This is a genomic window from Achromobacter sp. RTa, from assembly GCF_000757485.1.
GTDB lineage: Bacteria > Pseudomonadota > Gammaproteobacteria > Burkholderiales > Burkholderiaceae_B > Achromobacter.
The window spans coordinates 1-56540 of record NZ_JPYO01000046.1; the positions used below are offsets into that span (position 1 = coordinate 1).

Consider the following 56540-nt stretch of genomic DNA (forward strand, 5'->3'; position numbering starts at 1 on the left):
CCATGTTCCCGTACACCTGTTACCTATGTCCCCGGTCTGTACAGCCAGCCCCCTTCGGGGGGCAGCAAGCACGCAAAGCGTGCGCAGCGTGGGGGCACACACCTTCCGCCGGGCCGCCCCAAGGCGGGCCAGCCCCCTCGGGGGGCAGCAAGCACGCAAAGCGTGCGCAGCGTGGGGGCCTTCTACACCCCGCGGTTTTCTACCGCGTACTTGATCAGCTCCGCCTGGCCGTCTATGCCCAGCTTGCGCTTGATGTTGAGGCGGTGGGTCTCCACCGTGCGCACGGACAGGCCCAGGGCCTGGGCGATCTGCTTGTTCGCGTGGCCGCTAGCGATGTGGCGCAGCACGTCGCGTTCGCGCTGGGTCAGCAGCGTGGCCGGGGCGCTGGCCTGCGACAGCCGCAGGGCCACGGCCGCGCTGAAGTAGCTGCGGCCGGCCATGACGGCCTCGATGGCCGTGACGATTTCCTGTGCCGGCTCGTCTTTCAGCAGGTAGCCGCGGGCGCCTGCCTTCACGGCATGCACCATGTATTCCGGATTGTCGTGCATGGAAAGGACCAGCACCGCGATCTGCGGATAGCGCTCGTGCAGTTGCGCGGTCAGGTCCAGCCCGCCCACGCCCGGCATGTTCAGGTCCATCAGCGCCAGATGGGGCAGAGTGCCGCCCTGGGGATCCTCGGCAAGGCAGCCCGCCAGGAAAGCGAGGGCAGCGGCGGCGTTGCCGGCTTCGCCCACCACGTGCAGCTGGGGCGCGGTTTCAAGGCGCAGCCGCAAGCCGTCTCGAACCAGGGGATGGTCGTCGATCAGCAGCAGTCGGATGGCGTCGGGCTTGTCGTTCATGCTTGGGAACTCGCGGGAGGCGCGGCGGCCGGCAGGGGGAGCCAGGCCTGCAGGACAGTGCCTTGCGCGCCGGAGTGGAAAGTCAGGTTACCCGATAGCGCGTTCATGCGTTCCCGCATGTTGCGCAGACCGATTCCGCGGCGAGGGTCTTGCTGCACCTCGTCGTAGTCGAAGCCTCCGCCGTCGTCGGCGATGGTCAGGCGCAGGTCGCGCGCGGAGTACGCCAGCGTCATGTCGGCGCGGGTGGCGCCGGCGTGGCGGATGACGTTGGTCAGGGCTTCCTGCGTCACGCGGAACAGCGCGGTGGCGTAGGCCTCGGGCAGCTTGACCGGCTGCCCGGTGGTATGCAGGCGCACGGCCAGCGGCGGGGAGCCGTCGGGCTTGGGGATGGCGAATTCGCGGCCCAGGTGCTCGAGCGCCGCGGGCAGGCCCAGGTCGTCCAGCAGGGTGGGGCGCAGGTTGTGCGAAATGCGCCGGACTTCGCCCACGGCCGTGTTCAGCCTGTCCAGCGCGCCGCCCAGCGGAGTATCGATGCGGGCCAGCGCGGGGGTGTCCGCGGGCACCGACTGCCGCAGCCGTTCGCGGGCCGCCTCCAGCGACAGCTTGATGGACACCAGCACCTGGCTGATGCCATCGTGCAGCTCGCGCGACAGTCGGGCGCGTTCGTCCTCCTGGGAACGCACCAGCTGCCGGGCCATCAGCCGCAGTTTGGCGTCGGACTGGCGGTGGTCGCTGATATTCAGGGCGAGGCCGCAGGCGGCCACGCCCAGGATGGAGACGACGGCGATGCCGGCCACCCAGGCGAACATCTTGCGGATATTGGCCTGCGCGGCCGCGTCGATGCGTTCCAGCGCCTGCTCCACGTCGTCCAGGTAGATGCCAGTGCCCAGCATCCAGCCCCAGCGTTCCATCACCACCACGTAACCGAGCTTTTCCTCGGTCTGGTGGGTGGAGGGCTTTTCCCATAGATAGTGCACGGCCTCGCCTTGCTGGCCGCCGCGCCGGGCGGCCGTCAGCAGGTTCTGGATGACGGGCTGGCCCTTGGTATCGCGCAGCTCCCAGAGATCCTGCCCGACCAACTCGGGCTGGCGCGGGTGCATGAGGTTTCTGCCCTTCAGGTCGTAGACGAAAAAGTAGCCGTCGTGCCCGAATTCCATCTGCGCCAGGAGGTCCAGCGCGCGCTGGCGCGTGGCGTCGTCGTCGGCCGAGGCCTGCAGCGGCGCGATGGCGCTGTAGGCCAGGCTCACGTAATGGCGCAGCTCGCCTTCCTTGCTGGCCAGCCAAGCGTTCTCCACCACCTGCTTTTCGCGCTGGGCCAATTGCAGGCCCTGCACGTAGACGGCGACCGTGATGGCGGCCAGCGCCACCAGCAGGGGCACCGCGGCCAGCAGCAGGATTTTCAGGCGCAGCTTCATAGGGGATTTGTATCAGCGCGGATTTTGTTTGTTGCGACGCATCAATCGGCGAGCTTCCCAGGTAACAAGGAAGGGACCTGCCGCGGATTTTACGGTTTTCAGGAAATTATGCTGCGACGCATTGCGTAGTAACACGTAGCTCGCTTGCGTAGTTTCGCGCTTGTTGCGGCCGGGGCAAAACGAAATACTAGCGTCCGCGTCGACAGGGCGCAGCGCGGGCGTGCGCGTCCGCCACCCCACAACAATGAGTCTGCCTTCCGCGGGACGATAAAAGCGTTTCCACGCCAAAAGCATGGCGGGAGGCAAGAGGAGCACTTATGCAAACCAGCAGTAAGGGACTGGGTCAGCACCTGGTCTGGCTGGCGGTTGCGGTACTGGGCGCGTTCGCGCTGGGCACCGTGGCGCTTGCCAGAGGGGAGACCATCAATGCGCTATGGGTGGTGATCGCCGCCGTATGCGTGTATCTGATCGCTTATCGGTACTACAGCCGATTCATCGCCAACAAGGTCTTCCAGCTGGACCCCACGCGCATGACGCCGGCGTGGAAGTACAACGACGGCCTGGACTACGTGCCTACCAACAAGCACGTGCTGTTCGGCCACCACTTCGCCGCCATCGCCGGCGCCGGCCCGCTGGTGGGCCCGGTGCTGGCCGCGCAGATGGGTTATCTGCCAGGCATGCTGTGGATCCTGGCCGGCGTGGTGTTCGCCGGCGCCGTGCAGGATTTCACGATCCTGTTCATCTCGACCCGCCGCGACGGCCGTTCGCTGGGCGACCTGGTCAAGTCCGAGCTGGGCAAGATCCCCGGCGTGATCGCGCTGTTCGGCGCGTTCATGATCATGGTGATCATCCTGGCCGTGCTGGCGCTGATCGTCGTCAAGGCCCTGACGCATTCGCCCTGGGGCACCTTCACGGTGGCCGCCACGATCCCCATCGCGCTCTTCATGGGCGTGTACCTGCGCTACATCCGCCCGGGCAAGATCGGCGAGGTCTCCATCATCGGCTTCGTCGGCCTGATGGCGGCCATCACCTTCGGGCAGGACGTGGCCGCGCATCCGGTGCTGGGCCCCATGTTCGACTTCGACGGCAAGGGCCTGACCTGGATCCTGATCATCTACGGTTTCATCGCATCGGTGCTGCCGGTGTGGCTGCTGCTGGCGCCGCGCGACTACCTGTCGACCTTCCTGAAGATCGGCACCATCGTCGGCCTGGCCATCGGCATCGTCGTGGTCGCGCCTGAACTGAAGATGCCCGCGCTGACGCAGTTCGTCGACGGCTCCGGCCCGGTCTGGTCCGGCAACCTGTTCCCGTTCCTCTTCATCACGATCGCCTGCGGCGCCGTGTCGGGCTTCCACGCCTTGATCTCCTCGGGCACCACGCCCAAGCTGATCGAGAACGAAACCCAGGCCCGCTACATCGGCTACGGCGGCATGCTGATGGAGTCGTTCGTGGCCATCATGGCGCTGGTCGCGGCTTGCGTGATCGAGCCGGGCATTTACTACGCGATGAACAGCCCGGCGGCCGTGATCGGCACGACGCCCGAGCACGTCGCCCAGGTCGTGTCCAGCTGGGGCTTCGTGGTGACGCCGGCCGATCTGGTCCAGACGGCCAAGGACGTGGGCGAGAGCACCATCATTTCGCGCGCAGGCGGCGCGCCGACGCTGGCCGTCGGCATGGCGCACATCCTGCACCAGGCCATCGGCGGCGCGGGCATGATGGCCTTCTGGTACCACTTCGCCATCCTGTTCGAGGCCCTGTTCATCCTGACGGCGGTCGACGCCGGCACGCGCGCGGGCCGCTTCATGCTGCAGGACCTGCTGGGCACGTTCGCGCCGTCGCTCAAGCGCACGGATTCGCTGCCCGCCAACCTGATCGCCACCGGCCTGTGCGTCCTGGCCTGGGGCTACTTCCTGTACCAGGGCGTGGTGGATCCGCTGGGCGGCATCAATACCCTGTGGCCGCTGTTCGGCATCGCCAACCAGATGCTTGCCGCCATTGCACTGACCCTGGGCACCGTGGTGCTGTTCAAGATGAAGCGCGACCGCTACGCCTGGGTCACCGTGCTGCCCACGCTGTGGCTGCTGGCATGCACGCTGACGGCCGGCTGGCAGAAGCTGTTCCACGCCGACCCGCGCGTGAGCTTCCTGGCGCATGCCGACAAGTACAACGCGGCGATCGCCGAGGGCACGGTCCTGGCTCCGGCCAAGTCGCTGGCCGAGATGTCGCGCGTGGTGCTGAACGACTACATCAACGCCGGCCTGTGCGGGATCTTCATCTTCGTCGTGGTGAGCATCGTGGTGTTCGGGCTGCGTTCCGTGCAGCGCGCGCGCAATGAGAACAAGCCCACGGCGCGCGAAACCCCGTACGAAACGCTGCCAGTCGCGGCGGGTGCGGATTGATCGCCTGAGGAGACGCCGCATGCTGTTTTCCAACATGAGTTCGGCGGCCGGCGCGGCCGGCCGCTACCTGGGGCAGACGCTCCGGCTGATGGTGGGCGTGCCCGACTACGAAACGTATGTCGAGCATGTGCGGCGCACGCATCCCGACCAGGAGCCGATGAGCTACGAGGAATTCTTCCGCGAGCGCCAGGACGCGCGCTACGGCGGAAAGAAACGCATCGGCTGCTGCTGACCGGAAAGGCCTCGCGCAAGCGAGGCCTTTTTTCATTTGGGGCGGCGCGGGCGGGTTTCAGCCGGGCAGCCCGCGCGGCGGCGCAACCTGTCCGAATACATGATGAGAGGAATCGCGCACAGCGCGCAGAAGGCCATCGCCAGAAATCCGCCGGGGGCGTAGCCGCGGTACAGCGCGCCGCCCAGCTGGATGCTGCCGAACATGAAGACGCCGCCCGAGAGCAAGGCGTAGAGGGCGATGGCCGATGTCTTGCAGGCGGCGGGCACGTGGCGGGCGATGTACCACATGATCGCGGCGTTGTTGCCGGCCAGGGTGAAGCACTGGAGCAACTGCAACGCAGCGATGAGCGCCGGATCCGTGGTGGCGGACAGCCCCGCCCAGCGGATCGCGGTCATGGCGGCCGAGGCCAGGATGAGCCATTGGGCGCCGCTGCGGGCGAGAATCGCCGGCGCCAGGAAGAAGAAAAGCACTTCGCTGGCGACGCCGACGACCCAGAGCAGGGAGATCAGGGCCGTGGAAAGGCCGGCATCGGTCCAGTAGAGCGTGGAATAGGAATACAGGAAGCCGTTGCTGGCCTGGACCAGCGAGGCCGCGCCGATGCACAGCAGCAGGGGGCGGTCGCGCAGCACTTCGCGCATGGGCAGGCGCACGCGTTCCACAGGCGCGTCCCCGGGGGCGGGGCGGGCGGCCTGCGGCAGCAGCCGGACGCAGGCCAGGCAGGCCACGATCAGCAGGATGGATAGCCAGATCACCCAGTCGGCGTCGAAAGCCTTGATCAGGTAACCGCCGGCCACGGTGACGGCCGCGAAGCCCATCGAGCCGCAGGCCCGCATGACGGTGTATGAGCTGCGCCCGCGTCCGCTGGCGATGGCCATGCGGTCCATCAGGGGCAGGACGGCCGGGAAAACGGCATTCAGCAGCAGGGTGACGGCAAGCAGCCAGGCGGGCGCCGCGCTGAACGGATAGCAGATGAACAGCAGCAGCGAGGCGGCCAGCGCGGAGGCGATCAAGGCGTGCGCCTGGCCGGTCTGGTCGGCCACGTGGGCCACGACCGGCGTGGACAGGATCTTGGGCAGGAAGGACGTGGCGACGATGAGCCCGATGAGCGCGGGGTCCAGGCCGCGGCTGGCGAACCACAGGGGCAGGAAGGGGATGCTGACGCCCTGCAGGCCGTAATACAGGAAGTAGAACCCGTGCAACGCGATGACGCCTTGCCTGACGTCGGGATTGCCGCGCATAGGGATGAATGGATCCGCTGGTTGGAAGCGGCGTAGCATACTCCTTCCGGCCATTGGCAAAGCGCGCGGGCGGGCTTACGCTAGGCAATCGCGGCGCGGAACGTCCCGCGTCGCGTCTGCGTTTTTCCCTGATCGGTTAGGAGCTACGACCCATGGCCAAGAAACTGGATGAGAAGACCACCAAAACGCTGAAAGAGCGGCGCAAGCGCCCGCTGGCGACGCCGACAGATCTGGAAGGCGCGGCGACACGGGATATTTCCGCCGCCCTGAATCAGATACTGGCCGACGTGTTCGCGCTGTATCTCAAGACCAAGAACTTCCACTGGCACGTCAGCGGGCCCCATTTCCGCGATTACCACCTGCTGCTGGACGAGCAGGGCGACCAGCTGTTCGCCATGACGGACCCGATCGCCGAGCGCATCCGCAAGATCGGCGGCACGACCCTGCGTTCGATCGGGCACATCGCGCGCTCGCAGCGCATCGCGGACAACGACGCCGACTACGTGCAGCCGCTGGACATGCTGGCCGAGCTGCGCGAAGACAACAAGGCGCTGGCGGCGGCGCTGCGCGAGGCGCACAACATCACCGACGAGCATCGCGACATCGCCAGTTCCAGCCTGATCGAGAACTGGATCGACGAAACCGAGCGCCGCACCTGGTTCCTGTTCGAGGCCAGCCGGGCAGGGGATTCGACGGGGCACTGAGACGGCCGCGATGGCCGTGCGTCAGCCGTGCTTGCCGAAGCCGCCGCTGGCCCACTCCGATGCGCGCTGCACGCTCAGCTTGTACGTCGGCGGGACCTGAGTCTGGGCCAGCTGTTCGCCGGATTCGTCGTAGGCGCTCAGCACGGCATACGGCTCGTCTTCGTCGGGAACGATATCCAGCTTGACGGTCAGGCGGCCGGCGGCGCTGTCGATCCTGACGCTCTTGTGCAGCGTGGCATGCAATTGCTGTTCGTGACGGCGCAGGACTTCCTTGGCGGTCTTGACCAAGGTGATGAAGGCCGGGGAGTCGAGCGGCTTGGGGTTCTTCTTGTCGCGGCCCATGGTCCAAGGGCCCACCAGGGCGGGCTCGGCTTGTCCGTCCATGGTCATTTCCACGGCCCAGCCATCATCCTCTTCGTTCTTGATGATGCGGGCGGTCCAGCCGTCATCGCGCCAAAGCGTGGGCTGCTGTTGGCTGCCGGGTATGTCGCTGTCCGGATTGCGGGTGTCGTTCACTGCCGTACTACTCCTGGATTTGTTTGCTCGCAGACCCGGGATTGTGGCCCATTACCGCGTCCGGCCCAAATCCGCCAGCGGGTGGGCTATCTGGCGCGCACTTTCCCGATCAAGGCCTCGACCGCGGGCGAGTTGCCCCGGGTGCGGAAAGCCAGTGCCAGCTTCACGTCGCGGTCAAAGCTGGCGATGCGGCGGTACGTTATCCCTGGGGGCGACAGGCTCAGGATGGAATCGGGGGCCAGCACGACCCCGTAGCCTGCCGCCGCCAGGGTAACCGCGGACATGAAGTCCTTGACGCGCTGATACGGCCGGTCGGGAAACCCGCCCTGGCGAGCCAGGTCCGCCAGGATTTCCGAGAATCCTTCCTGTTCGTCAAATTGCGGGATGATGAAGGATTCGCCCGCCAGGTCCTGCGGCAAAATTTCATCCTTCAAGCATAGAAAGTGGTTCTCGGCGATGGCGACGGCGAGCTGCTCTACATGCATGACGACGGCATCCACGCCTGGCGGATATTCCCGGCGCGCCCGCAGCGCGCCTATGTCTATGACGCCGTTTTTCAGGTTTTCCAGCTGCGTCGGCGTGTCCATCGGGGCTATTTCCAATTGCACGGCGGGATGTTCTGCCCGAAAGGCCCTCAGCAGCCCGGGCATGGCGCCGCTGGTAACGGCAGATGCCACGAAGCCCGCCTTCACCACGCCGACGAGCCCGCGCGCCGCGAGCAGGCCGGTCTGCACCGCCTGATCTATGTGCTGGAGCGCGATGACGGCGTGCGCGTGAAAAGTCCGGCCTGCGTCCGTCAGCGTGACAGGCTGTCTCTTGTTCCGATGGAGCAGCTTGATGCCCAGCTGGGACTCAAGCTTCTGGATGGCGACACTCAAGACGGATTGGGAGACGCCCAGGCGGTCTGCCGCCCTGGAGAAGTGCAGGCTTTCCACCACGGCCACAAAGTAGCGCAGCGTGCGTGTCTCGACGTTTTGATCGTTCATGCGGCTAAAGTGCCGGTGAACCCTGGCGCTTGGTGCCTGGGATGGGCGCGAGCCAGGCGATCCAGGTCAAGCCGCGGGCAGGCATGACGCCCAGAAGGCATCGAACAGCATGCCCTGGTGCTGGGCGTATTCCGTGCTTTCGATGATGAGGCCATAGTTTTCGCGCTTGGATGAAATCATTGCGACACAATTGCCGTAGATCAGGGTGGTCATCGCTACGCTGGTCTCTGCCGGCGCCCATCGCAATTCGCGCAGTTCGGCTTCGCTGGCAGGCCAGATGTCGTCGGTGTCGCGGCTGCGCGAACGGATCACGCGCATGCTGATGCCCCTGTCGATGCGCGCGTCGCGGTAGCGATTGATCTCTTCCAGGCCCGGGACTTCACGCAATTCGGACATCGAGAAGGTGGCCCGCAGGGAAACCGGTGCATTCAGGCTGTCCCAAAGCACGGTGCGGATGCCCTCGGCGCCCTCGTAGAAGCGCGTCTTGGGCTTGCCCTTGGCCTGGTTATACATGGACCTGAGCTCCGGCATCATTTCCGTGACCATGACGCGCCTGGCTGCTACGTATTCGAGCAGCACGGAAGGGTCATGCGCCACTACGTGGCGCTTGCGGTCGGCTCCTTCGATCCTCAGCAAGCCTTCCTCTTCCAGCCTCAGCACCGCGTCGTAGGTCGTGGTGCGCGCCAGGCCGGCGCTCGCCGCCAGTTCGGATACCGGCACTTCGCCCAATTCAATGGCGGCCCTGTATACCCGGTAGAGATTGCCGCTAATACCCAGCCGCCCGAGCTTCTCTTCCAGATCCATCCCTTACGCGTCTCCCTTTGGTGGGCCTGCGGGTGCACAGCCCGTTGGCGGTATGCCTAAAGCGGCTAGACAGTATCAAACAGCGCTAGCGGTGTCCACGTTTTTTGATGTCGGAAATTGCCGACATAAATTCACAAAAATCGATTGATTTAGCATTTTCAGGTGAATTCATAAGGTAAAAAATACAATAAAAACAGCATGTTATAATTTTCATAGGGTTAACCCAAAGTGTTATTTAATTGACGGATAAAACCGTTATAAATACACTTTCCGCTCATTGGACAGGTCCGCGCCGGGAAGTTGCAAGCGCAAGGCGGGGGCTGCGCGCCTACAGACGAAATTTGTGTATGCGAACGAGGGGAAGCAATGAAATTGATAGACAAGGGCTTGTTTTCAGCTGTTCTGGGTGCGGTTTTCGCTTTGTGGCAACCGGCCCAGGCGGCAGAACCCATCCGTATCGGCGTGTCCACCTACCTGTCGGGCGCCGGAGCCGTGTTCGGCGTCCCGGCCCAGCAGGCAGCCCGTCTGCAGGTGGAAAAGATCAACAGCGCCGGCGGCATCAAGGGCGCACCGATCGAACTGGTCTTCATCGATGAGAACCACGGCGTGGACAACGTCGTCGTGGAATACCGCAGCCTGGTCGAGTCGGGCAAGGTGGATGCGATGATCATCGGGCTGTCGAGTTCGATCTGCCTGGCGGTCGCGCCGGTCGCCGAGCAATTGAAGATGCCCACGATGCTGTGGGACTGCGGCACCGAGCGGATCTACACCGACGCCAAGTACGAATATGTATACCGGACGTCCGACTACACCCCGTCGAACAACGTCGCGACGGCGCTGTACATGCTCAAGCTGATGCCCGAGATCAAGACTATCGCCGGCATCAATCAGGATTACGCGTTCGGCCGCGATAACTGGGCCGCATTTCGGGGCGCGGTCCAGGCCCTGCGTCCGGACGTGAAGATCGTCGCCGAAATGTTCCCCAAGCTTGGCACCTCGGACTACTCGACCGAGATTTCCCGCCTGTCGGCCCTGCGTCCGGACGTGATCTTCACGACGCTGTGGGGCGGGGACATGAACACGTTCGTCAAGCAGGCTTCGTCACGGGCGCTGTTCCGTAATTCCCGGCTGGTGGCAGCCAATGGCGAGAGCTCCATGCAGCAGCTGGGCAAGGCCTTTCCGGAAGGGGCCATTGTGGGCATGCGCGGCGATAGCTGGGCATTCAATCCCGCCATGGCCGGAAACGCCGAACACCAGGCCTTCGTGACGGATTTCGAAAATAGCACGGGGGCCTATCCGAGTTTCCCGTCGTATCACATGGCGCAGGCCGTGCGCGCCGTTCAGCAGGCGCTTGAGACGTCCTGGGACGGCGATCGCAAGACGCTGCAAGCCGCGTTGCTCAAGGGGTGGAATGGGCTGGAGCTCAATGATTTCACGGGCCAGCTGAAAATCCGCGATGACCATCAGGCGATGGAAGGCCAACTGCTGGGCGTTGCCACGGAGAAAAGGGGGCAGAACTTCAAGACGCTCAAGCAGCTCCTGGTGATTCCTCCCGAGCTGACCTCTCCGCCCGTGGGCGTGAAGAGCGATGACTGGTTCAAGACGCTTTCGCCGGAAGTCCTGCAGAAAGTCGGCACTCCCGCGGAATAAACGGCCTCATCATGCAACAAACGCTATTACTGGCCACGTTGGATGGGTTGGCGCACGCCTCGGTGCTGTTCATGGTGGCGGTGGGCCTGAGCCTGATCTTCGGCATCATGCGCATCCTGAACGTCGCCCATGGGAGCTTCTACGCGCTTGGCGCCTACGGCGCCGTGACCCTTGGGCTCTGGCTGGCGGGCCCTGATGGCGGCATCTGGACCTATCCGGCCCTGTTGCTGGCGGCGGTAGCCATCGGCGTGACGCTGGGGCCGCTCATCGAGCGCTTTCTGCTGCGCCGCATCTATGGCAAGGAGCACGCGCTCCAGCTCCTGCTCACCTTCGGGATCTTCATGATCCTGGAGGACGTGCAGAAAATGATGTTCGGAGTGGAGCCGCAGTTCAATGACGCGCCGCTCGCCATGCTCGGGATGGTCGAGGTGGGCGGCATCTACTACACGGCCTACCAGCTGTTCGTGCTGCCGCTCTCGGCGATCGTCGTGATGCTTGCCTTGTCCTTCTATTTCAACAAGACGAGGCAAGGAAAGCTGATCGCGACGGTCATCGAGGACTACGAGGTGGCGCGCGTGCTGGGCATCAATGCCAAGCGGGTCTACACGATCACTTTCATGCTGGGCACCGCGCTCGCTGCCCTGGGCGGGGCGTTGGCTTCCCCCACGACCTCGCTGGTGCCGGGCATAGGCGCCGACTCCATCGTGCTTTCCTTCGCCATCGTGGCCACTGCCGGACTCGGCCATTTCCAGGGCACGGCGGTGACCGCCGTGATCGTCGGACTGGTGCAGGCCTTATGCGTGCATCTGTTGCCTCCCTTGTCCTCCGTCGCGCCGTATCTGGTCATGACCGCGATTCTCCTTGTCAAGCCTTACGGCCTTTTCGGCAAGCCACAAGTCCGTCGGATCTGAAGATGAAAACCTATTTCAAAACGACGGCGCTCGCCTGCCTGCCGTTGCTCTTGCTTGCGGCCCTGCCGCTGATCGCGCCGTCGCTGCGGCCGCTCGCGACCATGGCCATGGCGATATCGTTCTGCGCTTTGGGGCTGTTGCTGCTGTTGCGCGCCGGCCAGGTCTCTTTTGGCCACGCGCTGTATTTCGCCTGCGGCGCCTATGCCGCCGCCTTCGGCGCGCGCCACGTGAGCGCGGACGCGCTGGCCGTCATCGCCATGGCGGTTGTGTCGAGCGCGGCGCTGGGCGCCATCCTGGGCCTGATCCTGTCGCGCTATCGCGACATCTTCTACGCCATGCTGAATCTGGCTTTTTCCATGGTGGGATTTACGCTGGTGCTCAAGCTGTATGGCCTGACGGGGGGGAGCGATGGCTTGCCGGTGCGGATACAGTCGCTGGCCGGCGTGCCTCTGGAGATCGAGGTTTTCGGCTGGGCCTTGTTCTACACCGCCCTGGTCATGCTGGCCGTCGCGCTGCTGGTCGTGACGCGCTATCTGAATTCGCCTCCGGGCCAGGCGCTGGCGGCCCTCAAGACCAACGAGACCCGCTTGGAATACCTGGGCATCTCGGGGCGCCAGGTGCTTTACGTGGGCCACGTCGTGTCCGCAGCGCTCGCGGGTCTGGGCGGCGCCATCGCGGCGATGGGAACAGGCCACGTCACGCCGGAAATGGCCTATTGGAGCCGTTCGGCCGAATTCGTCTTCATCGCGGTGCTGGGAGGTATCGGCAATGTGCTGGGGGCCTTGCTGGGCGCGGTTTCCTTCGAGGCGGTGCGCAGCGCCGCGAGCGCCTATGCGGCCAATTCCTGGCAACTGATCATGGGGGTGGTGCTGGTGGCGATCGTGTTGTTTGCGCCGACGGGATTGTTCGGCCTGGGCCTGCGCCTGTTCGGCCGCAAGGAGGCCCGGCAATGAAAGGCCAGGTCATCATCAGTTCCAAGGATCTGCACGTCGAGTTCGGCGGCGTCAAGGCGGCCAACGGCGTGAACCTGCACATCTACCGCGGGCAGATCGCATCCATCATCGGGCCCAATGGCTCAGGCAAGACTACGTTCCTGAACCTGTGCACCGGTTATGTGCGGCCCACGCAGGGCAGCGTGCTCTTCGGCGACAAGGACCTTACCCGGCTCAAGCCCCGCGCCATCACGCGCCTGGGCATCGCCCGTACGTTCCAGCTGCCGCAGCTGTTCTCCGAGCAGTCCGTGATCGAGAACCTGCTGCTCGCGCTGGCCGCCCGCGATGGTTTCTGGACGCTGTCTTCCCTGTATCGCAAGGCGGCGCGTGACGAGGCCGAAGAGCTACTCGCCATTTTCGGCCTGCTCGGCCAGGCAGGGAGGCAGATCGGCTCTTTGCCTGAGGGCGTGCGCAAGCTGGTGGACATCGCCGTAGCGCTGGCCCTCTCGCCGAGCCTGCTGTTGATGGACGAGCCCACCAGCGGGGTCAGCTCCCAGGAGAAGTTCGAGATCATGGATATGTTGATGCCGGTCTTGCGGCAAAGGAATATCGCGGCGTTGCTGGTCGAGCACGATATGGAATTGGTCGAGCGCTATATGGACCGCGTCATCGTCTGGAATGCGGGCCAGGTCGCCGCCGATGGTCCGCCCGCCGAGATTCTCCAGAACGAAGAGGTCTTGCGCAACGTGATCGGAGGCGTCCAATGATGCTGCAGGCAAGCAAGCTGGTCGCATACATCGAAGGCGCGAAGGTGTTGCGCGAGGTCGATCTCGATATCCGCGCCGGAGAAACCGTGGCCCTGATCGGGCGCAATGGGGCGGGCAAGACTTCGCTCCTGCGCGGCATCATGGGCACGTTGCCGCTGGCCCAGGGCAGCCTTCTGTTCCAGGGGCGGAACCTGGCCGCGCGCGAAGCCCATGGGCGCGCCGGCCTGGGCATCGGGTTTGCGCCGGAAGAGCGCCGCCTGATCGGCAAGTTCACCGTCATCGAGAACATGATGGTGCCTGCCTGGGCCTGCAAGCTCGGCGCGCAGCAGATACGTGAAAGGCTGGATCTGATCTATTCCGTGGCGCCGGAGCTCGAGCAGCTCAATCACCGCCTGGGAGGCCTGCTGTCGGGCGGACAACAGAAGATGGTGGCGCTGGGCCGCGCGCTGATGGCGGGTGAGAACCTGGTGCTGCTGGACGAACCTTTCCAGGGCCTCGCGCCGGCGCTGGCGCTGCGCTATGCCGACAGCCTGAAAACCTTGCGCGCGCGCAAGCCCGATCTTGCCGTGCTTATCACCGAATCCAATCCCAAGCTGCTGCAGCCGATGGCCGACCGGGTCGTCACCATTGAACGCGGCGAAATCATCTCTGAGGAGTCCTCGCAATGACATTCAAGGCGGCGGTCGTCCAGACCGCATCGATCCCGTTCAACAAGCAGGCCACGGTGGGGAAAGTTGTCGCCAAGATCCGCGAGGCGGCGGAGCTGGGCGCCAAGCTGATCGTGTTTCCGGAAGCCACCATCTCCGGCTATCCGAAGGGCAGCGATTTCGGCGCGCGCGTGGGCGGCCGGCTGCCGCGCGGGCGCGAGGAGTTCCTGCGCTACTTCAATGGCGCGATCACGGTGCCCGGACCCGAGGTGGACGAAATCGGCGCAGCCGCCCGCGAGGCTCAGGCCTACGTCGTGGTCGGCGTGATGGAGCAAGATATCGGCACGCTCTATTGCACCGCGCTGCATTTTGCGCCCAGCGGCGAAATGATAGGCAAGCACCGCAAGCTGATGCCGACCGCCGTGGAGCGGCTGATCTGGGGCTACGGCGACGGCTCCACCATGCCCGTGTTCGACACGCCGCATGGAAAAATGGGCACCGTGATCTGCTGGGAAAACTACATGCCGCTGCTGCGCATGGCAATGTACGGCAAAGGCATCCAGCTCTATTGCGCACCGACGGCGGACGATCGCGATGAGTGGATCACCAGCATGCGGCACATCGCCATGGAAGGGCGCTGTTTCGTCTTTTCGGCCTGCCAGTACATCACGCGGGGCGATTTTCCCGAGGACTACGATGCCATCCAGGGCAATTCGGCCGATACCGTGCTGATGCGCGGCGGCAGCGCCATTATCGGTCCCGCCGGGCAGTTGCTGGCGGGCCCGGACCACGAAGGCGAATGCATACTCACGGCCGATATCGACCTGGACGACGTCACGCGCGGTAAATATGACTTCGATGTGGTCGGGCACTACGCCCGTCCGGATATCTTCAAGCTGGTCGTGGATGAAACGCCCAAGCCGCCGGTGGTGACGATCGGCCAGGCGTAAACGGGCGGCGGCTCCCCGGGCGGGAGCCGCCTCGGCGGCACGGGGCGTTCAGCGCGCGAACAGGCCCCGGATACGCATCAGTTCGCGGTGCAGCGATTCACTCTTCTGGAACGGCGCGCGGCCGTGCAGATAGAAATAGTTGTTGAGCACGACGAGCTCGCCGGGGGGCAGCGTGACTTCCTGCACGCCGCAACTGGCCTCCATCGATGCCGACAGGTCGTGCAGATACATGGCCTCTTCAAGCGTGGCCGGCTGGACGAACTGATCGATGAAGCAGATCGCCAGACCGTAGCGGTTCTGGAAGAAGAGGGGCCTTTCCACCTCTTCCACGACATTTTTCGAGGCTGGAGACTTATACAGCAGCGGCTTGGTCGCCAGCGGGTGGCCTGCAAAATCGTCGATATTCTCCCAGTCATCCAGATGCAGGAAGCGCGACTCGCCGCCCACGGCGTCGCGCTCGCCGAATTTCATCATCAGCAGCCAGTCCGTCGCTTCGGAGACATAGGTGCCGTCGGTGTGCATCGTGAACAGGCGATAGGCCTGGCGCAGATAGGAATCGCTGTGGTCCGTGTGCTTCACCATGAAGCGCGCATAGTATTTGCCGGACATCGAGTCGTGGTTGGCCGGTCCGAGCAGGTAGGCGATGGCTGTGCCGAACTTCACGAAATCGTCGGGATCGGAAGACTGGCCCTGCAGGCCGACGGTGAATCCGCCGTGCGCGCGGGCTTCGACGATGGCATTGAGGGTGTCGCGCAGCCCGGCGCCGCAGGCCTGCATCAAGGCCTGGGCGACCTTGAACCGCATGAAGGGCACATATTCCAGGTTCTGGACGTCGATGTCCCGGACGGCGCCCAGGAAACGCAGCAGCGCCTCCGGGGCTATCGTCACCTGCTGGATCCGGGTGTGGGTTTGATGATTCCGCACCTTGACGGTGTCCGGGGACAGACGGCGTGCGTCGCTCATGTCGCTCATGGTGATCTCCTGTATGAATGCGGCTCTGAAGACCATTAGACGTGACATGATTGCGGCATTAAACCGGCGGCCGCCGATATTTTGTTCGGTATGAACGATCAAAGCGCGGCGGCGCGCCGACTGCCTCAGCCTGCCGGATTGACCAGCACCGGCTTGTCGCGGTAGCGATCGGGGAAGGTCTTGGCCAGGTTTTCGACCTTGGGCACGTCGTTCACCATGATGTACATGCTGTACGGGTGGCGCACGAGGTAGTCCTGGTGATAGCCCTCGGCCGGGTAGAAGGCCTGCAGCGGCTCTATCCTGGTGGCTAGGGCCTTGGGATAGGCGCCGGCCTTGTTCAGTTGCGCGATATAGGCCTCGGCCACCTTGCGCTGGCTGTCGTCCGCGGGGAAGACGGCCGAGCGGTATTGGGGGCCGCTGTCCGGACCCTGGCGGTTGAGCTGGGTGGGATCGTGGGCCACTGAAAAGTAGATCTGCAGCAACTGGCCGTAGCTGACCTGCGTGGGATCGTAGGTGATTTCGACCGCTTCCGCGTGGCCGCTGCGGCCGCTGCTTACCGCATCGTAGTTGGCGGTGTCCGCCTGGCCGCCAGCGTAGCCGGAGACGGCTCCGGTAACGCCCTTGACGTGCTGGAACACGGCTTGCACCCCCCAGAAGCAGCCGCCGGCCAGAACCGCTTTCTGCGGTGCGGAGGCGTTGGCCGGCTGGTCCAGGGCCGGCGGAGGGATGATGACGGCGGATTCGGCGGCGGAGGCCGAGGCGGACCCCAGCAGGCCGCAGGCGGCGGCCAGCATGGCGCAGAGCTTGCGGGGCAGATGTGTGGTGGACATGGTGTCTCCAGAGCAATGGGGCGGCTGACGCTCAAGCCTGCGGGGTGAACGCCAGGGCCACGCCGTTCATGCAATAGCGTAGTCCGGTGGGGCGCGGGCCGTCATCGAAGACATGGCCCAGATGGCCGCCGCAGTTGGCGCAGTGCACGGCGATGCGGGTCATGCCGAAACTGCGATCGCTGGTTTCGCCCACGGCATCGGCCAGCGGCTGCCAGAAGCTGGGCCAGCCGGTGCCGCTGTCGAACTTGGCGGACGAGGAAAACAGCCGGTGGGCGCAGCCCGCGCAGGCGTAGACGCCCTTGCGGTGCTCTTTGTCCAACGGGCTGGAATAGGGGCGCTCAGTCCCTTCACGGCGCAGCACCTGGTACTGTTCGCGCGTCAGCCGTTCGCGCCACTGGGCGTCGCTCAGCGTATAGGGAAAGGACGCGGCGGAGGCCGGCTGGCCGGCCCGCGCGGCCAGGGCGGGGGCGAGCCCGGCGGCAATCGCCGCCGCGCCGCCCAGGCCCAGAAAGTGCCTGCGGTCTAGTTTCATGGCGTGCTCCCGGTGGGATTGCTGGTGCGTCCGCTATTGCTTCATGCCGTCCTTGGACATGCCGTCCTTGGACATCGGGGCCTTGCCCATGGCGTCCTTCGACATGCCTTCCTTGGACATGCCGTTTTTGGACATTCCGTCCTTCGGCATGGAATCCTTCGACATGGAGTCCTTCGACATCCCGTCCTTGGCCATGCCGCTTTTCGCCATTCCTTCCTTCGCCATGCCGTCCTTCGACATGGAGCTTTTGCCCATGGCGTCCTTGCCCATGGTGTCGGCGGCGTGGACGGCGGCGGCGCCGAACGCCAGGCAGAGGGACAGCGCAGCGGTGGTGAGAGTCTTCATGATGTGTTCCTTTTTGGGAAAAGTGATTGCACCTAGCTTCCGCCGAACCAGTTGTAGCCCTGGTCCTCCCAGTAACCGCCCGGGTAGGTGTTGGTGACGAAAATCGCCTGTATGTGCTTGGGGTTCTTGTAGCCAAGCTTGGTAGGCATGCGCAGCTTCATGGGGAAGCCGTACTCTGGGGGCAGCGTCTGCCCGTCATAGCTCAGCGCCAGAATGGTCTGGGGATGGAGCGCCGTGGGCATGTCGATGCTGGTGTAGTAGTCGTCCGCGCACTTGAAGCCCACGTACCTGGCGTCCAGGTCCGCGCCCACGCGCTTGAGGAAGCTGGAGAAGGGCACGCCGCCCCATTTGCCGATGGCGCTCCAGCCTTCCACGCAGATGTGGCGCGTCACCTGGTCGATCTGCGCCATGGCGCGCAGTTCATCGAGGCGCCAGCGGCGCTTGTCGGCGACCAGGCCGGTCACCTCCAGCCGGAAGGATTCCTCGTCCACGCTGGGAACCTCGTCGATGCCGTAATAGGCGTTGAACGGAAACGGCCTCGTGATCATGGACTCGGGATACGTGGGCGCCAGCTTGCCGGGGTCGAAGATCCAGCCCTGCACCCGATCGTTGAATCGCGAGACGGCGGCCAGCGCCTTTTCCACGTGCTCATCGTCGGACAGCGAGCATCCCGACAGCATGGCCAGCCCTCCAAGGGTCAGGCTGTTGCGCAGGAAGGCGCGGCGCGAGGGCTGCTCCACGCGTGTCTCCAGGATCCTGCCGGCTTCCTTGAGGACGGCGGGGCCGTCCAGGCCGGGCAGGGAGGGACGTTTTCTCAAGCTCACGGCGGGCTCCTTATTTGCCACGGATCATCGCGACCAGGCTGCGCGGCACCAGGGCCACCATCGCCAGGTGGACCGCCACGAAAGCCACCAGCAGGGCCATGGCAACGAAGTGCACGCGGCGCGCGGTCTCGTATCCGCCCAGCAGCTCCCGCAGCAGGTCGAATTGCACCGATTTCCACAGCACCAGTCCGGACAGCACCAGGACCGCGATGTCGGCCATGACGAACAGATAGGCCAGGCGCTGTACCTGGTTGTAGTGACGCGGATCGGCATGGGCGAGCCTGCCGCGCAGGGCCGCGCCCAGGTCGGCGGCCACGCCGCGGGCGCTCAGCGGGAAGAACTTGCGCCACAGGCGGCCGGTGGCGACGTTCATCGCCAGGTACAGGACGCCGTTGGCAAATAGCAGCCACATGCCGGCGAAGTGCCATTGGAGGGCGCCGCCCAGCCAGCCTCCCAGCGTGATGCCTGCAGGAAAGACGAAGTCGAAGAGCGGCGATGCGTTGTAGATGCGCCAGCCGCTGGCGACCATGACGGCCACGGCCAGCGCGTTCAGCCAGTGCATGGCGCGCAGCCAGCCCGGATGGACGGGGCCGGCCGCCGGCGGGGCGGCGTGGGCATCGCGGCTGGCGGGGGTGGCCAACATGGCGGGACTCCGGGGTTCGTTGTCGATGGCGCCATTCTTCCCCCGCGCCGATACCGAAGTCCTCACGCAAACTTAAATTAAATGTGATAACTCCCCCGGCGAGGATTGGCGACAATAGGCGCATCGCCCCTATTTCGAGCGCCTGCATGGATACGCCCCGACGAGTACTGATAGTTGAAGATGACGCCCACATCGCGGAATTGCTGCGGCTGCATCTTCGGGACGAAGGCTATGCGGTCGAACACGCCGCCGATGGCAGCGAAGGCATGCGCCGGCTGGAAGAGGGCAGTTGGGACGCCCTGGTGCTGGACCTGATGCTGCCCGGCATCGACGGCCTGGAAATATGCAAGCGGGCCCGCGCCATGGCGCGCTATACGCCCATCATCATCACCAGCGCGCGTTCCAGCGAGGTGCATCGCATCCTGGGGCTGGAACTGGGCGCGGACGACTACCTGGCCAAGCCTTTTTCCATGCTGGAACTGGTGGCTCGCGTGCGCGCGCTGCTGCGCCGCAGCGAGGCGCTGGAGCGCAACGCGCGCCTCGACGCGGGCAGCCTGGTCCTGCATGGGCTGTCTATCGACCCGGTCGCGCGGACGGTGGATGTGGACGGCCGCCGGCTGGATCTGACGCCCCGGGAGTTCGATCTGCTGCATTTCTTCGCGCGCCATCCCGACAAGGTGTTTTCCCGGCTGGACCTGCTGAACCAGGTGTGGGGCTACCAGCACGAAGGCTATGAACACACGGTCAATACCCATATCAACCGGCTGCGCGCCAAGATCGAGTCGGACTCGTCCAACCCGCGGCGCATCCTGACGGTATGGGGCAGGGGCTACAAATTCGCGGCGTCGCCGGCCGGCGAGGGAGGCGCGCCATGAAGCGGTTCACCCTGACCCAACGCCTTTCGGGCGTGTTCGCGCTGCTTCTGCTGGCATGCTGCGGGGCGTCGGCCTGGCTGCAGATCGCGGCCAATTCCCGCTATGAGCAGGAAGTGGTCCAGCGCCTGTCCAGCGGGCTGGCCCAGCACATCGCGGGCGCCAACGAACTGATGGACACGAACGGCTGGCGGCCGCAGGCGGTGCGTTCCCTGTTCGACATGCTGATGGCGGTGAATCCCGCCGTGGAGGTGTATCTGCTGTCCAACGACGGCCGCATCGTGGGCGACGCCGCGCCCGCCGGCCAGATCAAGCGCGACCGCGTCGATCTGGCGCCGGTGAAGCGCCTGCTGGCCGGAGAAATGCTGCCCATCGTGGGCGATGACCCGCGCAGCCAGGATGCGCAGAAGGTCTTCAGCGCGGCGCCGGTGCGCGTGGGCGGGCAGGAAAAGGGGTATGTGTACGTGGTGCTGCAAGGGCAGGCGCACGACGCGCTGGCGATGGCGGTGTCGCGCAGCTCGGTGCTGCGCACGACCCTGTGGTCGATCGCGCTGGTGGCGCTGCTGGGGCTGGTCGCCGGCCTGGCGGCGTTTGCGCTGATCACGCGGCCCTTGCGCGGCCTGACGCGGGCGGTGCGAGCGTTCGGCGGAGACGACGGCATCGCCCTGGCCGCGCTGGAGCGGCCGGGGGACGCGGGAGATGACCGAGGCGACGAGATCGCGGTGCTGCGGCGCAGCTTCGTGCAGATGGGCGGGCGCATTTCCGAACAGTGGCGCGAACTGACTCGCCAGGATCAGCAGCGGCGCGACCTGGTCGCCAATATCTCGCATGATCTGCGCACGCCGCTGACCTCGCTGCACGGCTACCTGGAAACTCTGCGCCTGAAGGACGGAACGCTGGATCCCGAGGAACGGAGGCGCTATCTGGACGTCGCGCTGGCGCAAAGCCGCAAGGTCGGCCGCCTGGCCCAGGAGCTCTTCGAACTGGCGCGCCTGGAATCCGGCCTGGTGAGACTGGAGCCCGAGACCTTCTCCCTGCCCGAACTGGTGCAGGACGTGATCCAGAAATTCGAGCTCGCGGCCGAGGCCCGCCAGCAGCGGCTGACGACCGAAATCCCGCGCGAACTGCCGCCGGTGCGGGCGGATCTGGGCCTGATCGAGCGCGTGCTCACGAATCTGCTGGACAACGCGATCCGCCATAGCCCGCCTGGAGGACGCATCGAGCTGCGGCTGGGCGTGGCGCAGGATCAGGTGCAGGTGCAGGTCAGCGATTCCGGCGCGGGCATCCCGGAGGCGTTGCGGGCAGGCCTGTTCACCCGGGCCAGCGCGCTGAACCGGGGGCCGGGCGAAAGCGGCGGCCTGGGGCTGGTGATCGTGCAGCGCATACTGCAGTTGCACCACAGCGAGATCCGGCTGGTGGACCGCGCCGGATCGGGCGCGGTTTTCCAGTTCCGCCTGGCGGCCGCGCGTCCGGCATAGCGCCGCCGCGCGGCCTATGCCGCGTCGTCCGCGGGCGCGGACGGCTGGCGCCGCACGATGCCGCTCGCGGCATCTACGTCCAGCATATCGCCGGTTGCGACGTGCTCCAGGATGCCCTGCACGTTGACGACGGCGGGAATGCCGAATTCCCGCGCCACGATGGCGCCGTGCGAAAGATAGCCGCCGGCCTCCATGACCAGCGCGCCGGCGCGCAGGAACAGGGGCGTCCAGGCCGGGTCCGTGGAAGGCGCGACGAGTATGCCGCCGGCAGGCATGGCCAGCCCTTCGGCAGGCGTTCGGGCGACGAAGGCGGCGCCTTGCGCCCGGCCGCCCGCGGCGGGCGTGCCGCGCCAGGTCCCGGGGGCGCCGTCCTCGTCCTGCCGGCGCTGCGGGCTCGGGGCCGCCGGCGCAAAGGCGCCGTCCGGAGCGTGTTCCGCGACGACGTCGAGGTCCGGCGTCGCCGCCCATGCTTCCAGTTGGGCGCGGCGCAAGGCCGCGCGGCGCGAGGCGGCCTGGGGCTCAAGCCGGCCTTCGGCGAGCGCGAACAGTTCGGCGGCCGTCAGGTGGAAGGCATCGTCGGCGGCGCCCAGGCCCTCCGGCCCCGTATGCCGCTGCCCGAGGGCCAGCGCGCTTCGGCGCGCCGCCGCCAGATACGCGACCAGGACGCTGCGGGCGGCTTCCCGCTGCCTGCCTTCAAGGCGCGACGCGGCAAGCAGCTTGGCGGCCAGCGGGCGCTGCCAGAACGGCAGGGCGGCGCGCACGCGCTGCCAGGCCTCGCGGGCTGCGCTTTCCTGGCGGGCGCGCAGCGCGCCGGCGTCGACGCCGATCAGGTTGAGGACGCTGTCCAGCAGATAGGCGGGCGCTTCGCGCCAGCGCGGGTTGCGCAGATAGGTTTCATACACGGCGCGGTGCCCGTAGCGGGCGAGGAAATCCGCGAACGCCCGCTTGAAAGGGCTGGTTTCGGGCAGAGCGGCGTTCCAGGCGGCGCTGTCGCGCCCAGGGCCGCGCAGCCAGGCCAGCGCGGGGGCGTCGGCCTCGGCGATTCCGGCCAGGTCCATCAGGGCATAGCTTTGCTCCGCGGTCACGCTGGGCTCTCCGCCCGCCATCAGCGCGGCGGTGAGCGCATGCCCCTCGCCAGGCCGCGCTTTTTCGACCAGTTCCAGAAGCTTCGACAGCGCTCCGCCGCCCGAGCCTTGGAGGAAGAACAATTCGTCCGCCGCCAGCACTGTCAGGAACTGTTCGCGCAAGCGCGCGCCCAACCCGGCGCCGGACTCGGGCAAAGGTTCTTCCTGCCAGGCCTGCGCGCGAGCCAGCAGCCGTGGCAGGTCGGCGGCGGCGCGCCGGCGCAAAGGCGCGGCGCGGCGCAGATAGCGGACGATGCGCGCGGCATGGCGCAAGCGCTGCGCGGGCGTGGGCGGCGGCACGTCGATGGCGGGCTGCGGGCCGCCCAATAGCGCGTTCATGGCTTGCGGCGGCACGCCCAGCGCGTCGTAGCCGACCCATTGGATGACGGACGCGTCCAGGTAGACGCGGCCCTGGAACAGCGCCGCCAGCGGCACGCCGGGCAGGGTGGCGTAGCCGCTGAGCTCGAAGCCGCAGGTCAGCATGCGCTGGGCCATGACCCGGCCGGTGTCCCATTCCAGCGCGGACATGGCGTGGGGCAGGACCTCGCGCGTGTTGCCGCGAGACCAGTACGAGGGCTGCGAGCGCAGCGCGGGGTAGGTGTGGCGCGCCTTCGCGGTGACGGGACGCGCCTGCAGGATCCAGAACCGGTCGCCGTCCCAGGCCCATTCGATGTCGTAGCCGGCGCCCGAGTAGTCCAGCGCCCGGGCCGCATCGCGCGCAATGTCTCCCAGCGTTTCGGCCTGCGTGTCCGTGAGCACGGCCCGGGCGGCGCGGTCGGCGGGCGTGTCGGCCAGGCGGGTGCCCTGGCCGGGCAGCCCGGCCAGGCTGGACTGGCGCTTCGCGCCCAGGCGCCGCTGGGCCAAGGGCCATGCCTGGCGCAGATAATCTTCGCGAAGCCGGTATTCGTCCCCCTCGGCCTGCCCGCCGACCAGCGACTCGCCCAGCCCCCAGTTGGCATGGATGAGCATGTCGTCGTGGCGGCCCGACACGGGGTCCACGGTGAAGACGATGCCGGACGAGACGGCGGGGACCAGGGGCATGACGACCACCGCCATGCCGGCGCCGGCGTCCAGCCCCAGCCGCTCGCGGTAGGCCCGCGCCTGGGGCGTCCATAGGGAATCCCAGATCTGCCTGACCGCGTCGAGCGCCGCTTGCGCGCCGAGCACGTTCAGGCAGGACAGGTGGATGCCGGCGAACGAGGCGCCCGTGGAATCTTCTTGCGGCGCGGACGAGCGCAGCGCCAGCGGGCGTTCCAGCCAGCCGCGCTCGCGCAGTGCTTCCGTCAAGGTTCGGGCGATCGCGGGCGGCACGTCCTGCCCGGGCTCGCGGCCCTGGCTGGCCTGCGCGGAAAGCACGATGCCGTCCGGCACGGGCACGCCCAGCCGCGCCATGCGGGCCAATTGCCATCCCTTGCCGCCAGCCAGCCGGGCGCCGGCCTGGCTGGCTTCGGCCCAGTCCAGCACGGTGGCGCTCATGCCTTGTCTCCGGACGCGGCGCCGTGGAGGAAGAGGCTGATCGCCGCGTCGAACTCGGCCCTGAGGGTTGTGCCGGGCCGGTCCAGCCAGCGCAGCATTGCGCCCAGGTGGAGGAACTGCAACTGGTGGGCCAGCAATTCGGCCGCCAGGCCCGAGCGCAGTTCGCCGGTGGATTGGGCGTCGGCGATCATCGATGCGAACAGCTCGTGCAGGCCGCTGCGCGGATAGCGGCCGCCGTCGTGCGCGCCGGGTTGCAGCGTTGCCAGGCGGTAGCGCAGGTAGGGGCCCAGATAGGCGCGATGGGATTCGGACCAGTGGGCCGAGGCGTGCAGGATGCGCGCCAGCCGCTGCGCGAAGGAGGGCAGTTGCCGCAGCGCGGGCCGGAGTTCCGCGAGCGTGGCGGCGAGTTCGGCGTGGAAGCGGTGCGCGAGCAACGCTTCCTTGACCGGGAAGTGGTTGTACAGCGTGCCTTTGGCGACGTCGGCCTGGGCGGCGATCTGTTCCATCGTGACGGCGTCGTACCCGAGCGTCTCGAACAGGCGGTAGGCGGTCTGCGCCAGGTGGTCCAGCGTCTGCTGGCGTTTGCGTTCGCGGCGCCCGGCATCCGGCGCGGACGCCTCGGGCAGGGCGGAATCGGGGCGGGGCATGGCAGTCCAAATAATTAGACGATGAATAATATTATACGTCGTCTAATTATTTTGGAAGCCCTAGGCTACAGGGGCATGGGGGATCAGGCGGCGGCGGGCATCTGGCCGTGCAGCAGGTAATCCAGCAGTTCGCGCACCGAGCGCATGGCGTTGCCGAAAGGCAGCTTGGAAGCGCCGCGGAAGAAGAGGCCGCGGCTGATTTCGCCGCGCATGGCCGCCGCGAGCTTCAGGTCGATGCAGAACTGCCCGAAGCGCGAGATGCCGTCGCGCAGCCCGCATTGCGTCAGGCAGTCCATGCGCTGGCTGCAACGGCGCGCGTCGCAGCGGGTATTGGCCTGCAGCGTCTTTTCCTGGCGCAGATAGCGCGTCAGCCAGGGCGTGGGCACGGCGCGGGCGGGCAGGCCGGCCACGCTGGTGAATTCGGTGAGCTGGTCGGGGTCGGCATCGATCAGCACGCGCTTGAAGTTCTCGTGCGCATCGCCTTCCTGGGTGACGGCGAAGGCCGTTCCGACCTGCACGCCGTCGGCGCCATGGCTCAGCCAGTGGCGCACCTGCTCATGGCTGCCCACGCCGCCCGCCACGATGAGCCGCGGCGCGTCCTTGCCCAGTTGCAGCTCTTCGAAGAGCTTGTGGCAGTCGGCCAGCACGCGCTTGAAATCGAAGCGCTCGTCGTGGATGTCGTCCAGGCGCGCAGCCCCCAGGTGGCCGCCGGCATGGCCGGGGTGCTCGATCACGACCGCGTCGGCCAGCCGGCCCTTTTTCATCCATTTTTTCAGCACGGCGGCCACGCCGCGGGCTTCCGACAGGATGGGCACCAGCGCGACCTTGGGAAAGTCGGCGGTCATTTCGGGCAGGTCCAGCGGCAGGCCGGCGCCCATCACGATGGCCTGCGCGCCGCTTTCGCACGCCTGGCGCACCAGGCCGGGATGGTCGCGCACGGCCTTCATGACGTTCACGGCGACCAGGCCGCGGCCCTGCGCGGTTTCCAGGGCCGCGCGGACTTCGCGGTCCAGCGCTTCCAGGTTGGCGCTGTCTATCAGCTCGCGGTCATGGCACCGTTCGGTCTTTTCGAGCAGATCGGGGTGATGATGGCGCAAATCGACGCTGGCGATGGTGCCCACGGCGTTCTGGCTGGCGACGGCGCCGGCCAGGCGATGGGCGGATACGCCGACGCCCATGCCGCCCTGGATGATGGGCAGCAATTCGCGTCCGGCGAGGGTGAGTGATTTGAACCACGTCATATCGAGTCTTTCCTCAGGTCAAGTGGACAGAGGCTAGAGCAAGGACCCGCGCGTCGCCTTGCGCGGGATCAAGCGGCGCGGCAATGGCGGGCGGGGCGCGTGGCCCCGCCTGATGAGGCACGTTTTACGCCAGCAGTTTGACGATGGCGGGCACCGAGAGCACGGCGGTGTAGTAGCCCATGAACTGGACGCCGGTGTTGAAGCCGAACAGGCGCGACAGCAGCCCGCCGAACAGGCCCATGGTGAGGATCACGAGCAGGCCCAGGAACTGGCCTTCCCAGACGCTGATCACGATGATCAGGCCCACGAAGGTGGCGATGATGGCTTCGTGGCTGACCTTGCGCGACACGAACAGGGCGGCGCGGCGCGCGAAGTTCATGGCGAAGGGGTAGGACACCACCGCCGCCAGCAGCACCGCCAGCATGCCGTAGCCCAGGAACTCCCAATGGCTCAGCAGGTTGTGCAGGTTGTGCGTCTGGCCGGTGGCGGCGTCCACCGTGAAGCGCGGGGGCGCGTTGAACAGCGGCGCGGCCGGGCCGGCGGCCACCGGGCTCAACGGCAGGCCGAATGCGATCAGGGGAATGAGCGCCTCGGCGATGTAGGTGGCCTCGGTGACCCCATTGCGCGCGCTCAGCACGGTGGTCAGGCGGTGATAGGCGTGCTTGATGCGCGAGCCGACCAGTTCGCCCAGCACCACCGTCATGGCCACCGGGCTGAACACGAAGGTCGCGCTCGAGACCGCGGCGGTGGCCAGCGTCCAGCGCGTCTGCGTGCGGTCCATGACCTTCAGGGGATTGGGAAAATAGCCCGACCAGCCCTTGACGTCGGGCGCCAGCGAGAAGGTGCGGACCTTGTCCCTCAGCATGCGGGAGCGGCCCTGCGGCGACACCACCGTGAACAGGTCCGCGATCAGCGGCCCGATGGCGATGCCCAGGAAGTAGCTGATGCTCAGCTTTACCCCGTACTTGGCGGTCAGGCTTTGCAGCGCGATGATGACCACGACGAACGGCACCAGCAGCGCCACCGCGGCCCAGCGTCCGGCCGAGAAGTAGGCGATCAGCACCGCCGCGGCCAGGAAGATCCAGGGCGCGGACTTGGTGATGGCCGCGCCGAACGGCGCCAGCAGCACCGCGAACAGCACGGCCAGCGGGACCGCGACGAAGGCGGCGACGATCGCGCCCGACACCATCTTGCGCAGCGCGATATGAGGCACGCCGAGCTTGCGCAGCATGTTTGCGTCCTGCAGCAGCGGCGTGGCGAGGGTGTCGCCGGGGATGCCCAGCAGCGCGGTGGGCACGGCGTGGGTCATGTGCTTGGCGACGGCGCCGGCAAGGAAAAAGGTGAAGACGCCCGCGGGCGGCACGCCCAGCAGCACCACCAGCAGGGTCAGGGGCGCCAGCGTGGTGGTTTCATCGGTGCCGGACACCAGGCCGATGGCCGCGAACACGACCGCGCCCAGCAGGCCCATCGCGGCCGCCACCATGATCTGTTCGAGAAGGATAGGGTCGCTCATGCCAGGGCCTCCTTGGCTGCGGCTTGCGGGGAGGGCGCGCGCGCGGACGCTTGGGACGGTTCGGCCGCGGGTTCCGCGAACAGCTCGTACAGGTCCAGGTCCTTCAGCTCGCGCACCACCGGTTCCGGCAGGTCGGCAAGCGTGCCGAGGCCGCCGGGTTGTTCGGCCAGCTCGGCCAGCACCTCTGCGCGCCAGGCGGGGTCGTGCGTGGAGCTGTGCTCGACGACCTCGCGCTTGGGCGGGAACAGGCGCGCGCAGATGATGCCTGCCAGCACGCAGCCAGCCAGGCCGGCCAGCATGGCGTAGGCATGGGCCAGCTCGGGGGACGCCACGATGCCGCGCAGCCAGCGGCTGGCGGCATAAAAGCCCGTCACGCTGATGGCGATGCCGATGCCTATGGCCCAGGCGAGGTGGCGCAGGTCCACCGTGTCGCTCCAGACCTCCGCCAGGCGCGTGGAATGCGCCGGGGTGTTCGGGTTCATGTCTCTCTCCTCTGTGGTCGGGCGGTGCTCGGGGAATCCAGGCGCCGCCTCGGTTTTCTTGCCGCCGATCCGATTCAAAAAGCTTCCGCCCTTGGGAGAGCGGCAAGCCGCGCGGCGGTCGCGGCTTGGGTCTTCGGCTCCTTACCGGGCCGGGGCCTGGTGCGGGTTGCGCAACTCTTCCAGCAATGCCAGCGCCCGGTCGGTGCGGACGTCCCGCTCCGCGGCCATGCGCTTGGCGATGGCATCGATCTCGGCGCCGGTCGCGCCCGCAACCAATGCGATGTTGCGGGCGTGCAGCGCCATGTGGCCGCGTTGTATGCCTTCGGTGGCCAGCGCGCGCAGCGCGCCCAGGTTCTGAGCCAGGCCGACGGCCGCGGCGACTTCGCCCAGTTCCTGCGCGGAACGCACATCCATGATCTTCAGCGCCACCCGGGCCAGCGGATGGGTCTTGGTGGCGCCTCCCACCAGGCCCACGGGCATGGGCAATTCGATGGAGCCGACCAGCGCGCCCGAGGTGTCCTTCTCCCAGTGGGTGAGCGAGGTGTAGCGGCCCGAGCGGCTGGCGTAGGCGTGCGCTCCCGCTTCCACCGCGCGCCAATCGTTGCCGGTGGCGACGATGACGGGGTCGATGCCGTTCATGATGCCCTTGTTGTGCGTCGCGGCGCGGTAGGGATCGATGGCGGCGAAAGTATAGGCGTCCAGCACGCCTTCGATGATGTCGGCGCCGCTGCGCTCCTTGGTGTCCAGCGCCTGCGGCGTCAGGCGCACGCGGGCGCGCGCCAGGCGCAGGTCGGCCAGGTTGGACAGGATGCGCAGGCGCACGGACCCGCCCGCGATCTCCTCGACCAGCGGCGCCACGGCTTCGGCCATGGTGTTGACGGTGTTGGCGCCCATCGCGTCGCGCACGTCCACGATCAGGTGCATCACGATCATGGGGCCGCGCGGCGTGTCGGGGAAGACATGCACTTCGATGTCCTGGCAGCCGCCGCCCAGTTCGATCAGGACTTTGTCGCGGCCGTTGGCCAGCGCGATGATGCGCTCGCGCTCGCGCAGCAGGGCGAGCCGGGCGCCGTGCGGGTCGCTCAGGCCCAGCACCTGCACCTGCGCGCGCATCAAGGGGCGGGTGCTGGACGTTTCGAAGCCGCCGCATTCGCGCGCCAGCTTGGCCATATAGGAAGCGGCGGCGACCACCGACGGTTCCTCGACCGCCATGGGCACCAGCACGTCCCGGCCGTTCACCTGGAAGTTGCCGGCCACGCCCAGCGGCAGCTCGAACGAGCCGATGACGTTCTCGATCATGCCGTCCGCCCGGTCCAGGCCGAGCGCGCCGGGGCTGGCCAGTTGCTGGCGTTCGTCCGGGCTGAGCCCGACGGCGTCCGCAATGGCGGACAGGCGCTGGGCGGGGGTGAGGGAGCGGAAGTTGGGCAGGCGTGAATCGGCCACGATGGCGTGTCTCCATATCAGAATCAAGTGGCCTGATTCTAGGTAAACTGTACCGCTATTGAGAGGTACAGTTTGGGCAAACAGTACCATTGCACTGCACCAATTTTGATGGCCCCCAGCGGGATTTCCAGCATGGATGAAGCAAGCCTTCGGGGCAGGCCGCAACGCGCCGCCCCCATAGCCGAAAGCCTGGCCAGGCTGATCGGCCAGCAGATCGCCGACGGCGTCTACCGGGCGGGCGACAAACTGCCGTCCCTGCGCGAATTGGCGCAGCTGCACCGGTACGCGAAGAACACGGTGGTGGTGGCGTTTGAAATGCTGGTCGCGCGGGGCCTGGTGGAGCCGCGCCGCGGATCCGGTTTTTTCGTGCTGGAGACCGGCAAGGCCAGCAAGGCGGCGGACGAAGAGCCGGGCCAGCTGAGCCGGGCCATGGACATCGTGTGGCTGATGCGCGAGCAGCTGAAGACGCAGCCCGACGCGGTCGCGGTCGGCGATGGCTTTCCGCCCGTGGAATGGCTGGCCGACATGCGCATGGACCGCTACCACCAGAAGGTCGTGCGCACGGGCCTGGGGGCGTTGTTCCGCTACGGCAGCCGCTTCGGCTATGCGCCGTTGCGGGAAAGCCTGGTGCGCAAGCTGGGCGACGTGGGGATCAATGCGGCGCCGCCGCAGCTGGTGCTGACCCATGGCGCGAACGAGGCCATGGATCTGGTGATCCGCTATTTCGTGCCGCCGGGCGCCTCGGTGCTCGTGGACAACCCGGGCTACTACCCGCTGTTCGGCAAGCTGAAGCTGGCGGGGGCGCGCATGCTGGGCGTGCCGCGTTTGTCCGACGGGCCGGACGTCGCCGCGCTGGAGGCGCTGCTGCAAAAGGAAAAGCCGCGCCTGTTCTTCACCCAGGCGCTGGCGCACAACCCCACGGGTTCGGACATCTCGCCCGCCAAGGCCTACAAGGTGCTGCAACTGGCGGAGCGCCATAACCTGACGGTGGTGGAGAACGACCCGCTGGCCGATTTCAAGCCCACTTCCGCGGTGCGCCTGTCGGCGCTGGACCAGCTCGAACGCACCATCTACATCGGCAGCTTCTCCAAGTCATTCTCCGCGGCGCTGCGCGTAGGCTTCATCGCCTGCAACGCCGCGCTGGCGAGCGACCTGGCCGACCTCAAGGCGCTGGTGCACGTCAGCAGCTCCGAATACTGCGAACGCATGGTGGACGTGATGTTGCGCGAAGGGCATTACGAGCGGCACCTGGTCAGGCTGCGCCAGCGGCTGGAGGCCGCCACCGGCCAGGCGCTGCAGGTGCTGGATGCGCTGGGCGCCAAGGTGTTCACACGCCCGACCAGTTCGCTGTACCTGTGGACGGCGTTCCCGGGAGTGGACGATACGCTTGCGCTGGCCGCCGAACTCATGCCCGAGAAGATCATCATGGCGCCCGGCAGGGTATTCAACGTGGATCCGACGGCGGTATCGCCCTGGTCGCGGTGCAACGTCGGGGCCATAGGATCGCCCCGGTTCCACGCGACGTTGCAGCGGTGCCTGGCTCAGCGATAGTCGAACTCCTCGAACCATTGCTGCATCAGGGCTTCAGCCTGCGCGCTCAGGTGCCGCATCGGCGGCGAATCGGGCGAGCGGCGCGCGCCCTGCACGGCGAAGCGGCGCACGCCGCGGCGGGCGAGTTCCCGCGCTAGCGCAAGCAGCCGGGTTTCATCGAGCCAGTCCGGATGCCAGGTGATACGGCATTCGAAGTCGCGGCCGGATGACAGCAATTGCGACAGGCAGGCCTGGGCGGGGCGCTCGGAATCGCGGCGGCCGGTAATGTCGTCGTAGCCCTGGGAATCGGCCTTGATGTCCAGTCCGATCCAGTCCAGGTGGCGCAGCACGTCGGCCAGCCTCAGGGGATAGATTCCGGCGGTATGCAAGCCGACCCGGTAGCCCATGCGGCGGACGTCGCGGATCATTTGTGGCAGGCGCGGCTCGCTCAGGGGCTCGCCGCCGGAGAACACGACGGCGTCGAGCAGGCCCTTGCGGGTTTCCAGGAAGGCGCGCATTTCGCGCCAGTCGTAGCGGGCGGAGCGGGTCTGCAGTTCCGTGTTGTGGCAGTAGTGGCAGCGCCAGGGGCAGCCGGCGATGAAGACCACGGCGGCCAGTTTCCCCGGCCAGTCCACGGTGGAAAAGGGCACCAGCCCGCCCACCGCGTGGGCGTGCCGGGGCAGGGGCTGGACGACCGGCTGCGGCGGGGCAGCGTAGGCGGGCCTGGCGGCCTGCCGGCGCGCGGGCGTAGCGGCCCCCGGCCCGCGGGCCGGGGCGGGTTGCGCACCCTCAGGCGCGGCGTTCGACGAAGAAGCGGCGTTCATTGAATTCGCCTTGTTTGCCGGTGTTGAAGGAGGCGACGGGGCGGTGATAGCCCATGACGCGGGTCCAGATCTCGCAGCGCACGCGTTGGCTGTCGTCCAGCTTCGGGGCGGAAGCGGTGGCGACGTCGGGAGCGGTCAAGGTTTGCATGGAGGTTCCTTTTGAGAGGGAGCCGGGCGGATGCCCGGCGGATCGGCGCTAGGCCGGGGCGCAGCATGCCGATTGCTTGGCCAGCAGCTCGGCATCGCATTTGGGGCAGAACTCGTGGCGTCCCGCCAGGTAGCCATGGTTGGGGCAGATGGAGAACGTGGGCGTGATCGTGATGTACGGCAGCCGGAAGTTCGACAGCGCGCGGCGCACCAGCTCCTTGCATGCGCCGGCGGACGACACGGCTTCGTTCATGTACAGGTGCAGCACCGTGCCGCCGGTGTACTTGCCCTGCAGCGTTTCCTGCAGTTCCAGCGCATGGAACGGATCGTCGGTATGGCCCACCGGCAACTGGCTGGAGTTCGTGTAGTAGGGCTGCGATTCGCTGCCGGCCTGCAGGATGGCGGGGTAGCGCTTCCGGTCTTCGCGGGCGAAACGGTAGGTGGTGCCTTCCGCGGGCGTGGCTTCGAGGTTGTACAGGTGGCCTGTCTGTTCCTGGAACTCGGTCATGCGGGCGCGCACTCGGTCGAGCAGCCTGACCGCCATGGCATGGCCCGCCGCCGTGGTGATGTCTTCGGCGTCGTCCGTGAAGTTGCGGATCATCTCGTTGATGCCGTTCACGCCCAGGGTGCTGAAGTGGTTGCGCAGCGTGCCCAGGTAGCGCCGGGTGTAGGGGTACAGCCCCTGGTCGATATAGCGCTGCACTACCTTGCGCTTGGTTTCCAGCACGTCGCGGCCCAGTTCCAGCAGATGGTCCAGCTGCTGCATCAGCCTGGCTTCGTCGCCCCGGCAGGTGTAGCCCAGGCGGGCGCAGTTCACGGTGACCACGCCGACCGAGCCGGTCTGCTCGGCCGATCCGAACAGGCCGTTGCCGCGCTTGAGCAGTTCGCGCAGGTCCAGCTGCAGGCGGCAGCACATGGAACGCACCATATGCGGCTCAAGGTCGGAGTTGAGGAAATTCTGGAAGTAGGGCAGCCCGTAGCGCGCCGTCATCTCGAAGAGGCGCTCGGTATTGGGATGGTCCCAATCGAAGTCGGGCGTGATGTTGTAGGTGGGAATGGGGAAGGTGAACACGCGGCCCTTCGCGTCGCCGGCCATCATGACTTCGATGTAGGCGCGGTTGATCATGTCCATCTCGGCTTGCAGATCGCCGTAGGCGAACGGCATTTCCTCGCCGCCCACGTAGGGGATCTGCTCCTTGAGATCGGCCGGGCAGGTCCAGTCGAAAGTCAGGTTGGTGAAGGGCGTCTGCGTGCCCCAGCGGCTGGGCACGTTCAGGTTGTAGATCAGTTCCTGCATGGCCTGCTTCACGTCGGCATACGTCATGGCGTCGCGGCGGATGAAGGGCGCCATGTAGGTATCGAAGGAACTGAAGGCCTGCGCGCCGGCCCATTCGTTCTGCAGCGTGCCCAGAAAGTTGACGATCTGGCCGATGGCGGCGGACATATGGCGCGGCGGCGTGGCTTCCACTTTGCCGGGAATGCCGTTGAACCCTTCGGTCAGCAGCTGGCGCAGCGACCATCCCGCGCAGTAGCCGCTGAGCATGTCCAGGTCATGGATGTGGATGTCGCCCTCGCGGTGGGCGTGCCCGGCTTCCGGCGCGAACACGTTGGACAGCCAGTAGTTGGCGGTGACCTTGCCGGCCACGTTCAGGATCAGGCCGCCCAGGCTGTAGCCCTGGTTGGCGTTGGCGTTGACGCGCCAGTCGCGCTGCTCCAGGTATTCCTCCATGGCGCTTTCCACATCGACCAGCGTGTGGCGCAGCGAGCGCAGCCGGGCGTGTTGTTCACGGTAGACGATGTAGGCGCGCGCGGTGCGCCAGTGGCCCGCCTGGACGAGCACTTCCTCCACGCGGTTCTGGATGGTTTCCACGCCCGGGCAAGGGTTGTCCGCCAGCGAGGCGATGACGGCATCGGTCAGCGCCTGGGCGCCCGCCAGGTCCAGCTCCCCGGTGCTTTGTCCCGCCGCCGCCATGGCCTGGGCGATCTTGTCGCGGTCGAACGCCGCGACGCGGCCGTCGCGCTTGAGAATGTGCTGGATATGCATGACTGACACCATATGTAGTAGGGTGTGAAAACTCTACCACCACATATGGTGCGATCGGCGGGCGGCGAGGAGCAGATATCGGCCTCGCTTGATGCGCGTCAAATGCGCAATCGGGGCTTGTGCAAGGCCCTTTCCGGGCAGCGGCCCTAGAAACCGATGCCGATCCCGGCCAGCGATATCGCCACGGCCAGGGCCGCCGTGCGCGCCGCCGGGCGCGGCGCCCAGGAAAGCATCCCGACCCACAGCAGGGCGCCGGCGGACAGCCAGCCCAGCCACGCCACGACGCCCACGGTATTGCCCCACAGGCCGACGCAGGGCAGCAGGGCCAGCGCCAGCAAGAGCACGCCGGCTCCGCGCAGCACGCGGGTATGGCCCGAGGACGGGTCGCGGCCCCAGACCTGGTCGTAGTGCCGCGGCATGGCCAGGCTCAGGCAGGCCATGCCGGAATACGTCAGCAGCAGGGCCATGGAAATGGCGTACAGGTCGTTGGAATTCATGCCGCTGCCCTTTCGTTCGAGCGGGATTTGCGCTGGGGCTGCGCCGATGCGGGCCGTTTCCACAAACGGAGGGCCGCCCAGCCCGATAGTACGCCGAAAGCGACGGCGCTCAGTTCGACGCCCGCGCTTTCCCAGTCGCCGCGCGCGATCTGCGCGTAGGGATGGTCGCCCAAGGTGGCGAACGACAGCACCGGCAGCAGCAGGCACAGCGCGGACAGCACGGCCAGCTGCGTGATCCACGCGCGGCGCGGGCTGCACAGCCAGGCGTGCGCCAGGGCCAGCGCCCAGACCAGGAAGAAGCAGCGCAGTTCCCATGCGGCGCGGTTCTCCAGGGCGACGGGCAGAAGGCGATTGGCCCAGAAGTAGCCGATGCAGGCGACGGAGAGGCCGGCCAGCGCGGCCACGTTGAGCCCTTCGATCAGGCGGTAGACGCGCGCCGTAGCCCCGCCGAACTCGTCGCCGAGCTTGGCGCGGCGCTTGGCCATGAACAGCACGGCGCCGGTGCCCATCATGGCGGCGCCCGCCAGGCCGCAGATGAAATACAGCCATTGGATCGCAAGGCCGCCGAACTTCGCCATGTGCAGGTCGCCCATCACCTGGCGCGTCAGCGCGGGTGCGCCGCCCAGCACCTCGCCGGGCGGCCGCACGCGCAGCAGCTCGCCGCTGGCGGAAAACTCCGCCATCCCGGTGGTGGCGCTGATATTGCGGAAGGTATCGGCGTCTTCGTTCCAGCCATAGACGCCGATGCGCATGGAGCTGTCTTCCGGATTGCGGATGACGATGGCCCGCGCCGTCTGCCCGATCAGGCGTTCGCCATGCGCCACGATGGGCTCCAGCGCGGGCATCGCCTGCGCCACGCCGCTGCGCGGGAGCTTCTCCTCGCCTTCCATTTCGCCGAAATAGTGTCGGGCGGCTTCGGGGCCGGAGCCGTAGGCCGCGGCGATGGGGGCGGGCATGAGCGTGGAGCCGGAGATCACGATGCCGGTGTAGGCGATCATGAACTGGAAGGGCAGGGTGAGCACAGCCACCGCATTGTGCGCGTCCAGCCACGAGCGCTGGCCCTTGCTGGCGCGGAACGTGAAGAAGTCCTTGAAGATGCGTTTGTGCGTGACCACGCCAGAAATCAGGGCCACCAGCATCGCCATGGTGGCGAAGGCGACGATCCACAGGCCCAGGCCGGCGTCGTGCAAGGTGTAGTGGAAGTCGACGAAATGCGAGCCGCCCAGCGTGGCCCGGCCTTCCGCCTCGTGGTGGTCGTCGAGCTCGGCGCCGGTGACAGGATCCAGCTCGGCGTCGGCGTACATGCCGTTCTTGTCGAACCAGTACGCCGTCAGGCCGTTGCCGTGGTAGCGGTCGACCGGCCAGATTTCCCACATGCCGGCGCCTGCATGGTGGCGCGCCATGTAGTCCACCGCCAGGCCGAGGCGCCGCGCTCGGTCCACGGGCGCATTTTCCTGTTGCGCGGCCAGCGCTTCCGCCTCGTGGTGCTCGGGCGTCATCCAGTGCGTGATGGGTTCGGAGAAAACGGCCAGCGAGCCGGTCAGGAAGACGGCGAACAGCAGCCAGGAGAACCATAGGCCGACCCACGTGTGGAGCCATGCCATGGACAGGCGGAAACCGGATTTCAGGGCGAGCCTCTTTGTTGTGATGCCGCCGCGAGCCGGGCGGCCTGGTTTTTATTGAGAATGGTTCCAATTCTAGTCTAAATAGGGCCAGTGTGAATGGGGCGCCGGCCTTTGTACTTTCTGCACGCGGGGCCCTCAAGCCGGCCGCCGCGAGACGGTTAGGCCACAGGCGATTCGCCCTGCGATGGGGCCGGGAACGAAGGTTGCTGGGCACGCGTTCCTACCCGCAAGGCCGCCGGTTCGCGGCGGCGGTGTCGCGACATGATCCACACAAAGGAGCGCCCAATGAAACGCAAAGCCGGAAATGCCCCGCAGATCGAGGAACTGCTATATCAGGCCCTGGAGACGGAAATAGGGGGATTGAATGTGTACGAGACCGCGGTGTCCTGCGCCGTCAACGAAGACCTGAAGAAGGAATGGCTGGAATACCTGGAGGAAACCCGCACGCATCGCCGCGTGCTGCTGACCGTGTTCGAACAACTGGGCCTGGACCCGGAGCGCCAGCCGCCGGGGCGCGAAGTGGTGCGCCATATCGGCGAGTCGCTGGTCAAGGCGATGAAAATGGCGATCGCCGCGGGCGATCCGGATGCCGCCCAGTTGGTTGCGGCGGAATGCGTGGTGCTGGCCGAGACGAAGGACCATGCGAACTGGACGCTGATCGGCGTGATCGCCGACCAGCAGGGCGGCGTGGAGGCCAAGGTGCTCAAGCAGGCCTATGACGCGGTCGTCACCGACGAGGAGCACCACCTTTATCACACGAAAGGCTGGTCGCGGGAGCTGTGGATCGACGCCTTGGGTTTTCCCGCCGTGCTGCCGCCTCCCGAAGAGGTCAAGCAGGTGGAGTCCGCGATCGGCGCATCGCGCGCCGAGCAAGCCCGCGGCAAGATGCTCAGCCACTAGGAGGCCCGCCATGCCCAGCAAGAAATCCGCAGGAAAGCCTGCCTCGGCTGCCGCCGTCGAGACCGCCTACCTGAATACCGATAGCGGACCGGGGTCGGGGCCGGCGGGCGCCGCGCGGCGTCCGGCCTTGAAGCGGGCCGCGTCCGTGGACGCCACGGCCAGCGCCATTCCGCACAACGCCGGCAAGGCGGCGGAGTATGGCGAGGAAGCCGCCCGCTGTCCCTATGCCGGCACGGCGGCGCCGGCGCCGGACTCTTCCGCCGGGGCCAGCACCCTCTCCGAGGGCGAGGCGTCCGGGAAGACCAACGGCCCGGCCGCGCCGGGCGTGAATGCCGCCGACGGCCGGCTGGAGCGCGTCCGCGCGGACGCCACCGGCCAGGCCCTGACCACGAACCAGGGAGTGCGGGTCAGCGACAACCAGCACTCGCTCAAGGCGGGCGTGCGCGGACCGGCCCTGCTGAAGGACTTCGTCCTGCGCGAGAAGATCACCCACTTCGACCATGAACGCATTCCGGAGCGCATCGTGCACGCGCGGGGCTCCGCGGCGCACGGCTATTTCGAATGCCTCCGGCCGCTCACCGACCTGACCATGGCGGCGCCGTTCGCCGAGAAGGGCAAGCGCACGCCCGTCTTCGTGCGCTTCTCCACGGTGGCCGGAGAGCGGGGCTCCAAGGACACCGCGCGCGACGTCCGCGGTTTCGCCGTGAAGTTTTATACCGAAGAGGGCAATTGGGATCTGGTCGGCAACAACATGCCGGTGTTCTTCATACAGGATGCGATGAAGTTTCCGGATCTGGTGCACGCCGTGAAGCCGGAGCCCCATCACGGCATGCCGCAGGCCGCCTCCGCGCACGACACGTTCTGGGACTTCGTGTCGCTGATGCCGGAATCCACCCACATGCTCATGTGGCTCATGTCGGACCGCGCCATTCCGCGCAGTTTCAGGATGATGCAGGGTTTCGGCGTGCATACCTTCCGCTTCGTCAACGCCGCCGGCGAATCCCGGCTGGTGAAGTTCCACTGGAACCCGTTGCTGGGCACGCATTCCCAGGTGTGGGACGAGGCGGTCAAGGTTTCCGGGGCGGATCCCGACTTCCATCGGCGCGATCTTTGGGAAGCCATCGACGCGGGCAACGGCCCGCAATGGGAACTGGGCGTGCAGGTCTTCACCGAGGAAGAGGCGGAGCGGTTCAGTTTCGACGTGCTGGACGCCACCAAGATCGTGCCGGAGGAACTGGCGCCGGTGGTGCCCGTCGGCAGGCTGGTGCTGGACCGCAATCCCGACAATTTCTTCGCCGAGACGGAGCAGGTCGCGTTCTGCGCGGCTCATGTGATTCCCGGCCTGGATTTCACCAACGACCCCTTGCTGGCCGGGCGCATCCATTCCTACGTGGACACGCAGATATCGCGGCTGGGCGGCCCGAATTTCCACGAGATTCCGATCAACGCGCCGCTGGCTGCCGTGCAGAACAACCAGCGCGACGGCATGCATCGCCAGGCCATTCATCGCGGCCGGGTGGCGTACGAACCCAACTCGTTGGCGGGAGGCTGTCCGTTCCAGGCCGGCACGGACGGTTTTGTGTCCTTTCCCGAGCCGGTCGCGGGCGACGAGCTGCGCGGGCATCCGGAGAAGTTCGCCGAACACTACAACCAGGCCACGCTGTTCTATGCCAGCCAGACCGATTGGGAGCGGCGCCACATCGCCAGCGCCTTCGCCTTTGAACTGAGCAAGGTGACGGTTCCCGCAGTGCGCCGGCGCATGGTCGCGTCCTTGCGCAATGTGGCCGACGAACTGGCGCGGGACGTGGCGGACGGCTTGGGCATGGAGCTGCCGGATCCTTTACCGCGCGCCATCGCCGACCCGCCCAGGCCGGAGGTCGATGTTTCTCCCGCCTTGTCCCTGACGGCGAGGCCCGGCGACGGCAGCGTCGCGACGCGCAAGGTCGCCATCCTGGTGGCGGAGGGCGTGGACGCCAAGGCCGTGTCGGCCATTGCCGATGCGTTGATCGGCGCGGGCGTCGTCGTCAGGCTGGTGGGCCAGCGGATCGGTCCCATAGCGGCGGAGGGCGGCCGGATGCTGGACGCCGACGCGTCCCTGGACAACCAGCCGTCGGCGTTGTTCGACGGGGCGGTGGCGCCCGGAGGCGGGCCGGCCGCCGAGCGGCTGCGCGCCGATGGGCGGGTGCTGGAGTTCCTGCGCGATGCGTACCGCCACGGCAAGACGCTGATGGGCATGGGCGAAGGCAAGCAGCTGTTCGCCGCCGCCGGCATCGCGCCGGACGAGGCCGACGGCGGCCTCTTGCTGGTCGACGGGGAGCCGGGCAATAGCGCGCCCATGTTCCTGGAGGCGTTGGCCCGGCATCGCCATCCCGAACGCGAGACCAGTCCGCCCGCGGTGTAGGCCGGTTTACCCATCTGCGCATATTGACAACGCGGGCCCGCCTGCCAATACTTGCCCAGGCAAGTCGGGGCGGGCGCCGTGTGGCGCTTGCCGTCCTCAAACCAGGAGGCAGTATGCGTCGCGTATCCGCTTTGCCATGCAAGATTCACGGTTGGTTGTGGGCCAGCCTTTTTTTATGGGCGGCGAGCTTCTGTCTGGCCGGCCAGGCTCGCGCGGACACGGCCGCCGAGATCGGCCGCGACGCCCGCGCCGCGCTCGAACGGCTGTACCATCAGGAGCCCAAGACGCGGACGCTGGGAGAAAAGGCGGTTGCGGTGCTGGTCTTTCCCAGCATCCTGAAAGGCGGGCTGCTGGTCGGCGCGGAACATGGCGACGGCGCGCTGTTGCGGCGCGGCAAGGTCAGCGCCTATTACACGATATCTGCGGTGTCGTTCGGCCTGCAGGCGGGCGCTCAGAAGTTCGGCTATGCGCTCTTCTTCATGAACGAGGCGGCCCTGACCTTCCTGGGCCAGAGCGACGGCTGGTCGCTGGGATCGGGCCCGACCCTGGTCATGGTGGATGAGGGCTATGCGGCCAGCATCACCACCACGACCTTGACCCAGGACGTCTACGCCGTGCCTTTCGGCGAGCAGGGGCTGATGGCCGGCGTGGGCCTGGAAGGATCCAAGATCAGCCAGGCCGATCCCCGCTGATTCCCGGGATGCCCGGCCCGCTGGGCCGGGTGCCGGTTTCAGTCCAGCGTGATGCCGGCGCGCGTGGCCACTTCGGTAAAGGTGCGCAGCTCTTTCGCGATCTGCGCCCGGAAGGCTTGCGCGGGCAGGTAGACGGGGTCCAATGCCAGGTCCGCGACCGATCTGCGCACTTGCTGGTCTTCCATGATTTCCGACACGGCGCGGCTCAGCGTCTGCACGACCGGGGCGGGCGTGCGGGCCGGCGCGACCAGTCCGTACCAGCCGACGAAGGACACGCCGGGCATGCCGGCTTCGGCGAATGTCGGGACGTCGGGCAGTTGCGGCATGCGGCGCTCGCCCGTGACGGCCAGCGCGCGCACCTTGCCGGCGCGGGCCTGAGGCGCGGCGGACGACACCGTGTCCACGCCCAGGTCGACCTCGCCGCCGATCATGGCGGTGACCAGCTGGGCGCTGCCCTTGTAGGGCACCGGGATCATCTTCGCGCCCGCGGCCTCCGCGAACATCTCGCCGGCCAGGTGGGGCGCGGACCCGGGGCCGAAGGTGCCATACATCAGTTCGCCCTTGGCGCTGCGCTGCCGCGCCAGCGCGGCGGCTTCCTGCGCGGTGCCGGCTTCCAGGCCATTTTTCGCCAGCAGCACCACGGGCGCCATGGCGACGATGGCGATGTGTTCATAGCTGCGCTCCGGATCGTAGGGCAGGCCGGCCTTGAGCGCCGGCAGCACGGTGTAGGTCGTGCTGCCCGACAGCATCAGCGTGTAGCCGTCCGGCTGGGCGCGCGCCGCGGCCTCCGCGCCGATCACGGTGGACGCGCCCGGTCTGTTTTCCACGATGACGGCCTGGCCCAGCTTGCCCGACAGCTTGTTGGCCAGCAGGCGGGCTACCGCGTCGGTCGCCCCGCCTGGCGTGAAGGGCACGACGATCTTGATCGCCTGCTCGGGATAGGCGGCCTGCGCGGCGCCCGTGAGCGCCGCAAGAGACAGGGATAACGCCGCCGCGGCGGCACGCAATTTGACGGTCATGACGGGAGTCCGGTCAGGTTGGAAGGGATGCCGGCGCGGCCGCCTGGCGCAGGGCGGCGCCTTGATCGCCGAGGTCCCAGAACAGGCCGGCCATGATCGCCAGGCCTTCGCGCGCGACGCTGCCCAGCAGGTGCTCGTTCGGCGCGTGCTGGGCGCAGGCGGGATACGAATGCGGCACCCACAGGGTGGGCAGGCCGAGCAGGTCCGCGAAGATGTCGTTGGGCAGGGAGCCGCCCAGGTTGGGCAGCAGCGCCGGCCGCTTGCCGGTCGTGCGCTCCAGCGAGGCGGCGGCCCAGCGCACCCAGGGATTGTCGGGCGACAGGCGGGTGGCGCCCGCCTGCATTCCCACGCGAACCTCGATGCCGTCGAACCCGCCGGCCCGCAGATGTTGCCTTACATGCGTTTCCAGCGCCCGCCAGTCGGTGCCGACCACGAAGCGCAGCTGGCACCAGGCCGAGGCTTCGGGCGGAATGGCATTGACGGGCTTGGCCGGATCGCCGGCGCCGAAGGTCAGCACGTCCAGGCTGTTCCAGCCGAACACCTTTTCGGGGCCGGTCAGGCCGGGCTCGCCCCAGTGCGCGTCGATCCGGGGATCGTCCTCGCCGCCGCCCACCTCCAGGTCGGCCAGCGCGGCGGCCACTGCCTCGGGTATGGGAGGCGGGCGCAGGCCGGGCACCGCGATGCGGCCGCGCGCGTCGACCAGCGTGGCGATCGCGTGCGCCAGCACGATGGCCGGATTGGCCAGCAAGCCGCCCCAGTTGCCGGAGTGATAGCCGCGTTCGCGGGCGCGCAGCTTGAGTTCGAAGTTCACCGCGCCGCGCGAGCCCATGAAAAGCGTGGGACGCTGTGCGCCCAGGCGCGGCCCGTCGCTGGCGATGAACACATCGGCCGACAGGGCGTCGCGCTGGGCTTCGCAGAAAGCCGCCAGCCCGGGCGAACCGGCTTCTTCGCCGGTCTCGATGAGCCAGGTCGCGTTGAAACCCAGCTTGCCGCCGCGCGCGGCGATCACCTGCCGCATGGCCTCCAGGTTGATGCTGTGCTGCCCTTTGTTGTCGGCGGTGCCGCGTCCGTACCAGCGGTCTCCTTCGACGTGCAGGCGCCAGGGATCGCGGCCCGCGTCCCATTTGGCGGCGTTGCCGCGCACCACGTCGCCGTGCCCGTACATCAGCACGGTGGGCAGCCCGGGGGCTTCTTCGCGGCGCGCCAGCAGAATGGGCAGGTCCACGCCGGCCGGATTGGCATGGACCTGGCAGGAGAAACCGAGGTCCCGCAAGTGGGGAACCAGGTCTTCGTTCAGGTAGGCATGCTGCGCGGGCGCCTGTTCGGGCACCTCGCTTTCGGTCGCGTAGGCGACGCGCCGGGCCAGCGTGGCCTGTAGCGCGCCGCTATCGTAGGAATCCAGGGCGAGGAGGAGGGCTTGTTCGCGGGTCACGTCATTGCTGCATGGATGTGGGGAGGCACAAAGTTATTACGCTTCATCGCGTGCCACAATTAGATAATTGGCATTCAATCGTTGCCGTAAAGGCATGGCTAAAGGGGTTGGCATGATTTCGTTGGGCTTGAGGTATTTCCTGGAGGTGGCGCGCTGCGGCTCCATCGCCGGCGCGGCCGCCTCGCAGCACGTGGCGGCCTCTGCCGTCAGCCGCCAGATCTCCAAGCTGGAGGACGGGCTGGGCGTCGCGTTGTTCGAAAGGCAGGCGCGCGGCATGGAGCTCAGCCAGGCCGGGCTCCAGCTGGCCGCTTATGCCAACGCCGCCGCGCTGGAGGCCGAGCGCGTCACCACCGAGATCCGCCAGCGCGGCCAGCTGGGCGACGTGACGATAAGGCTGGCCTGCACCGAAGGCTTCGCCCACCGTTTCCTGCCCATGAGCATGGCCGAGTTCAAGCGGATCCGGCCGGAGGCGCGCTTCCACCTGCACGTGGAGCGGCCCGAAGAAGTCAGCCGCCAGGTGCTGGAAGGGCTGTCGCAGATGGCGCTGCGCTACACCACGGCGCAGGACGACCGGCTGAAAACCGAACTGTTGGTCCGCGCGCCGGTCTACGCCGTCATGTGCCGCGCGCATCCGCTGGCCGGCCGCCGCAGCGTCGGCATGCGCGACCTGGCCAAGGTGCCGCTGTCGGTGGGCGATCACGGCACGACGGTCAGGCAGCTGTTCGACGCGGCCTGCGCCAATGCGGGCCTGCACATCGAGCCCGCGTATGTATCGAACCATTCCGCCGCCTTCCTGCCCATGCTGCCGGGAAGCTCCATCGTGGCCCTGTCGGGATACCTGACCGTCATGGGGCAGGAAGAGGCCAGACTGGTCGCCGTGCCGTTCAGCAACCCCGAGATGCGGCAGCGGAGCATTCAGGTGCTGACGCTGCAAGGCCGCACCCTGCCGCCGCTGGCCCGGGAGTTCCTGGAGTTCATGGCGGCGAGGTTGACCATGGCGCCAAAGGCGCCGGAGGCCGGGGAGTAGGCGGCAGGCCCCGGGGGGCTACCTCGCTGCGGCGGCCCGCCAGCGCAGGCGCAGCCGCTCCAGCGCCAGATACACGATAGGCGTGGTGTAAAGCGTCAGGAACTGGCTGATCATCAGCCCTCCGACGATGGCGATGCCCAAGGGACGCCGCAATTCCGAGCCTTCGCCCATGCCGAGCACCAGGGGCAGCGCGCCCAGCAGGCCGGCCAGGTTGGTCATCATGATGGGGCGCAGGCGCAACAGGGCGGCGCGGTGGATGGCTTGCTCGGGCGTGAGCCCTTCGCGCCGCTCGAGGCCGAGCGCGAAGTCGATCATGAGGATGGCGTTCTTCATGACGATGCCCACGAGCAGGAATAGCCCGAGCAGCGCGATCAGCGTGAACTCCATGCCGGCCAGCCGCAGCGCCAGCAGCGCGCCCACGCCGGCAGAGGGCAGGGTGGACAGGATGGTGAGGGGATGCAGCGGGCTTTCGTACAGCACGCCCAGCACCAGATAGATGGCGACCAGCACGGCCAGGATCAGCCAGGGCTGGTCCTGCAGGCTTTGCTGGAAGTTGCGGGCGTCGCCGCCCAGGCGGGTCTGGATGTGGGAGGGCACCATCAGCCTGGCCATGGCGGCATCGATGGCGGCCAGGCCCTGCTCCAGCGACACTCCTTCCGCCAGCGAGAATCCGACCCACACGGCGGCGAACAGGCCGTCGTGGTAGACGCGATCGTTGACCAGGCCATATTTGTAGGTGGCGAACGCCGTCAGCGGCACGCGCTCGCCGTTCGCGGCCACGACCTGCACCCTTTCCAGCACGTCCGGATCCTCCGTGTAGCGGGGATCGAGCTCCAGCACTACGCGGTACTGGTTCATGGCGTCGTACAGCGTGGCGACCTGCCGTTGGCTGAAGGAGTTGCTGAGTACGCTGCCGATGGTGCCCATGTCCACGCCCAGCCGCTGCGCCGCGCTGCGGTCGATGTCGATCATCACCTGTTGCGTGGCGCCGTCGCCCTCGGCGTCCACATCGCGCAGCTCGGGGATCTCCTGCATGGCTTTTGAAATCTTCCGCGACCAGTCGCGCAGCGCCGGAACGTCGCTGGCCATGATGGCGAGTTCGTGGTCGCCCGAATTGCCGAAGCCGCCGGGCATGCGCAGGTCCTGGTCCACGTTCAGGAAGAACATGCCGCCCGGCACCGGCGGGGCGTTCGCGCGCAGCCAGTTGATGACCTCGGTGGACGATTCCTTGCGTTGGGAGACGGGCTTCAGGCGGATCAGGAAGAGCGAATTGCTGATGCCCAGATTGCCGCCGTTGTAGCCGATCACGTCCTGCACGGCGGGATGCTTGAGCACCAGCTGGCGGTACACCTCGATCTTGGGCTGCATGACCTGGAACGAGAAGCCGTCGTCGCCGCGCACGAAGCCCACGAGCTGCCCGGTGTCCTGCACGGGCAGGAAGCCCTTGGGCGCCTGCACATAGAGATAGACGTTCAGGCCGATTACGCCGGCCAGCAGCAACAGCGTCAGCCGGGCATGGCCCAGCACGCGCGCCAGGCTGCTGCCGTACCACGCGTGGATGCGCGCATGGAACGCCTGCATCCGCGACTTGCGGCCGCCCGCGCCTGGCGGCGGGGCCGGCTTGAGCCAGCGCGCGCAAAGGCTGGGGATGATGGCCACCGACACGGCCAGCGAAATGACGGTCGCCGCAACCAGGGTGATGGAGAACTCGCGGAACAGCCGCTCCACCAGTCCGCCCATGAACAGGATGGACACGAACACCACGCTCAGCGCCACGGTCATGGCGACCAGGGTGAAGCCGACCTCGCGCACGCCGCGCAGCGCCGCCGCGCGCGGCGACAGCCCGCGTTCGAGATGGCGCGAGATGTTCTCCAGGACGACGATGGCGTCGTCGACGACCAGGCCCGCCGCGACGATCAGCGCCATGAGCGACAGGTTGTTCAGCGAAAAGCCCCACAGGTACATGACGGCGAAGGTGGCGATCAGGCAGACCGGGATCGCCACGCTGGGTATGGCCGCCGCGCGGGCATTGCCCAGGAAGGCCCATACCACCAGGATCACCAGCGCGGTGGCCAGCCCCAGCGTGATGTGGGCTTCGCGCAAGGTCGCGTCGATGCCGGGCGAACGGTCCAGCGCGACGGTCAGGTCCACGTCGGCGGGCATGAGCAGGCGCAGGCCGGGCAGGGCCTGGTTGATGGCCTGGATGGTCTCGATGATGTTCGAGCCCGGCTGGCGGCTGATGGTCAGGACGACGGCCGGATTGCGATTGTGGAACCCGCTGCTGTAGCGGTTTTCCACGGAATCGCTCACGCGCGCCACCTGCGACAACCGGATGACGGCGCCGTCCTGGTGGCGCACGATGAGGCTGTCGTACTCGCGCGCGCTGCGCGGCTGCCCCGGCGTGCCGACCTCCCAGCGCCGCGTGGCGGAATCCAACTGCCCTTGCGGCCCCATGGGCGCGGCGTCGGCGATCGCCTGGCGCACGTCGTCCAGCGCCACGCCGTAGTGGGCCAGCGCGTTGGGATTGACCTGCACCCGCACGGCGGGCAACGAGCTGCCGCCCATCGTCACCTCGCCCACGCCGTTGATCTGCGAAATCTTCTGTGCCAATACGGTGGCGCCCAGGTCATAGAGCTGGCCCGCGGGACGGGTCGGGGAACTGAGCGCCAGGGCCATGATGGGAGCCTGCGACGGATTGACCTTGCGGTAGCTGGGGTTGCCGGGCATGCCAGCGGGCAGTTCGGCCCGGGCGGCGTTGAGGGCGGCCTGCACGTCGCGCGCCGCTTCGTTGATGTCGCGGTCCAACTCGAACTGCAACTGCACGCGGGTGGCGCCCTGGTTGCTGGAGGATGACATCGCGCTGACGCCCGCGATGCTGCCCAGCGCGCGCTCCAGCGGCGCGGCCACCGTGCTGGCCATGCTCTCGGGGCTGGCGCCCGGCAGTTCAGCGCGCACTTCGATGGTGGGGAAATCCACCTGCGGCAGCGGCGCCACGGGCAGCAGCCGCCAGGCCACGGCGCCCAGCAGCGTAAGCGCCAGCGCCAGGAAGAGGCAGGCGACGGGGCGGTGCGCCAGCGCCCGGATCATGGCGCGGGGCCTTCAGCTCCGGGCCGGGCCGCGGAGGCGCCGCGGCGTGCGCCCAGGCGGTGGAAGAACAGATAGACCGCCGGCGTGGTGAACAGCGTCAGCACCTGGCTGACCAGCAGCCCGCCCACCATGACCCAACCCAGCGGCTGGCGCAGTTCCGCGCCCGAACCGGTGGCCAGCATGAGCGGCAGCGCGCCGAACAGCGCCGCCAGCGTGGTCATCAGGATGGGGCGCAGGCGCAGCAGGGCCGCTTCGCGGATGGCGGCCTGGGGCGGCAGTCCGCGCGTGCGCTCGGCCTCCAGCGCGAAGTCCACCATCATGATGCCGTTCTTCTTCACCAGCCCGATCAGCAGGATGATGCCGATGACCGCGATCAGGTCCAGCGGGCGTCCGGTGAGCAGCAGCGCGAGCAGGGCGCCCACCGTGGCCGAGGGCAGGGTGGACAGGATGGTGACGGGATGGATGGCGCTTTCGTACAGCATGCCCAGCACCAGGTACATGGTGACGACCGCCGCCAGCATCAGCCATAGCGTGTTCGACAGGGAAGCCTGGAAGGCCGACGCCGCGCCTTGCAGCCGCAGCTCCACGCTGGCGGGCATGCCGATTTCCTGCCGGGCCGATTCGATGGCGGCGATGGCCGCGCCCAGCGAACCGCCGCGCGGCAGGTTGAACGACAGGTTCACCGCCGGAAACTGCGACAGGTGGTTGACGGCCAGGGGCACCGCGCGTTCGCTGACGGTCGCCAGCGCCGACAGCGGGATGGCCTGCCCGTCCTCGGTCTGCAGGTGGATGCGCTCGAGCGCGTCCGGGCTCAGCGCCAGTTTGCGATCCACCTCCAGCACGACGCGGTACTGGTTGGATTGCGTGAACAGCGTGGCGACCTGGCGCTGGCCGAAGGCGTTGTAGAGCGTCTGCGCCACATCGTCCATGGTCACGCCCAGGCGGGCTGCGGTGTCGCGCGAGACTTGCAGGTAGGCCTGGCGGCCGTCGCCCTGCTGGTCGGACGAGATGTCCGCCAATTCCGGCGCCTGCGCCAGCCGCCGCGTCAACGCGCTGCTCCAGCGGGAAAGCAGGGCGGCGTCCGGCGAGGTCAGGGTGAACTGGTACTGGCCCCGGCTGACGCGGTCCTCGATATTGAGTTCCTGGACGGGCTGCAGGAACAGCGAGATGCCCTGGACTTCCCGGGCGCGGGCGTCCAGCCGGGCCATGATGTCCGCCAGCGGCGCGCTGCGCTCGGCCCAGGGCTTCAGATTGACGAGCAGCCTGCCGGTATTCAGCGTGGCGTTCATGGCGTCGATGCCGATGAAGGACGACAGACTGGCGACGTCGGGATCGGCCAGCAGGCTTTGGGCCACCGCTTGCTGGCGGCGCGCCATCGCGTCGAACGAGGTGCTCTGCGACGATTGCGTCACGCCCTGCAGCGTGCCGCCGTCCTGCACCGGGAAGAAGCTCTTGGGCACGGCGAGGTACAGCAGCCCGGTGAGCGCCACGGTGGCCAGCATGGCGGCCAGCGTCAGGCGCTGGTGCCGCAAGGTGGCGTCCAGCCAGCCGGCGTAGCGGGCCTGGATCCGGTCCAGCAGGCCCGGGCGGGTATCCGCGTGGGCGGGCAGCAGCCGCGCGCACATCATGGGGGTAAGGGTGAGCGAGACCGCCAGCGAGATGAGAATGGCGACCGCGAGCGTGACGGCGAATTCGCGGAACAGCCGGCCCACCACGTCTTCCATGAAGAGCAGGGGGATCAGCACGGCGATCAGCGACAGGGTCAGGGAAACCAGCGTGAAACCGATCTGGCCGGCGCCCTTGAGCGCGGCGGACAGGGGGCTGTGGCCCTGTTCGCGATAGCGCGCGATGTTTTCCAGCATGACGATGGCGTCGTCCACGACGAAGCCCGCGCCGATGGTCAGCGCCATCAGGGTGAGATTATTGGTGGAGAAGCCCGCCAGGTGCATGACGCCGAACGTGCCGATCAGGGATAGCGGCACGGCCAGGCTGGGAATCAGCGTGGCGGGCAGGTTGCGCAGGAACAGGAAGGTGACCAGCACGACCAGCCCCACGGCGAACGCCAGTTCCCACTGCACGCCCCGCACGGACGCGCGGATGCTTTCCGTGCGGTCGGTCAGGACGCGCACCTGTACGGCGGCGGGCAGGCTGGACGTCAGCTGGGGCAGCAGCGCCTTGACCTGGTCGGCCACGGCGATCACGTTGGCGCCCGGCTGGCGCTGGATGTTCACGAGCACGGCGGGCTGTTCGTCGACCCAGGCCGCCAGGTAGCGGTCCTCGGCGCCGTCCTCCACGCTGGCGACCTGTCCCAGCCGCACGGGCGCGCCATTGCGCCAGGCCACGATCAGCTCGCGGTACTCTTCGGCGCTCTGGAGCTGATCGTTGGCGTCCATGATGACCGAGCGCACCGGCCCGTCGAAGCTGCCCTTGGGCTGGTTCGAGTTGGCCTTGCCGATGGCCTCTTGCACATCGGCCAGCTGCAGGCCGCGCGCGGCCAGCGCCATCGGATTGACCTGCACGCGCACGGCCGGCCGCTGGCCGCCCGCCAGGCTCACCATGCCCACGCCGGACAGCTGCGACAGGCGCTGCGTCATGCGCGTGTCGACCAGGTCGTAGACCTTGGGCAGGGGCAGGGACGCCGAGGTAACCGCCAGCGTCAGGATGGGCACGTCGGCGGGGTTGACCTTGCGGTACACGGGCGGGGTGGGCAGGTCCCCGGGCAGCAGCGAGCCGCTGGCGCTGATGGCGGCCTGGACTTCCTGTTCGGCCACGCCCAGCGGCACGTCCAGGGAAAACTGCAGCGTTACCACGGAAATGCCGCTGCCGCTGGTGGAAGACATCTGCTTCAGGCCGGGGATCTGCCCGAAGCGCCGCTCCAGCGGGGCCGTGACGGCGCGGGCCGTGACGCTGGGGCTGGCCCCCGGGTACTGCGTGATCACCTGGATGATGGGGTAGTCCACCTGCGGCAGCGCCGCCACCGGCAGCATGCGCCAGGCCAGGATGCCCGACAGCAGCAGGGCGATCATCAAGAAGGACGTGGCGACCGGGCGCAGGATGAAGGGGCGTGACAGGCTCATGAGTCCTGCCCGACGATGAGCACGTCCCGGCCGTCGTGCAGGCGGTCCACGCCTTCCACCACGACGAGTTCAGCGGGGGCCAGCCCCGCTTCCACTGCGATGCGGCCGGCGTTGGAGGGCCCCAGCCGCAGCACGCGGCGGCTGGCGCGCCGGTCTTCCCCGATCACGAAGACGAAAGCGCCTTCGGATCCGTACTGCACCGCGGCCGTCGGAATGGTCACGACGTTATCCTGCTGCACCACCGCCAGCCGGATATTGACGAACTGGTTCGGAAACAGCGCTTCGTCGGCGTTGTCGAACCGGGCCCGCAGCCGCACCGTGCCGCTTGCGGCCTGGATGCGGTTGTCCAGCGCTTCCAGCGTGCCTTCGGCGAGGATGCGGCGGTCATCGGCATCCCAGGCCTGCACGCGCAGGGCGGCGGCGCGCGCCTGCGCCTGGCGCAGGATGTCCAGCCGCGTTTCCGGGATGCTGAACAGCACCGAGATCGGACGGATCTGCACCAGCGTGGCCAGGCCCTCGGTGTCGTCGGCCCGGACGTGGTTGCCGGCGTCGATGCGCCGCAGCCCGATGCGTCCGTCCTGGGGCGCGACGATGCGGGTATGGCCGAGCAGCCGCCGCGCGTCGGCGACCTGCGCCTCATTCTTCATGCGCTGCGCGGAATAGGCCCGTGCCTGCGCCTCGGCGGTGTCCAACTGCTGTCCGGCGACGGCGTCCTGGCGGGCCAGCCTGCGGTAGCGCTGCAGGTCAGCGGTGGCATTGTCCAGCAGCGCCTGGGTGCGGGCCAGTTCGCCTTCCGCGGAGGCCAGCGCCGCAAGATAGGGTCGCGCGTCGATCTCGGCCAGCAGCTGGCCCTGCGCAACGGCCTGGCCTTCGGTGAAATGCAGCTTCAGCAGTTCGCCGTCGACCTGCGGGCGCAGCACGGCCCGCGCCAGCGGGGTCACGGTGCCGAGCGCGTGCAGGTCGCGCTGCAGCGGACCGACACTGGCGGCCGCCACGCTGACGGCGACGGGGATCTGGCCGTACTCGGGCGGGCGGACGCCAGCGGGGCTCTTGGGGCCGGTCAGCCAGAACGCCAGGGCGGCGAGGGCGGCCAGCGCCAATACGGCCGCCAGCAGCATCAGGCGTTTGGAATGGGAACCAGGGCCCGCGGGAAGGGGCAGGGACATCGGGACTGCCAAGCTTGGGGATTGGGGACAGCTCGGATTCTATATGAATAATAATGATTACCGTTTCTTGGTCAGTAAATTGTCAGGTCATTTCCCGCGCGCATTCCGCGATGCCGCGGCGTCAGCCGATACGCGCGCTGCCGCTGCCCGAGCAGCACCCGCCGCAGCACGGTCAGATGGGGAAATTCCACCAGCATGCCGATGACCAGGGCTGCGTGGATCAGCGGTTCGTCCGGCATCGCGGCCATGGTCAGTGCCAGCATCAAGGGCGCGTTGCGGGCGGCGATGCTCATCGTGAGCAGGGCGTGTTCCGGATAGGCGAGTCGGCCCAGCCGGCTGATGGCTTCGCCCAGCAGGTAGGTGCATGCGAAGAAAACGAACACCGCCAATAGAACCCAGGCGAAGGCGTTGCGGTGTTCGAGGATGACGGTGACGTTCGCGGCGAAGATCTCCATCGCCAGCAGCGCGATCACCCAGGGGACGGCGCGGTCCATGCGCTGCAGCAGACGGCTGAACCGCTTGCCGCCCAGCAGCCGGCGCAGGCCGTAGTGCGTCGGCACGGCCACGGCAAGGGGAACCAGGAACCAGTGCAGCAGCGTATCGCCGATGACCCCGGCCTCGACCTGTACGGATCCCTGCGCGAAAAGGCGCAGATAGGCCGGATACAGCAGGAGCTGTCCGATCATGTTGATCGGGATGAGGGCCGTGCCCAGGGCGACATTGCCGCGCGCCAGACGGGTGAAGCCAAGGAACCAGTCCGTGCAGGGCGCCATGAAGTAGATCGCCAGCCCGACCAGCAGCGAGGGATGGGCTGCCAGCACGGCGCTGGCGATGGCGTAGCCTGCGGCTGGAACGAATACGTAGGTCGCCAGCGCCGCCAGCGCCAGGAAGCGCAGGTTGCCCCAGGCGCGCACCACGGCGTCGAAGCGCACGCCGAAAAAAAGCAGCGTGACCAGGATGAGGAGGGTGGCGTTGACGTGCCCGCCCAGCAGTTCGCCCGTCGCGGGCCAGTGGTGGCCGATGGCCGCGCCCGCAACGATGCTGGCGGTCAGCAGCAAGGAAATTCCGGCCTTGCGGACGGCGTTTCCCAGGACGTTCAGCACTCGCAGCCCTCGCAGCAATCGCTGTTGCCGAATGGTCCCCAGGCGCCCGGGCCTGTTTCCAGGGCGCTGGTGTCGCGGTCCAGGCGCAGCCCGATGCTGCGGGCGATCAGGGCGTAGCGCTGGCGGAACTTGTAAATGAAGCAGTAGATGCGCTTGTCCTGGCGCACTTGCGGGCCAGCCATGAACAGCCCCGGCGCGGCCGTGGATTCATCGGACTCGGTCAGCAGGACCCGGCCATCGTCGTCCCATTCCCAGAGTTCGGCGATCTGCCGCGCGCCGCCGCCCTTGAGGAATCCGGTTCCGAGTATCGGGGCCTGCTTTTCGTCCCAGTACCGGCCGTCGCCCGCGTGGATGCGGAATCCGCCTCCCTCGTGCCGCGTCAGGCCGACGACGTCCACGCCGAACGCGATCTCCAGCCGGCCGGTGTCGACGGCTGCGTACAGCCGCTGGCGGGTGTAGGGCGAGAGCGACAGGCTGGGGTCGTGCGGAGCCTGGGGATCCCATGTCGACTTGCGGGCGAGCAGCCGCGTCGTGCGCCCGAGCCTGACCAGGTTGACGGCCGCGTCGACGCCGCTCTCGTAGCCGCCGATCACGGTGTAGCGGCCGGCCTGGAAGCGCGCCCAGTCGTCCACCTGGGCGTAGTGCGGGCACCATTGCGCGCCGGGAAAGGGCGCAAGGTCGGGGAACTGGAATTCACCCGTGGCCCAGACCAGGAACCCGGCCTGCAGCTTGCCCTTGGACGTATCGAGGATGAAGCCGCCTCCGGGCAGCGCCCCGACCGCCAGGACCTTGCAACCGGTGGTGATGGGGAGTCCATGCCCCTGGGCGATGTAGCCCAGGTACTCGGCGTACTGCGGGCCGCTGGGGTGCTCGGCGCCGGTGTGGATGGCCGGCGAACTCAATTCGTTCACGGCGTTCAGGTCGGCCAGGCCGAAGGGGTTGCTATGGAAGGACGGCGTGATGAAGCGCGCCTGCGCCGGCCAGCGCAGGAAAGATTCGCCCACGCGCCCGGCCTCGAGCACCCCGAACTTCAGCCCCGGCACCTTCTGCAGCGCCAGGGCCGCGCCGATGCCGGCTGCCCCCGCGCCGACCACGGCGACATCCAGGCGATGCATTACGCATTCCTGTTCTTGGCGCCGCCCTGGCGGGCCTTGAAGCGCGGATTCGACTTGCAGATGACGTAGATGCGGCCGCGGCGGCGCACGACCTGGCAATCGCGGTGGCGCGTCTTGGCGTCTTTGAGCGAGGAGAGGACTTTCATGGGGCTCCTTTCGGGCTAAGGGGAGAATCGACAGGAGAGGTGCATGGCGTGCGGATCCTGGCTTGTAAAAACGTGATGTTATAACGTATCAATAGCGAACTCAAGCGCCTGCGGGAGCCGCGTAAAATGCGGCTTTCCTCATTCCTGGCGCGGGCTTGCCGCGCCCTTCACAAGGAGGACGAGCTGGCTCCCTTGGAGACCGTGGCGATCGAGCTCAAGGCCAAGCTGGTCTTCTGCTTCGACCATGCCTGCAAACAAAAGGAATTGAGCAAGAAGGAACGGCAGCTCGCTTCCGAGATCGCGGCGCAGTTGGTGGAAGAGACCCTGTGCGGCCTGGAGCTGGACGGCACGCCGGGCGAATGCGACATCGATCGCCTCAAGGCCCTTTACCGCAAGCATGCCGGCAGCGATTTCGACGCGGACTTTGCCGAAGAGCGCGAGGCGCCGGCGCAAGCGCTTCCGGTCCCGCAAGAGAATGCGGACGGCGCCGCGCAGGCTTTGCTGGCCGAAGCCCGCGCGCTGGCGGGCGCGGAGCCGGAGCGCCGGGGCGCGCTGGGCGAAGACCGCTATGCGGAATACAACCGGGCGCTGGAGGCGCGCTTGGCAGGCGTGGCAGGGGAAATCGCCGCCGCCGAACGCGGCTTCAAGTCGCGCTATCAGTTCGACCCGGAGCAATCCATCGATCCTTCCGACTTGATGGAGGATCTGGAAGGCGAAATCGCCGACGTGCGCGACTACATCGGCGAACTGGAGTTCGAACTGTCGCAGTTCGTGGACATGCAGCAGGTCAAGGCCTGGCTCCAGGCCATGAAACAGCAACTGGCCGCGACCCGCCGGCGCGAAGCGCGCGGCTGAGCGCGGCGGGGGCCAGGGTTCAGGCAGCGGGACGCCGGACCGCCGGCACCACGCGCATCGCAGGCGCCGCCGCCTTGCCCGCGTCCGCCCGCGGACGGATCATCAACGGGAAGAAGCGCCACAGGTACAAGGCGAACGCCAGCGCCCAGGCGCTGGCCGACGCATGCAGCAATCCAAGCATGGCCGTGGTGGGCAGCAGGGCTGCCAGGCGCAGCAGCGCCGCCACGATCACCAGCACGTAGCTGGCGACCATGCTGCGGTCGGTCTGCAGCGGCCGGCCCAGGTGGCCCAGCGCCGTGCGCGTCACCATGCCGATAATGAGCACCGAGAAACCGGCCACGCCGATCACGTGCGCAGGCCAGGCGGTCCGCAGCACGTAGCCGCTCAATTGCGCGGCCCCGACGAGCAGGCCGATACCCAGGCCGCCGTAGCCCGCGTACAGGATCCACAGCAGCGGCACGCGGCGCACGGCCCAGGGCTTCCAGGAAATCCATTGCGCCAGCGCGATCGCGCCGGTCGCAGCCAGCGCCGCCGCGGCCACTTGCGGCCGGCCGGCCAGCAGGCAGGCGATGGCGACGACGCCCGTGCCCAATTGCCAGTGGCCGCTGCGGGTATGCGGCGGGATGTCCAGGCCCGCCACGGCGCGCTTCGCGAAGAAGGGGATGATGCGGCGGGCGATCAGCAGGGTCAGCACGGCCATGCTCAGCAGGCCCGCGTTGAAGTAGCGCATCAGCGCGAAATAGTCGCCCTGGACCGTGGCCCAGAGATAGAGCGCGTTGGTGAGGCCCAGGGCCAGCAGCAGCAGCGGAACGCCATAGTTGCGCCGGTTGCGCGTGACCGCGACGGCGCGGCCCAGCGCGGCGGCGGCCCACAGGAAGAACAGCAGGTCGGCCGCGGCGGCCGCCAGGAATGCCGGCCGTCCGGGCACGAGATACCCCGCGCGCGCCACGATCCACACCACGCACAGGGCGGCCAGGGCGTTGCCGCGCAGCGGATTCCTGCCCGTCCAGTTGGCGCCGGCCGTCAGCAGGAACCCCACCGCGATGGTGGCCACGAAGCCCCACAGCATTTCGTGCGCATGCCAGGGCATGCCGCCCAGCACGCCCGTCAGCAGGGACGGAGCATGGACCCACAGCAGCACGGACGCCAGCGCCCAGAAGCAGCCGGCCAGGTATAGCGGGCGGAAGCCCATTTCGGTGAAGGCGCGCCATTGGGGGCGGGCGCGGCGCGCGGCCGCGTCAGGTTCTTCGATGGTCAGCAGCGTGCTCATGGGGGCCTGCGAGTTTAAAAGGTGTATTTCAAATACATATTAATACGCCCAGCAGCTTGTCGCCAGCGGCGGAGGGCGCCGGCGATTGATCCAGCGCAAGCCAGAGCCAAAGACCGGGGTGACTAGTCACATCGGCATGGGGGTTCTGGTCGGCCGGCGAATGTTCGCCGGGGCGCCCTGTCCCTAGGCTAACGCCATGTGAGATGTCTTCGTGAGCAAAGCGAGAATAACCATGGCAGCAAGTCATTCCTCGGCCGGCGCGCCGATGCGGGTCCTGATATCCAGCACTTTCGCCTTCACCATCTGCTTCGCGGTGTGGATGATATTCGCCGTGCTGGGCATACCCATCAAGACGCAGCTGGGCCTGTCCGAAACCGAATTCGGCCTGTTGGCCGCCATGCCGGTGCTGACCGGCTCACTGGTGCGGGTGCCGCTGGGCATCTGGACGGACCGCTACGGCGGCCGTCCGGTGTTCTTCGTCCTGATGCTGCTCGCCGTCGTGCCCATCTGGCTGATGTCGTATGCGACGCAGTACTGGCAATTCCTGGTGCTGGCGCTGTTCGTGGGGCTGACGGGCGGCTCCTTCTCGGTCGGCACGCCCTACGTGGCGCGCTGGTTCCCGCGCAATAAGCAGGGTCTGGCCATGGGCGTGTTCGGCGCCGGCAATTCGGGCTCGGCCATCACCAAGTTCGTCGCTCCGGCGCTGATCGCGGCCGCGGGCGGCGCCTGGGTCATCGTGCCGCAGGTCTATGCCGTCGCGCTGCTGGTCACGGCGATCCTGTTCTGGCTGTTCTCGGCGTCGGATCCCTCGCACCGCGTGAAGAGCGGCGCCAGCCTGTCGGCGCAGCTGGCCATGCTCAAGGACCCGCGCGTCTGGCGCTATTGCCAGTACTACTCGGTGGTGTTCGGCGGCTATGTGGCGCTGGCGCTGTGGATGACCAAGTACTACATCGGCGAATACGGCTTCGACATGAAGCTGGCCGCGCTGCTGGCGGCGTGCTTCTCGCTGCCCGGCGGGGTGCTGCGCGCTCTGGGCGGTTGGATCTCGGACCGCTACGGCGCCTACAAGACGACCTGGTGGGTCATGTGGGTGTGCTGGGTGGCGTTCTTCATCCTCAGCTATCCGCAAACGCATTTCACCGTGTTGACGGCCGGCGGCCCGCGCAGCTTC

At 67.5% G+C, this 56540-nt stretch carries 50 protein-coding genes (1 of these 50 running past the window's edge); 18 read left to right on the forward strand and 32 right to left on the reverse strand.

The window, feature by feature from the left end:
• Positions 1–182: 182 nt before the first annotated feature.
• Together JL37_RS27150 and JL37_RS27155 are read right to left on the reverse strand one after the other, a co-directional pair.
• The gene (locus JL37_RS27150; RefSeq protein WP_043548289.1) at positions 183–839 is read right to left on the reverse strand and encodes a response regulator transcription factor; all 657 of its coding nucleotides are present in this window, start codon (positions 837–839) and stop codon (positions 183–185) included.
• Entirely contained in the window at positions 836–2254 is a 1419-nt protein-coding gene (locus JL37_RS27155; protein WP_043548290.1) for a cache domain-containing protein, read from the reverse strand. The genes JL37_RS27150 and JL37_RS27155 overlap by 4 nt, the downstream gene beginning before the upstream one ends.
• A gap of 317 nt (positions 2255–2571) precedes the next feature.
• Between JL37_RS27155 and JL37_RS27160 the strand changes: the two genes are divergently transcribed.
• Positions 2572–4653: a carbon starvation CstA family protein gene (locus JL37_RS27160; RefSeq protein ID WP_043548291.1), complete on the forward strand. Its 2082-nt coding sequence runs from the start codon at positions 2572–2574 to the stop codon at positions 4651–4653.
• A 19-nt stretch (positions 4654–4672) separates the two neighbouring features.
• Positions 4673–4885 carry a YbdD/YjiX family protein gene (locus JL37_RS27165; RefSeq protein ID WP_156124419.1) on the forward strand — a complete coding sequence of 71 codons (213 nt, stop codon included), beginning with the start codon at positions 4673–4675 and terminating at the stop codon, positions 4883–4885.
• A gap of 32 nt (positions 4886–4917) precedes the next feature.
• Here the strand turns inward: JL37_RS27165 and JL37_RS27170 are convergent, their stop codons facing one another.
• Complete coding sequence (locus tag JL37_RS27170; protein ID WP_052097634.1) at positions 4918–6123, reverse strand: MFS transporter; 1206 nt, start codon at positions 6121–6123, stop codon at positions 4918–4920.
• 152 nt (positions 6124–6275) lie between these two features.
• Here JL37_RS27170 and JL37_RS27175 point away from each other — a divergent pair, with 152 nt between their 5' ends.
• The gene (locus tag JL37_RS27175) at positions 6276–6827 is read left to right on the forward strand and encodes a Dps family protein (protein ID WP_043548292.1); all 552 of its coding nucleotides are present in this window, start codon (positions 6276–6278) and stop codon (positions 6825–6827) included.
• Positions 6828–6848: 21 nt separating this feature from the next.
• On the opposite strand, the gene JL37_RS27180 is transcribed toward JL37_RS27175, so the two are convergent.
• The 3 genes from JL37_RS27180 to JL37_RS27190 form a co-directional block, all read right to left on the reverse strand.
• Positions 6849–7343, reverse strand: coding sequence for a hypothetical protein (locus JL37_RS27180; RefSeq protein WP_043548293.1), 495 nt, complete (start codon positions 7341–7343; stop codon positions 6849–6851).
• Positions 7344–7429: 86 nt separating this feature from the next.
• On the reverse strand, positions 7430–8329 hold the full coding sequence (locus JL37_RS27185; protein ID WP_043548294.1) for a LysR family transcriptional regulator: 900 nt from the start codon (positions 8327–8329) through the stop codon (positions 7430–7432).
• A 66-nt stretch (positions 8330–8395) separates the two neighbouring features.
• The gene (locus tag JL37_RS27190) at positions 8396–9133 is read right to left on the reverse strand and encodes a TrmB family transcriptional regulator (RefSeq protein WP_043548295.1); all 738 of its coding nucleotides are present in this window, start codon (positions 9131–9133) and stop codon (positions 8396–8398) included.
• 366 nt (positions 9134–9499) lie between these two features.
• Between JL37_RS27190 and JL37_RS27195 the strand changes: the two genes are divergently transcribed.
• Genes JL37_RS27195 through JL37_RS27220 form a run of 6 tightly spaced genes read left to right on the forward strand, consistent with a single transcriptional unit; the run spans position 9500 to position 14990 of the window.
• Entirely contained in the window at positions 9500–10783 is a 1284-nt protein-coding gene (locus tag JL37_RS27195) for an ABC transporter substrate-binding protein (protein ID WP_043548296.1), read from the forward strand.
• An 11-nt stretch (positions 10784–10794) separates the two neighbouring features.
• The gene (locus JL37_RS27200; protein ID WP_043548298.1) at positions 10795–11694 is read left to right on the forward strand and encodes a branched-chain amino acid ABC transporter permease; all 900 of its coding nucleotides are present in this window, start codon (positions 10795–10797) and stop codon (positions 11692–11694) included.
• Positions 11695–11696: 2 nt separating this feature from the next.
• The gene (locus JL37_RS27205) at positions 11697–12647 is read left to right on the forward strand and encodes a branched-chain amino acid ABC transporter permease (protein WP_043548299.1); all 951 of its coding nucleotides are present in this window, start codon (positions 11697–11699) and stop codon (positions 12645–12647) included.
• A complete protein-coding gene (locus JL37_RS27210; protein ID WP_043548300.1) occupies positions 12644–13393 on the forward strand; it encodes an ABC transporter ATP-binding protein in 750 nt (249 codons plus the stop codon). The genes JL37_RS27205 and JL37_RS27210 overlap by 4 nt, the downstream gene beginning before the upstream one ends.
• Complete coding sequence (locus tag JL37_RS27215; protein ID WP_197064657.1) at positions 13390–14061, forward strand: ABC transporter ATP-binding protein; 672 nt, start codon at positions 13390–13392, stop codon at positions 14059–14061. Before JL37_RS27210 ends, JL37_RS27215 begins: the two co-directional genes overlap by 4 nt.
• Positions 14058–14990: a carbon-nitrogen hydrolase family protein gene (locus JL37_RS27220; RefSeq protein WP_043548304.1), complete on the forward strand. Its 933-nt coding sequence runs from the start codon at positions 14058–14060 to the stop codon at positions 14988–14990. The genes JL37_RS27215 and JL37_RS27220 overlap by 4 nt, the downstream gene beginning before the upstream one ends.
• Before the next feature lie 48 nt (positions 14991–15038).
• Here the strand turns inward: JL37_RS27220 and glaH are convergent, their stop codons facing one another.
• The 6 genes from glaH to JL37_RS27250 all read right to left on the reverse strand — a co-directional run bounded on the left by glaH (position 15039) and on the right by JL37_RS27250 (position 19136).
• Complete coding sequence (gene glaH, locus JL37_RS27225; protein ID WP_043548305.1) at positions 15039–15962, reverse strand: glutarate dioxygenase GlaH; 924 nt, start codon at positions 15960–15962, stop codon at positions 15039–15041.
• Positions 15963–16087: 125 nt separating this feature from the next.
• Positions 16088–16792, reverse strand: a complete 705-nt coding sequence (gene msrA / locus JL37_RS27230) for a peptide-methionine (S)-S-oxide reductase MsrA (protein WP_043548307.1) — start codon at positions 16790–16792, stop codon at positions 16088–16090.
• Positions 16793–16823: 31 nt separating this feature from the next.
• Positions 16824–17324 carry a peptide-methionine (R)-S-oxide reductase MsrB gene (msrB, locus tag JL37_RS27235; RefSeq protein ID WP_043548308.1) on the reverse strand — a complete coding sequence of 167 codons (501 nt, stop codon included), beginning with the start codon at positions 17322–17324 and terminating at the stop codon, positions 16824–16826.
• A gap of 33 nt (positions 17325–17357) precedes the next feature.
• Positions 17358–17669, reverse strand: coding sequence for a pentapeptide MXKDX repeat protein (locus JL37_RS27240; RefSeq protein ID WP_043548309.1), 312 nt, complete (start codon positions 17667–17669; stop codon positions 17358–17360).
• Positions 17670–17701: 32 nt separating this feature from the next.
• A complete protein-coding gene (locus JL37_RS27245; RefSeq protein WP_043548312.1) occupies positions 17702–18493 on the reverse strand; it encodes a molybdopterin-dependent oxidoreductase in 792 nt (263 codons plus the stop codon).
• Between the two features lie 10 nt (positions 18494–18503).
• Positions 18504–19136: a cytochrome b/b6 domain-containing protein gene (locus JL37_RS27250; RefSeq protein ID WP_043548313.1), complete on the reverse strand. Its 633-nt coding sequence runs from the start codon at positions 19134–19136 to the stop codon at positions 18504–18506.
• Positions 19137–19282: 146 nt separating this feature from the next.
• Between JL37_RS27250 and JL37_RS27255 the strand changes: the two genes are divergently transcribed.
• Together JL37_RS27255 and JL37_RS27260 are read left to right on the forward strand one after the other, a co-directional pair.
• On the forward strand, positions 19283–20011 hold the full coding sequence (locus tag JL37_RS27255; protein ID WP_043548314.1) for a response regulator transcription factor: 729 nt from the start codon (positions 19283–19285) through the stop codon (positions 20009–20011).
• Positions 20008–21486 (forward strand): HAMP domain-containing sensor histidine kinase, encoded by a 1479-nt coding sequence (locus JL37_RS27260; RefSeq protein ID WP_043548315.1) that lies wholly within the window; start codon positions 20008–20010, stop codon positions 21484–21486. Before JL37_RS27255 ends, JL37_RS27260 begins: the two co-directional genes overlap by 4 nt.
• 14 nt (positions 21487–21500) lie before the next feature.
• Here the strand turns inward: JL37_RS27260 and JL37_RS27265 are convergent, their stop codons facing one another.
• The 6 genes from JL37_RS27265 to JL37_RS27290 form a co-directional block, all read right to left on the reverse strand.
• Positions 21501–24086: a PEP/pyruvate-binding domain-containing protein gene (locus tag JL37_RS27265; protein ID WP_043548316.1), complete on the reverse strand. Its 2586-nt coding sequence runs from the start codon at positions 24084–24086 to the stop codon at positions 21501–21503.
• Positions 24083–24733 carry a TetR/AcrR family transcriptional regulator gene (locus JL37_RS27270; RefSeq protein WP_043548317.1) on the reverse strand — a complete coding sequence of 217 codons (651 nt, stop codon included), beginning with the start codon at positions 24731–24733 and terminating at the stop codon, positions 24083–24085. Before JL37_RS27270 ends, JL37_RS27265 begins: the two co-directional genes overlap by 4 nt.
• Positions 24734–24816: 83 nt before the next feature.
• Complete coding sequence (locus JL37_RS27275) at positions 24817–25974, reverse strand: nitronate monooxygenase family protein (RefSeq protein ID WP_043548318.1); 1158 nt, start codon at positions 25972–25974, stop codon at positions 24817–24819.
• 124 nt (positions 25975–26098) lie between these two features.
• On the reverse strand, positions 26099–27487 hold the full coding sequence (locus tag JL37_RS27280) for a tripartite tricarboxylate transporter permease (RefSeq protein WP_043548319.1): 1389 nt from the start codon (positions 27485–27487) through the stop codon (positions 26099–26101).
• A complete protein-coding gene (locus JL37_RS27285) occupies positions 27484–27969 on the reverse strand; it encodes a hypothetical protein (protein WP_043548320.1) in 486 nt (161 codons plus the stop codon). The genes JL37_RS27280 and JL37_RS27285 overlap by 4 nt, the downstream gene beginning before the upstream one ends.
• 141 nt (positions 27970–28110) lie before the next feature.
• Entirely contained in the window at positions 28111–29415 is a 1305-nt protein-coding gene (locus tag JL37_RS27290; RefSeq protein WP_043548778.1) for a hydroxymethylglutaryl-CoA reductase, degradative, read from the reverse strand.
• 129 nt (positions 29416–29544) lie between these two features.
• Here JL37_RS27290 and JL37_RS27295 point away from each other — a divergent pair, with 129 nt between their 5' ends.
• Positions 29545–30963 carry a PLP-dependent aminotransferase family protein gene (locus tag JL37_RS27295; protein ID WP_043548321.1) on the forward strand — a complete coding sequence of 473 codons (1419 nt, stop codon included), beginning with the start codon at positions 29545–29547 and terminating at the stop codon, positions 30961–30963.
• On the opposite strand, the gene JL37_RS27300 is transcribed toward JL37_RS27295, so the two are convergent.
• From JL37_RS27300 to JL37_RS27320, 5 genes are all read right to left on the reverse strand, one after another.
• The gene (locus JL37_RS27300; protein WP_043548322.1) at positions 30954–31766 is read right to left on the reverse strand and encodes an anaerobic ribonucleoside-triphosphate reductase activating protein; all 813 of its coding nucleotides are present in this window, start codon (positions 31764–31766) and stop codon (positions 30954–30956) included. The two genes, JL37_RS27295 and JL37_RS27300, sit on opposite strands and share 10 nt — an antisense overlap.
• Complete coding sequence (nrdD, locus tag JL37_RS27305; protein WP_043548323.1) at positions 31732–31914, reverse strand: anaerobic ribonucleoside-triphosphate reductase; 183 nt, start codon at positions 31912–31914, stop codon at positions 31732–31734. The genes JL37_RS27300 and nrdD overlap by 35 nt, the downstream gene beginning before the upstream one ends.
• Positions 31915–31962: 48 nt before the next feature.
• Positions 31963–33957, reverse strand: coding sequence for a ribonucleoside triphosphate reductase (locus JL37_RS27310; protein WP_043548324.1), 1995 nt, complete (start codon positions 33955–33957; stop codon positions 31963–31965).
• A gap of 146 nt (positions 33958–34103) precedes the next feature.
• The gene (locus JL37_RS27315; RefSeq protein ID WP_043548325.1) at positions 34104–34454 is read right to left on the reverse strand and encodes a DUF3325 domain-containing protein; all 351 of its coding nucleotides are present in this window, start codon (positions 34452–34454) and stop codon (positions 34104–34106) included.
• Positions 34451–36058: a PepSY domain-containing protein gene (locus JL37_RS27320; RefSeq protein WP_081955231.1), complete on the reverse strand. Its 1608-nt coding sequence runs from the start codon at positions 36056–36058 to the stop codon at positions 34451–34453. The genes JL37_RS27315 and JL37_RS27320 overlap by 4 nt, the downstream gene beginning before the upstream one ends.
• Before the next feature lie 306 nt (positions 36059–36364).
• Between JL37_RS27320 and JL37_RS27325 the strand changes: the two genes are divergently transcribed.
• The 3 genes from JL37_RS27325 (at position 36365) to JL37_RS27335 (ending at position 40072) form a co-directional block, all read left to right on the forward strand.
• Positions 36365–36979, forward strand: a complete 615-nt coding sequence (locus JL37_RS27325; protein ID WP_043548329.1) for a ferritin-like domain-containing protein — start codon at positions 36365–36367, stop codon at positions 36977–36979.
• Positions 36980–36989: 10 nt separating this feature from the next.
• Positions 36990–39380 carry a catalase gene (locus JL37_RS27330; RefSeq protein ID WP_043548330.1) on the forward strand — a complete coding sequence of 797 codons (2391 nt, stop codon included), beginning with the start codon at positions 36990–36992 and terminating at the stop codon, positions 39378–39380.
• A 113-nt stretch (positions 39381–39493) separates the two neighbouring features.
• Positions 39494–40072, forward strand: coding sequence for a YSC84-related protein (locus JL37_RS27335; RefSeq protein ID WP_043548331.1), 579 nt, complete (start codon positions 39494–39496; stop codon positions 40070–40072).
• A gap of 38 nt (positions 40073–40110) precedes the next feature.
• Here JL37_RS27335 and JL37_RS27340 read toward each other — a convergent pair whose 3' ends face one another.
• Positions 40111–41091 (reverse strand): tripartite tricarboxylate transporter substrate binding protein, encoded by a 981-nt coding sequence (locus tag JL37_RS27340; protein ID WP_043548332.1) that lies wholly within the window; start codon positions 41089–41091, stop codon positions 40111–40113.
• 13 nt (positions 41092–41104) lie between these two features.
• Positions 41105–42523 carry a M20 family metallopeptidase gene (locus tag JL37_RS27345; RefSeq protein WP_043548333.1) on the reverse strand — a complete coding sequence of 473 codons (1419 nt, stop codon included), beginning with the start codon at positions 42521–42523 and terminating at the stop codon, positions 41105–41107.
• Positions 42524–42635: 112 nt separating this feature from the next.
• Here JL37_RS27345 and JL37_RS27350 point away from each other — a divergent pair, with 112 nt between their 5' ends.
• Entirely contained in the window at positions 42636–43550 is a 915-nt protein-coding gene (locus JL37_RS27350; RefSeq protein ID WP_043548334.1) for a LysR family transcriptional regulator, read from the forward strand.
• 18 nt (positions 43551–43568) lie between these two features.
• Here the strand turns inward: JL37_RS27350 and JL37_RS27355 are convergent, their stop codons facing one another.
• From JL37_RS27355 to ykgO, 6 genes are all read right to left on the reverse strand, one after another.
• Positions 43569–46637 (reverse strand): efflux RND transporter permease subunit, encoded by a 3069-nt coding sequence (locus JL37_RS27355; RefSeq protein WP_043548335.1) that lies wholly within the window; start codon positions 46635–46637, stop codon positions 43569–43571.
• Entirely contained in the window at positions 46634–49714 is a 3081-nt protein-coding gene (locus JL37_RS27360) for a multidrug efflux RND transporter permease subunit (RefSeq protein ID WP_043548337.1), read from the reverse strand. Before JL37_RS27360 ends, JL37_RS27355 begins: the two co-directional genes overlap by 4 nt.
• On the reverse strand, positions 49711–50880 hold the full coding sequence (locus JL37_RS27365; protein ID WP_043548338.1) for an efflux RND transporter periplasmic adaptor subunit: 1170 nt from the start codon (positions 50878–50880) through the stop codon (positions 49711–49713). Before JL37_RS27365 ends, JL37_RS27360 begins: the two co-directional genes overlap by 4 nt.
• Positions 50881–50951: 71 nt before the next feature.
• Positions 50952–51983 carry an arsenic resistance protein gene (locus JL37_RS27370; RefSeq protein ID WP_081955260.1) on the reverse strand — a complete coding sequence of 344 codons (1032 nt, stop codon included), beginning with the start codon at positions 51981–51983 and terminating at the stop codon, positions 50952–50954.
• Entirely contained in the window at positions 51977–53098 is a 1122-nt protein-coding gene (locus JL37_RS27375; RefSeq protein WP_043548340.1) for an NAD(P)/FAD-dependent oxidoreductase, read from the reverse strand. Before JL37_RS27375 ends, JL37_RS27370 begins: the two co-directional genes overlap by 7 nt.
• A complete protein-coding gene (gene ykgO / locus JL37_RS27380) occupies positions 53098–53244 on the reverse strand; it encodes a type B 50S ribosomal protein L36 (protein ID WP_043548342.1) in 147 nt (48 codons plus the stop codon). Before ykgO ends, JL37_RS27375 begins: the two co-directional genes overlap by 1 nt.
• 126 nt (positions 53245–53370) lie before the next feature.
• Here ykgO and JL37_RS27385 point away from each other — a divergent pair, with 126 nt between their 5' ends.
• Positions 53371–54099: a hypothetical protein gene (locus JL37_RS27385; RefSeq protein ID WP_052097635.1), complete on the forward strand. Its 729-nt coding sequence runs from the start codon at positions 53371–53373 to the stop codon at positions 54097–54099.
• Between the two features lie 19 nt (positions 54100–54118).
• Here the strand turns inward: JL37_RS27385 and JL37_RS27390 are convergent, their stop codons facing one another.
• Positions 54119–55369, reverse strand: coding sequence for an NnrS family protein (locus JL37_RS27390; protein ID WP_043548343.1), 1251 nt, complete (start codon positions 55367–55369; stop codon positions 54119–54121).
• Positions 55370–55601: 232 nt separating this feature from the next.
• On the opposite strand from JL37_RS27390, the gene JL37_RS27395 reads away from it, so the two are divergent.
• Positions 55602–56540, forward strand: partial view of a nitrate/nitrite transporter gene (locus JL37_RS27395; RefSeq protein ID WP_043548344.1) — the 5' portion only. It continues 321 nt past the right edge of the window; the window shows 939 of its 1260 coding nt (coding positions 1–939); the start codon lies at positions 55602–55604; its stop codon lies beyond the right edge, outside the window.

Coding starts and splice junctions, on each gene's coding strand:
- JL37_RS27200 (WP_043548298.1), top strand. CDS start 10,795: ATGCAACAAACGCTATTACTGGCCACGTTGGATGGGTTGGCGCACGCC.
- JL37_RS27355 (WP_043548335.1), bottom strand. CDS start 46,637: ATGATCCGGGCGCTGGCGCACCGCCCCGTCGCCTGCCTCTTCCTGGCG.
- JL37_RS27310 (WP_043548324.1), bottom strand. CDS start 33,957: ATGCATATCCAGCACATTCTCAAGCGCGACGGCCGCGTCGCGGCGTTC.
- JL37_RS27190 (WP_043548295.1), bottom strand. CDS start 9,133: ATGGATCTGGAAGAGAAGCTCGGGCGGCTGGGTATTAGCGGCAATCTC.
- JL37_RS27330 (WP_043548330.1), top strand. CDS start 36,990: ATGCCCAGCAAGAAATCCGCAGGAAAGCCTGCCTCGGCTGCCGCCGTC.
- JL37_RS27270 (WP_043548317.1), bottom strand. CDS start 24,733: ATGCCCCGCCCCGATTCCGCCCTGCCCGAGGCGTCCGCGCCGGATGCC.
- JL37_RS27320 (WP_081955231.1), bottom strand. CDS start 36,058: ATGGCATGGCTCCACACGTGGGTCGGCCTATGGTTCTCCTGGCTGCTG.
- JL37_RS27300 (WP_043548322.1), bottom strand. CDS start 31,766: ATGAACGCCGCTTCTTCGTCGAACGCCGCGCCTGAGGGTGCGCAACCC.
- JL37_RS27210 (WP_043548300.1), top strand. CDS start 12,644: ATGAAAGGCCAGGTCATCATCAGTTCCAAGGATCTGCACGTCGAGTTC.
- JL37_RS27150 (WP_043548289.1), bottom strand. CDS start 839: ATGAACGACAAGCCCGACGCCATCCGACTGCTGCTGATCGACGACCAT.
- JL37_RS27375 (WP_043548340.1), bottom strand. CDS start 53,098: ATGCATCGCCTGGATGTCGCCGTGGTCGGCGCGGGGGCAGCCGGCATC.
- JL37_RS27185 (WP_043548294.1), bottom strand. CDS start 8,329: ATGAACGATCAAAACGTCGAGACACGCACGCTGCGCTACTTTGTGGCC.
- JL37_RS27255 (WP_043548314.1), top strand. CDS start 19,283: ATGGATACGCCCCGACGAGTACTGATAGTTGAAGATGACGCCCACATC.
- JL37_RS27335 (WP_043548331.1), top strand. CDS start 39,494: ATGCGTCGCGTATCCGCTTTGCCATGCAAGATTCACGGTTGGTTGTGG.
- JL37_RS27315 (WP_043548325.1), bottom strand. CDS start 34,454: ATGAATTCCAACGACCTGTACGCCATTTCCATGGCCCTGCTGCTGACG.
- JL37_RS27390 (WP_043548343.1), bottom strand. CDS start 55,369: ATGAGCACGCTGCTGACCATCGAAGAACCTGACGCGGCCGCGCGCCGC.
- JL37_RS27360 (WP_043548337.1), bottom strand. CDS start 49,714: ATGAGCCTGTCACGCCCCTTCATCCTGCGCCCGGTCGCCACGTCCTTC.
- JL37_RS27165 (WP_156124419.1), top strand. CDS start 4,673: ATGCTGTTTTCCAACATGAGTTCGGCGGCCGGCGCGGCCGGCCGCTAC.
- msrB (WP_043548308.1), bottom strand. CDS start 17,324: ATGAAACTAGACCGCAGGCACTTTCTGGGCCTGGGCGGCGCGGCGGCG.
- JL37_RS27240 (WP_043548309.1), bottom strand. CDS start 17,669: ATGAAGACTCTCACCACCGCTGCGCTGTCCCTCTGCCTGGCGTTCGGC.
- JL37_RS27295 (WP_043548321.1), top strand. CDS start 29,545: ATGGATGAAGCAAGCCTTCGGGGCAGGCCGCAACGCGCCGCCCCCATA.
- nrdD (WP_043548323.1), bottom strand. CDS start 31,914: ATGCAAACCTTGACCGCTCCCGACGTCGCCACCGCTTCCGCCCCGAAG.
- JL37_RS27250 (WP_043548313.1), bottom strand. CDS start 19,136: ATGTTGGCCACCCCCGCCAGCCGCGATGCCCACGCCGCCCCGCCGGCG.
- JL37_RS27365 (WP_043548338.1), bottom strand. CDS start 50,880: ATGTCCCTGCCCCTTCCCGCGGGCCCTGGTTCCCATTCCAAACGCCTG.
- JL37_RS27325 (WP_043548329.1), top strand. CDS start 36,365: ATGAAACGCAAAGCCGGAAATGCCCCGCAGATCGAGGAACTGCTATAT.
- glaH (WP_043548305.1), bottom strand. CDS start 15,962: ATGAGCGACATGAGCGACGCACGCCGTCTGTCCCCGGACACCGTCAAG.
- JL37_RS27350 (WP_043548334.1), top strand. CDS start 42,636: ATGATTTCGTTGGGCTTGAGGTATTTCCTGGAGGTGGCGCGCTGCGGC.
- JL37_RS27385 (WP_052097635.1), top strand. CDS start 53,371: ATGCGGCTTTCCTCATTCCTGGCGCGGGCTTGCCGCGCCCTTCACAAG.
- JL37_RS27285 (WP_043548320.1), bottom strand. CDS start 27,969: ATGAACCCGAACACCCCGGCGCATTCCACGCGCCTGGCGGAGGTCTGG.
- JL37_RS27155 (WP_043548290.1), bottom strand. CDS start 2,254: ATGAAGCTGCGCCTGAAAATCCTGCTGCTGGCCGCGGTGCCCCTGCTG.
- JL37_RS27265 (WP_043548316.1), bottom strand. CDS start 24,086: ATGAGCGCCACCGTGCTGGACTGGGCCGAAGCCAGCCAGGCCGGCGCC.
- JL37_RS27340 (WP_043548332.1), bottom strand. CDS start 41,091: ATGACCGTCAAATTGCGTGCCGCCGCGGCGGCGTTATCCCTGTCTCTT.
- ykgO (WP_043548342.1), bottom strand. CDS start 53,244: ATGAAAGTCCTCTCCTCGCTCAAAGACGCCAAGACGCGCCACCGCGAT.
- JL37_RS27215 (WP_197064657.1), top strand. CDS start 13,390: ATGATGCTGCAGGCAAGCAAGCTGGTCGCATACATCGAAGGCGCGAAG.
- JL37_RS27175 (WP_043548292.1), top strand. CDS start 6,276: ATGGCCAAGAAACTGGATGAGAAGACCACCAAAACGCTGAAAGAGCGG.
- JL37_RS27205 (WP_043548299.1), top strand. CDS start 11,697: ATGAAAACCTATTTCAAAACGACGGCGCTCGCCTGCCTGCCGTTGCTC.
- JL37_RS27170 (WP_052097634.1), bottom strand. CDS start 6,123: ATGCGCGGCAATCCCGACGTCAGGCAAGGCGTCATCGCGTTGCACGGG.
- JL37_RS27280 (WP_043548319.1), bottom strand. CDS start 27,487: ATGAGCGACCCTATCCTTCTCGAACAGATCATGGTGGCGGCCGCGATG.
- JL37_RS27260 (WP_043548315.1), top strand. CDS start 20,008: ATGAAGCGGTTCACCCTGACCCAACGCCTTTCGGGCGTGTTCGCGCTG.
- JL37_RS27195 (WP_043548296.1), top strand. CDS start 9,500: ATGAAATTGATAGACAAGGGCTTGTTTTCAGCTGTTCTGGGTGCGGTT.
- msrA (WP_043548307.1), bottom strand. CDS start 16,792: ATGTCCACCACACATCTGCCCCGCAAGCTCTGCGCCATGCTGGCCGCC.
- JL37_RS27160 (WP_043548291.1), top strand. CDS start 2,572: ATGCAAACCAGCAGTAAGGGACTGGGTCAGCACCTGGTCTGGCTGGCG.
- JL37_RS27220 (WP_043548304.1), top strand. CDS start 14,058: ATGACATTCAAGGCGGCGGTCGTCCAGACCGCATCGATCCCGTTCAAC.
- JL37_RS27275 (WP_043548318.1), bottom strand. CDS start 25,974: ATGACGTGGTTCAAATCACTCACCCTCGCCGGACGCGAATTGCTGCCC.